The sequence below is a fragment of the Clostridium celatum genome, from assembly GCF_021412605.1.
In the GTDB taxonomy this organism is placed as follows: Bacteria; Bacillota; Clostridia; order Clostridiales; family Clostridiaceae; genus Clostridium; species Clostridium celatum.
This window is the reverse complement of the sequence record NZ_JAJKGM010000008.1, coordinates 1-57,671: the sequence shown is the minus strand read 5'-3', so window position 1 is coordinate 57,671 and position 57,671 is coordinate 1. Positions and strand designations below refer to the sequence as shown.

Below are 57,671 nucleotides of genomic sequence, written 5' to 3'. Positions count from 1 at the left end.
TATTACTTCTGCCTTTGATAATATCGCAGATTCTTTGAGGACTAAGTTCTACAATATCAGCAATTTGACGGTAACTTAAGCAGTAAGAAAATCTTATTTCCTGTAATAATTCTGATAATGATACTCCATATTGTAATAAGTATCTAAATAAACCTAATAATTCTTTTGTAATCTTCATTTGATTACCTCCTAATAATATTTTTATCTTTTCACCTATAAGTCCGTCATATATGTAAAACTACAACCTATTACTAAAAAATATTGTATATATTTCAGATAGCATTGCTGTAACTATATTTATGGGTGGTCACCCGTTTGAGGGGGGGGAGAGATAAAGAGAAAGTTCTTTAGATAAGCTTAGATTAAACTATATATTTATTAAATAATTTATAGTGTTAAAACGATTAAGATAAGTAAGTTGAAATGATGATAATTATAGTAGATTTGCTATATATGAAGATTGTTTAAGTAATTATATATATGATAATGAAAATACTACTCCCATAATAAAAACTGCTATAGAGCTTATATGGCTAGAATAAATAAAATAGTATGATTAACTTAATAATAGAGAATATAGTTGGATACAAGACAAATTAGTAGATGAATAGTTTTTATATCAGAATTAGTATAAAGGTGTTAGATAATAAAATAAGATAGCTCCAATAGATTTAATTACTGTAGATATGATTACTAATAGTAGTGAAAACACATGACTCCTTCTATACAAAAAAAGTGTGTAAAAATCATTTGATTAAGGTTACACTTGAAAAAGCGGGAAATAGCTGGGTATATAAGTATAATTAGCTATAAATTATGTTACCTAAAGTTGAATATGATTTAGGTTACAATATATAATAAAGTTACTGAAAAATAGTAATGTGGGGAGATAATAATGATATTTGGATATACAAGAATTTCAACTAAGAAAGATACTCAAACTACAGAGAGACAGGTATTAACTTTAAATCAATACTCTATAACTAATGGTTTTAATTTTGATGAAATAATAGAAGAAAGAGTAAGTGGGACTGTTAAAGCTGAAAATAGAGTAGAGTATAGTAAGTTAAAGGATAAGCTTAGAAAAGATGATATATTAGTTATAACTGATTTAGATAGATTAGGAAGAAATGCTGATGATGTAATAATGGAGTTGAAACAACTTAAACTGCAAGGAGTTAGAGTGGTGGCTTTAGATATGCCTTATATGAGTGATTGGAATAAAGCTAATGATAGTAGTATATATGATATGATTATTGATATTGTTATTACTATAAAGGCTCATATGGCTCAACAGGAAAGAGAAAAGACTATAACAAGAATTAATCAAGGATTAGATGTGGCTAGAGCTAAGGGAAAGAAATTAGGTAGACCAGAAAAGGAGCTTCCAAAAGACTTTAAGAAATACTATGATAAGATGATTAATAAAGAAATTAATAAAGTTGAGATGGCTAAATTACTAGGTGTATCACGAAAACATCTATATACTATGATTGAAAAATATAATAATGAAAATAATTTGAGTAGCTGCTTATAGTGTAGCTATTCTTTTTTATGTAAATTTTTAATGTTTAGTATTGTGCAATAGGTATGGAAATTAAGAAATTTATATTAAATTGAAATGTCACAGTATAGTTTATTATTAGACATATATAGTGAGGTATAAAAATAAAATAAAGATACTTCAGTAGGAGGAAAAAGGATGGCAAAAATACTAACGTTTAAAAATTTGGATAATAAAAGTTTGGATATTGAAAGGTTAAAAAGTAGATATTTTAATTTGAAAGAAAATAATTCAGAGTTAAAGAAAATAAAAAAATATGAGGAAAAAATATTATTTGAGCTATTACAATTAAGAGGAAATTATACTATGGTAGATGCTGCATTTGAGATAGCGGAAATATTAGACTATGATGTTAATACTGTATTAGAAACATTTATTATGCTTCAACGAATAGAGATAAGAGGAGAGTCATTAGAGATAGATGAAAGAATTAATATAAAAGTAGACTTATCTAAGAAAGGATTAAAACCTATTGAAATAATAGCATTTTTTAAAAAATTCTATTTCAAAACGTATAAGTTCGAGTATAAAGTTAATTATGCTAAAGATATTAATCAAGTGAAAAAATTACACGTTAATTATAATGATGATGAGATTTTAGAAGCTATAGAAACTTTTATAACTGATTACAATATAAGATATGAAAACAGAAAATATCCATTTCCTACAATTGGAGCATTCTGTTCGTGGGGAATAGAAAGAAGTTATAGTGTAAATAGTAGTAAAAAAGCTATTTATTATGATAGATATAAAGATAAAGATGACGATAAGGAGTTTACATTATTTTAGGAAATGGAATCTATTCAGAATATGGATTATTTTCATATCCTTTATTTATTAGTAAGAGATAAGCTGTAATATATAGTAACAATAGATAAGCTGTTATTTAATATATATATCAGCTAATATTTAGAAAGATATATATTATTTTTAAGACCGAATGATAATGAGGGCTAGTTTTGGTTACTTTATTAAAAGAACATAGAGAATACTTTTAATAGTAACTTCGTTACTGGGATATTCATCCCTAATATAGTAACTTCGTTACTGGGATATTCATCCCTAAAAATTTTATATATATTATATATTCTTTAAGAGATATAGAGTGAAAGCTAGTAATATAGCCGTTTAAAAGCTATTTTAACTGTTTTTTACATTATAGAACAGTTAAAAATTTTATTTATCAGAAAGTTAGTCACATTATCACATCACTACAAACATATTTAGTGAGGTGATAAAAGTGTTAAAAAAATATATAAAAAATGATTTTAAAATTACAGTAGTAGACTCAATAATGGGAAGTGGTAAAACTTCATGGGCAATAAAATATATTGATGAATTGCCAGAAGTTATAAAAGTTATATTTGCTACTCCGTTTTTATCAGAAGTTGATAGGGTTATCAAAAATGTAAATAGTAGAAAGTTTTATGAACCAAATGAAAAAAATGATAAGGGAACTAAATTAAATGGTTTTAAAGAATTGTTAAAAAAAGGTGCCAATATAGCCACTACACACAGCTTACTAAGATTAATTGATGATGAAATGCTAGCACTAATAAAGAAGGAGAATTATATATTAATTCAAGATGAATGTATGGAGGTTATGGAGCGAGTTGAGTTTGATAAATTTGATTTGCAATTAATGATAAATAGTAGCTTTATTAGTATGGAAGATAAAAATTGCTTAAAGTGGATAGGTCCGAGCGAGTATAAAGGAAGATTTAAAGAGATAAAGGATAGTTGTATTAATGGGGGATTATATAGATATGGAGAGAGTAGCATATTAATTTCATTCTTAAGAAGAGATATATTTGATGCTTTTGGAACTGTATTTATATTGACATATATGTTTGATGGGCAGTATCAGAAATATTATTTTGATTTTTTTGAAATAGAGTATCAGTTGAAATCAGTATCAAGAGTAGGTGGCGAGTATAGGTTGAGTAGTTATTATGAACAAGGAGGGCAACAGTTTAATAAGTTGATAAACGTATATAATGGAGATTTAAATAAAATAGGTGATGGAATATGTTCATTATCTTCTACAAAATTAAAAGCAATGAATAAGGATGAAGCAAAAATTATAAAAAATTCAATATATAATTACTTTCATAATATAACAAAAAGCAAATCTAATGATAATATGTGGACTACTGTCAAGGCAGCAGAAACTAAGTTGAAAGGAACAGGCTATTCAAAAGGATTTGTAGCTTGTAATAGTAGGGCAACAAATGAATTTTCAGAAAAAAGAAATTTGGCATATATATTGAACAGATTTATTAATCCAATAGAGAAGAACTTCTTTAATGACAATGGAATAGAATTTGATGAGGATAAATTTGCACTAGCTGAAATGTTACAATGGATATTTAGATCAGCAATAAGAAAGGGAGAAGATATAAATATTTATATACCATCTAAAAGAATGAGAAGGCTTTTAGAGGGGTGGTTAAATGATGTAGAATATAATATTATGTTAGAAGAAATGGATGAATTAGATGCTGCTATTGAATTACAAGATGTTTTATAAATGCAAATTAGAGAAAAATGTAGTAAAATAATATATATTAGGTCAATAAAGGAGCGAAAATAAATGGCAACAATAGGATTTGAAGAACAATTATGGGCATCTGCTGATAAGCTTAGAAACAATATGGATGCATCAGAATATAAGCATGTAGTATTAGGATTAATATTTTTAAAATATGTTTCAGATACATTTATGGAAAAATGGGAAGAGTTAATGGAAGATGACCCAGATTTTGCAGAAGATAGAGATGAGTATTTAGCAGAGGGGATATTCTGGGTTCCAGAGACAGCAAGATGGAATTACATAGCAGAAAGAGCGAAGCTACCAGAAATAGGTCAAGTAATAGATGCCGCTTTAGATAGTATAGAAAAAGAAAATGAAACTTTAAGAGGTGTATTACCTAAAAACTATTCAAGACCAGAATTAGATAAGAGAGTTTTAGGAGAAATAGTTGATTTATTCTCTAATATAAATGTTGGTGGAAGTATTGCTAAAGAAAAAGATGTATTAGGAAGAGTGTATGAATATTTCTTAGGAAAATTTGCAGCTAATGAAGGTAAAGGTGGTGGAGAGTTCTATACTCCTAAGTCTATAGTTACTTTAATGGTTGAAATGCTAGAGCCTTATAAGGGATATGTTTATGACCCAGCTTGTGGTTCTGGTGGGATGTTTGTACAGTCTTTAAAATTCGTTCAAGAACATAGTGGAAATGCTTTTGATATATCAGTATATGGTCAAGAGTCAAATCCAACAACATGGAAATTAGCTAAGATGAATATGGCTATTAGAGGAATAGAAAATAATCTTGGTAGCAAAAATGCAGATACTTTCCATGAAGATTTACATCCTTCACTTAAGGCAGATTATATCCTTGCCAATCCTCCTTTTAATCAAAGTGATTGGGGGCAACCTTTATTAGTTGATGATTCAAGATGGAAGTATGGAACACCACCAGCAGGAAATGCAAACTATGGATGGATAGAACATATGTTAGATAAATTAAGCCAAAAAGGAAGAGCAGCAGTTGTACTTGCTAATGGTTCTTTAAGTTCAAATACTTCTAATGAAGGTGAAATAAGAAAAAATATTTTAGAAGCTGATTTAGTAGATGCAATAGTAGCACTTCCAGATAAGTTATTCTATACAACAGGTATTCCAGTTTGTATTTGGTTCTTTAATAGAGATAAGAAGAATAAAGGTGAAACTTTATTTATAGATGCTAGAAAAATGGGAACTATGGTTAACAGAAGATTAAGAGAGTTAACTGATGAAGATATTAAAGAAGTAGCAGCTATTTATCATTCATATAAAGAAAATGAAAACTATGAAGATAAACAAGGCTTCTGCAAGAGAGCTACTATAGAAGAAATAAGAGCTAATGATTATATCCTAACCCCAGGAAGATATGTTGGAATTGAAGAAGTTGAAGATGATGGAGAACCATTTGAAGAAAAGATGGAAAGATTAACAAAAATACTTTCAGAGCAGTTCAAGAAATCTAAGGAGCTTGAAGGAGAAATAAGAAAGCAACTTGGAGGAATTGGATATGAGGTGTAAGAATTTTGATAATTATAAATTAGGTGAGTTGGTAGAGATTTCATCAAGTAAAAGGATATATGCTAAGGAGTATGTAGGATATGGAATTCCTTTTTATAGAGGTAAAGAAATAATTGAAAAGCATAAAGGTAATGATATAAGTACTGAGTTATATATTACTGAAGAAAGATATAATGAGCTGAAAGAAAAATTTGGTGTACCTAATGCAGGAGATATATTATTAACATCTGTTGGTACTTTAGGAGTACCTTACTTAGTTAAAGATGAAGAGTTTTACTTTAAAGATGGTAACCTAACATGGTTTAAATCTTTTAATCAAAAGTGTAATAATAAATTTATTTACTACTGGTTACAAAGTCCTTTTGCAAAAGAACAAATATATAATAGATGTATTGGTTCAACTCAGAAAGCATTAACAATAGACACATTAAAAAAGTTTGATATAAAACTACCGAGCCTAAGAGAACAAAAAGAAATAGTAAATTTACTATCAGCATTAGATAGAAAAATAGAACTAAATAATGAGATGAATAAAACTTTAGAGGAAATAGCTCAAGCTTTATTTAAAAGATGGTTTGTTGATTTTGAATTTCCTAATGAAAATGGAGAACCATATAAATCAAGTGGTGGAGAAATGGTTGAAAGTGAATTAGGGATAATACCTAAAGGATGGGAAATAGGATATTTATCTGATTTAGTAGACTCTATTTCAGTTAAGCATAAATTTAATAAGGATAAGATTATATTCTTAAACACTTCAGATATACTAGATGGTGAAGTGCTAACTAATGAATATTCAGATGTAGCAGCCCTTCCAGGACAAGCAAAAAAGAGTATACAAAAAAATGATATTTTATATAGTGAAATTAGACCTAAGAATAAGAGGTATGCATTTGTAGATTTTGAGTGTGAAGATTATGTTGTTTCTACTAAACTTATGGTATTAAGAGCAAAGTCAATTCTTAGCCCGACATTAATATATCAATTTTTAACTAGTAGTGATACTGTAGATTATTTACAATCAATTGCAGAGTCAAGGTCTGGAACATTTCCACAGATTACATTTAAAGAATTAGAAAAGTTAAAAATAGCGCTTCCAGAACAAGAGACATTATTAAAATGGAATAATAGTATATCTTCATTATTCTATAATATTCAAGAAAATAAGAGAGAAAATAAGTCATTAATTGAATTAAGAGATATATTATTACCAAAGCTTATGAGTGGTGAAATAATAGTAGAAGATATAGAAGCTAATCTGTAATGGATTGGCTTTTTTCTTGTAATAAATAATATGAAGCTTTGTAATAATTAGATGAATGTAGGAGTATAAATTAATATATTATCAAATTTGGGAGGTATATTAATGTCTAAATATATGAGTGATGAGGAATTTAGTAGCTCTAATATAATAAGTTACAGGGAAATTTCAGATATAAGAGATGTTCTAGAAAGTAAAGGTATAACAAATCTTACTGAAAGAATAGATTATGTAAAAGAAAATTATAGTGAGAAAACTTATGTCTATTTTATGTTAGAAGAATTAGATAATAAAATTTTGATGAATTATCGTGAAGCTCCTGAAGAGTGTTCATTATCGATAGGAGCGATAGATGGAATTTTGAGGGCTTTTTTATTTGCATCTAAATATATGCAGGATAGGCTTCCAGAGCATGCTTATAAGTATATTATAAGTAAATCAAGTACCTTTGTATATGAATTGGAGGAGCAGCTAAAAGATATTAAATAAAATTACAGTGAAGAAAGTGTTATAGAAGTTATTTCTACAGGACTTTCTTTTTATTTGTTCAAAATTAAGATATAATTATAAGTAATACTGTAAATAAAGAGGAAGAAAAGTATGAAATTTCAAGAAGCGAGTTTAGAGAATGTTGTAATTGAATATTTAAAAGAAATAGATTATGAATATATACATGGCAGCCAATTAGTTAGAGATGCTAAGGAAGTTTTACTATTAGATAAATTAGAAGAAAGTATTATTAAGATAAACAAAGGATTAGCTATTAGTTCTATTAAAGAAGCTATTCGTAAGCTTAGAACTTTTGAAACTAATGATGTATTTACTAATAATAAGGTTTTTCATAAGTATTTAACAGAGGGAGTAGAGATAACAGATTTTATCAATGGTGAAACTATTTATTCTACTGTTAAGCTTATAGATTATGAAAATATTAATAATAATGAGTTTCTTGTAGTTAATCAATTAGAGATTAATGAAGATGAGGTTAAGAAAATACCAGATGTAGTTGTATATGTTAATGGTATGCCTTTAGTTTTAATGGAGCTTAAGAGTACTTCAAGGGAAGAAGTAACTATTGAAGATGCTTATAAGCAGCTTATGAATTATAAAGAGGTTCATATACCTACATTATTTTATTATAATGCTTTTTTAGTAATAAGTGATGGAGTTAATAGCAAGGCTGGAACTTTAACTGCACCTTTTGATAGATTTATGGCTTGGAAAAAGGTTGAGGCTGATGATGAAGTTATAGATAAGCTTAATTTTGATACATTACTTTACGGTATGTTTGATAAGGAAAGGCTACTTGATATAATTAAGAACTTTATTTTATTTACTACTAAAGGAAAGATAATGGCTGCATATCATCAATATTTTGGTATGAATAAAGCTATACAAGCTGTTAAGAAAGCTGTTGATACTGATGGTAGAGCAGGGGTTGTGTGGCATACACAAGGTAGTGGCAAGAGTTTTTCTATGACTTTTTTAGCAGGTAATTTAGTTAAGGATAAAGCTTTAAATAATCCTACTATATTAGTAATAACAGACAGAAATGATTTAGATAATCAGTTGTTTAATACTTTTGGATCAGCTCATGACTTTTTAAGACAAAAGCCAATTAAAGCAGATAGTAGAGCAGATGTTAAAGCTATATTAGATAATAGAAAAACTGGTGGAGTTATATTCTCAACTATACAAAAGTTTGAAGAAGAAACAGGGCTTTTATCAGAAAGAAGAAATATTATTGTAATGGTAGATGAAGCTCATAGAACTCAATATGGTATGGATGGTAAAGTTGATTTAGACTCTGGAGAAGTTAAGTTTGGATATGCTAAATATTTAAGAGAAGCTATGCCTAATGCAACTTATATAGCTTTTACAGGTACTCCAATAGAAACTACTGATAAATCAACTTATGGAACATTTGGAGATTTAATTGATGTTTATGATATGACACAAGCTGTACATGATGGAGCAACTGTCAAGATTTATTATGAGTCAAGACTTGCAAGGGTTAAGATTGATAATTCTGTTTTAGAGGATATAGATAGGGCTTATTGGGAAATGCAAGTACATGAAGGTGTTGAAGATTATGTAGTAGATGCCAGTCAAAAGAAATTATCTAAAATGGAGCAGATTATAACTAATACTGATAGAGTTAGAGAATTAGTAAAAGACCTTATAGAACATTATGAGGAAAGAGAAAATTTAGTTAAGGGTAAAGCTATGATTGTAGCTTATTCAAGAATAGCTGCTTACAAAATGTATCAAGAGATATTAAGGCAAAAGCCAGAGTGGCAAAACAAAGTTAAGATGGTTATGACTGCTAATAATAGTGATGAAGAAGAAATGGCAAAGGCTATAGGTAATAAAACTTATCAAAAGGAACTTGAAAAAGAGTTTAGAGATGAAAATAGTGAATTTAAGATAGTTATAGTAGTTGATATGTGGCTTACTGGCTTTGATGTGCCAAGTCTTGATACTATGTATATAGATAAACCTATGAAAGCTCATAACTTAATGCAAGCTATAGCAAGAGTTAATAGAGTTTATCCAGGTAAAACTGGTGGACTTGTAGTTGATTATATAGGAATTAAGAAAGAATTATTTGAAGCTTTAAAAACTTACACTACAAGAGACCAAGATAAAATACAAGAAAATGAAGAAGGAAGAAAGATAGCTTTAGATATAGTTGAAGTTTTAAGAAATGTGTTCCATTACTTTGATTATAGTGGTTTCTTTGGTGATTGTGATAAAACTAGATTTAAGCTTATAAGAGATGGTGCTGAATATGTGCAGTTAACAGAGCCAAGACAAAAGGTATTCTTAAATGAAACTAAGAGATTAAAAGATGTATATAAGATTTGTACAAGTTTATTATCTAGGCAAATAAAAGATGAAATAGCTTACTTTATAGCAGTAAGAAGTTTTGTATTAAAAACAACAAGAGAAGGGGTTCCAGACCTTGCAGAAGTTAATAAGAGGATATCTGCTATGCTTGAACAAGCTATTTTAGAAGATGAAGTATTATCTTTAACAGAAGCAGGAAGTAAGGAAACATTTGAATTATTGACTGATGAAAACTTAAATAAACTTAGAGCATTACCTCAAAAGAATATGGCAGCTAATATATTAATGAGAGTGATGAAGGAAAAAGTCGGAGATATAAAAAAGACTAATTTAGTAGTAAGTAAGAAGTTCAGAGAAAGACTTGAAAAGATAATTGAAGCTTATAATAACAGAAGTGATGAAGCAGATGTATTTAAAGTATTAGAGCAATTAATACAGTTTAAACATGAGTTATTAGAAGCAATAGATAAAGGGCATCAAATAGGATTAACTTATGAAGAAAAGGCTTTCTTTGATGTATTAACAGCAGACCCAGAAGTTATAGCTGCTATGGGGGATGATACTTTAATAAAGATAGCAAGAGAATTAACTAAAACAGTTAAAGAGAATATGACTCATGCATGGTATGAGAAGGCACAAGCTCAAGCTAAAATGAGAAGTGTTATAAAAAGACTTTTAAAGAAGTATGATTATCCACCTAATAAGAGTAAGGAAGCTATAGAAAATGTATTAGAACAGGCTAAGTTACAATGTGTTAATTTGTAAAATGCTGAAATAAATACAGTTATTATTGTTGACATAACTGTAAAATTTAGCTATGATTATCATATCAAACATAGCACTAAATATATTGAACTTATAGCGACCAAGATATGGCTGTTATTAAAGTTAGATTTTATTAATGTTATGATACGAAGGAATGCTTGAAGCTACTGAATAAGCGAAGTTGAGCGTAGCTCACTATTTGGATATACTGTTCACAATGATAAAGGTAAGCCAACAAATTCAGAATTTATCGCTATAATTGCTGACAAGCTAAGACTTAAGAATAAAGTGAGCTAGTGAGGCTGTGAACGTAGTAAAATCAACGTAGAACACAATTTAACAATTTGTCAAATGTATTTCAGTTATGCTAACTAATTACTTTTTGACATTACTAAACTTAATAAGCAAAGAAAGTTAGAACACTTTCTATTGGTTGTTTAATACAAACAGCTAGTAGGAGGTGTTTTTTATAATTTAAATTACTAAAAAATAATAAAATACATAAATAATTTTACAAAATAAGTATGAAAATGTATAATATAGAATGATAAAACAATAAGGGGGAGAAAAAATGAGGAAGATAAAAAATAATGTAATGAAAAAAACAGCACTATTAACATCAATATTTATGGCTTTTTCATTAATATTAAACAGCAATAAAGCTTCTGCTGGAATATTTAAGAAAGAAAATTCTATTATTATTGATGTTACAGATTTCGGAGCAGATCCAAGTGGTAAGAAAGATAGTACAGAAGCCATCTATGAAGCTATTGAATCAGCAAAGGAATATAATAATGAGGTAATTATTAATTTTCCAAAGGGTGAATATCAAATTTACAAAGATAACGCTCAAAAACGAGAATATCACACTTCAAATACAAATAGTATGGAAAATCCAATTAAAACTATAGGTATTTTAATTGAAGAACAAGAAGATTTAACTTTAGAGGGAAATGGTTCACTATTTAATATGCATGGTAATATGATGGCTATTGCTGTGGTTAAATCTGAAAACGTTAAACTAAAGAACTTTTCTTGGGATTTTGAAGTTCCTACAACATCAGAAATGACAGTTTTAGATATAGGTGTAGAGGATGATAAAAATTATATTGATTATTATATACCATCAAATTTTAGATATCAGATAGTAGATAATAATACAAATATTTTATGGACAAGTGAAGAAAGCCCATATACTGGTAAATATTATTGGACACAAAAAGGGCACCATAGTAATTCATATGCTGTAGTTATATATGATCCCGAAATAGAAGTTAGTAGAAGATATCAGTTAAGTTCTAGTCCTTTTAACGGAGTAAATACAATAACTCAACTTAATGAAAACACAGTTAGAATAATTTATAACAATGCAATTCCATATGGTCAAAAAATAGGTGTTGTAAATGAAATGTGTACTTCAGCAATGAGAGAAACAGCAGGAGCATTTATTTGGGAGAGTAAAGATACTGTATTAGAAAATATAAATATTCATTATATGCATGGATTTGGATTTTTAACACAAATGAGTGAGAATGTAACTTTTGATACCGTTAATTTTATGCCAAGAGAGGGGACAGGAAAGTATACAACAAGTTTTGCGGACTTAATACATGTATCAGGGGCAGCTGGTAAAATAACAATTAAAAACTGTAATTTTTCTCATGCACATGATGATCCAATTAATATACATGGAACATTTACAAGAGTAGAAGAAAAAATTGATAGTAAAACATTAAAATTAAAATATATACATTCTCAACAAGGTGGATTCCCGCAATATTATGTAGGGAATGAAGTTGCTTTCTTTACAAGAGATACATTAATGTCTCCAGATAATGAAGAAAAAATGTATACAGTAAAAGAAGTGATTCAAGCAGGTGAAGAAGGTAATGATTTAAGAACTATGATAGTAACTTTTAATGAAGAGTTACCAAGTGATATAGATGAAAAAATAGGAGATCAGCCAAAGTATGTTGCAGAAAATGCAACTTATACTCCAGAATTAGAGATAGTAGATAATATATTCCATACAATTCCGACTAGAGGAATTCTTTCAACAACAAGAAAATCAGTTTTAATAGAAGGTAATGAATTTAGGAATATGGGGATGGCTACTATATATTTATCAAATGATTCAGCTAATTGGTATGAATCAGGCCCTATAAGAGATTTAACTATAAGAAATAATAAGTTCTATATAAGAGAAAGTGGACAAATTGAGTGGAGATTTAAATCGGCAATTTATATTAATCCAGTAACATTAGGTGGAGCTTTACCTTCAGCAGAAAGTCCAATTCATAAAAATATAACTATTGAAGATAATGAATTTTATATGGAGCATGATGCAGTTGTAAATGCAGAAAGTGTTGAAAATTTAACTATAAGAAATAATAAAGTATTTAGAGATAATCCTAATGTTCAATTAAATTTATCTTTAGATAATACAACCTTAAATGAAAATGAAAAAGCAAATTTAACACTAGAAAGCACTGGAACACAGATTTCAGGAAATGAAGAAAACGTATTTTACTTTAGAGGTTGTAAAAATGTTATTTTAGAAGGAAACACATATGACGATGGATTAATAAAAAATGCAGTTGTTACAAATATGCCTTTAGATTACATTACAAATAGCGATGATATAACTTTAAATGGAAGTACTACTCCAAGTATGCCGGTAAATAATATTAAATATGTAAGTTTAAATCCAGCTGTAGCAACAGTTTCAGCTTCTGGTGAAATAACAGCAATATCTTCAGGTGAAGCTGAAGTATTAGCATATTATGTATGGAATAATACTTCAATTGAATCAAACAAAGTTACAGTAACAGTTGTTGGAGAAAGTTTAGAAAAAGCAGATAGTATTGAAATTACTAATAAAGATAATAGTATTATAGAAAAATTAAGTGAAGGTATTAAATTCAATGCAGAAGTATTACCAGAAAATCTTTCAAATCAAATAAAATGGTCTGTAACTAATATAGATGGTACTAGTACTACTAAGGCTACAATTGATGAAAGTGGTTTATTAACTGCAAAAGAAAATGGAGTTATTATTGTTAAAGCTAGTATAAATGGATTAGAAGCAAGTAAAACAGTAGTAATATCTGATGAAGCTACCTCATATATACCAAGCTATGTAAATATAGTAAATGAAAATTCCCAAAATTTAACTATAAGTGAAAATGGAGAATCAGCAATCATAAAAATGGAAAGAGGAGATTTATATAACAGTGATAATAATATAAGAAATCTTGTATTAATTGATGTACCAGATTCAGTTAGTGCAGATGATATGAGATTTACTGTTAAAGTAGATAATCTTCCGTTAGCTGAATCAAACAGATGGGATACTGCTTCAGTATTACTATTCAAAGATGTAGATAATTATATATCTTTAGGTAAAAAATCACATTATAATGGATTAGTTACTGTAAGAGAAGTAAATGCATCTGCTATAGAAAATGATAAAAGTGGAAGTGTAAATGAAAGTACTTTAATTTTTGATGTGTATAATAAAGATGGAAATGTCACTATTAGCTACAAAACTCCAGATGGTGAGTATATAGAATGGGGAAATTTAGATAGTTCTTTCTTAGGAGAAGATTATAAAATAGGTTTTGCTGTTTGGAACCATGATGGAAGAGATAAGGATGTAACATTCTCAAACCTTAAAATTGCAACTGGTTCAGAATATAATAAACAAGAAATTGAAGCTATAGATAGCATAAAACTTAAATCTACAAAAAATAATAAACCTACTATTTCAGATGTAACAATAGAAAATACATCAGTAAAAATAGGGGAAGAGCTTGAAGTTAGTTATAAATATTACGATGAAGATAATCATAATGAAGAAGGGTCTATTTACAAATGGGAAACTACAAGTGCTACAGGTAAAACAGTTGAATATACTTCATCTAAAACTTATATAGCTAAGATTTCAGGAAGTATAACCTGCACAGTTTATCCAAGAGATCAGTATAACAGATTAGGAGATCCAGTAGTTAGTAATAGTGTTGAAGTAAGTGAAAATAAAGTAAATGGAACATTAGAGAGTATAAAAATAAATTCAATAGAATTAAGTGGATTTGAATCTGAAAAGTATGAATATGATTATTATTTAACTAATAGTCAAAATAATTTAATATTATCAGGAGCATCAAATAATGATAGTGATAATATTAAGGTAACTTTAAATGGAGAAGTTATTTTTGATGATATAGATAAATTTAGTAAAGAAATTACTTTAAATAATAGTGGTGTAATAACTATTGAAGTTGATCCAGTAGGTTTATTTAAGAGTAAAAAAGTATATACAATAAATGTAAATAAGTTAGTAGATAACTATGCTAAGCTTGATACAATATCAATTGAAGAAATGGATATTAATATAAGTGATAATATTAATAGCTACTATCACTATAATGTTAACTCAGATATTAAAGACATAACGTTAAGGTTATCTGCAAATGAGAGAGTTGGAAGCATTAAGGTTTATGAAACTGAATATAGACGTGAAGTTATTAATAATTCACTAGACAACAATAAATTTGAAAATAATGTCACTTTAGCGTCAGGAAATAATCTTATATTTATTGAAGTTACTGCAAAGGATGGAGTAACAACTAGCAAGTATATTATAAATGTTGCAAGAATGCCTTCTAGAGATGCAACATTAAGTGATATAAAAATTAATGGAGATAGTATTGACGGCTTTGAAAAATCAAAATTAGAATATACTATTAAATTAACAGAAGAAGAAAGTAAAAATATTACTGTGGAGGCTACTGCAAATAGTTATTACTCAACTATAAGTATTACTAATAATAATGAAAGAGTGGAAGCAAACAAAAAAGATGTTGAATTAAAGCCAGGACTTAATGAAGTTGTAATAGCATGTAAGGCTGATGATTTATGGACAACTAATTATTATACATTAAAGATTTTAGTTTCATCAGATTCTAATGCAACATTATTATCATTAGAAACTCCAAATAACAATTTAGATCCTATTTTTGAATCAAATAAGACAGAGTATAGCATAACAACAAGTAAGCAAGATTTTGAGTTAGTTGCAGTAGCACAAGAGGAAAATGCAACTTTAGAAATTTCGATAAATGGAAATAAGCTTAAAGCAACTAATAAAATAGAAATAAATGAAAAGCTTGTGGCAGGTGAAAATTTAGTTTCAATTAAGGTTATATCACCAGATAAATTACAAGAAAAAATTTACAATATAAATATTACAGCAAATGAATTTGTTTATCTTTCAGATTTGAATTGGAATCCAGAGTCATATGTTGGTTATGGAACATTTAATAGAGATAAAGCACCAAATGGCGGAGTAATTACCTTATTAAAAGATGGAGATGTTAAAAGTTTTGAAAAAGGGATTGGGGCACATGCTCAATCTGAATTAATTTTTGATATAGAAGGTAAGGGATATGAAAGGTTACAAGGATTTGCTGGTGTTGATTATAGCCAAGCTACAAGTTTAAATGGGCAAGTAACATTTAAAGTGTTATTAGATGGTGTAGAAGCATTTAATAGTGGAGAAATAAATGGAAGTTCTGAATGTAAGGAATTAGATTTAGAATTAAATGGAGTTAAAGAAGTTAGATTAATAGCATTATCAGGCCTTAATAATTGGAACGATCATGCTGTATGGGCTGATGCTAAGTTTTTAACTACTTTTGATGAGGTTATACCTCCAGTTAAGGATGCTGATTACAATGATGATGGTGTTATAGATATTAAGGATTTAGGAATGGCATCTAAAAATTATGGTAAAGATATACCACAATATGATATTAATAATGATAATATTATAGATAAATATGAAATACAATTTATAATGGATAAGATATTAGAAAAATAAATCGATTAAAAAGCTGCTATAAGACTGTAAAGTTTTGTAGCAGTTTTATTTTTTTAAGTTATAAACTTAAAAACTTAATTTTAATTATATATCAAAAATTAATTTATAAAATTTAGTGTTAAAATTTAATAAATTAAGTAAACTAAAAGTGAACGGATATAAAATTATACAAAAAGGAGAATGAAATGGAAAAAAATATACTTAAAAATATAGAAGAGCATCTGTTAAATGATGAAATTCCATCAACTTATTTAAAAGAAATAAGGTCGTCATTAAAAGACACTCCATTAGAAATAGTTCTTAGATTAAAAGGAACTATGCAAAATCCAGAGTTTCATCCAGAAGGGGATGTGTGGAATCATACATTAGAAGTTGTTGATATAGCAGCAAAGCTTAGGGAGTTTGCAAATAATAAAGAAGCCTTTATGCTTGCAACATTTTTTCATGATATAGGAAAGATAACAACTACAAAAAAGAATAAGCAAGGAAGATGGATTTCTTACAATCATGATACTGAAGGAGAAAAAATAATAAGAGAAATATTAGATAATTATGATATAAATGAAAATAAGAAAGAAATAATAATAAATTTAGCTAAATATCATATGCATCATATTTATATAAATAAGGATTTACCATTTGGAAAGCCAGAAGCAATGATTAAAACAGTTGATATGAATGATATGCTTTTAATGTTCTTAAGTGATAAATTAGGAAGAGGTCAAAAAGAAAAAGATAAGAAAATGAAAGAAATTGAGGAAGTAAAAAGTATTTTAGAAAAGTTGAAAAATAATAATCAATTAAATTTCCCTAAAGAAAGTGAATTTTTTGAAAAAATTATAAAAAAATTATAATTTACATATATTCACTTATGAATATATTTAAACATCTCATCATAGTATTAGTATACAGCTATATATTAGGAGGTGTTTAAAATGAATATATTAAATAAACTTAATTTTAATTATAAGGAAAATAAGCTATTTTACATGATGGTTTTTGTATTCTTTTGCGTGGGTATTGTACTAGGTACATATATGGTAAAATATATGAATTTAAATGACTCAACAGATCTTGCTGGCTATTTTTCATCTTTTACAAAAAGTATTACAGAAGATCCAGTAAATAATAAAGTTTTGCTTATTGATATATTAAAGAAAAATTTAATGCTAATAGGGATTATTATAGTACTTGCATTTACTGTATTTGGTACACCGTTTATATTACTTGTAGATTTAATTAAGGGTTTTACATTAGGATATACATTTAGCTTTTTAATTTCTACTTTTGATGGAAAAGGTATTTGGCTTGCGTTAGTATCCATATTGCCTCAAAACATAATATATATTCCATGTTTTATAGCTCTTAGTATTGTAGCTATAGAATTTTCTTCAACAAAACTGCGAGATAGGTTCTTTAATAAGAGTAAAGTAAATACAATAGTAGAGAGAGAACTAATTTTTAAAGTAGGAGTTTTATTATGTGTATTCATGGTAGGGACCTTAGTGGAAGCATACCTTAGTCCAGGTTTAATAAGGTTTGTTGTTACCAATGTTTATAAAGTTATTTAATCTGTGATAATATAGAGGAATTTTAAAATAATTGTCGAATAATATAAAATAAGATGGGAATGGGGATAGTTATGAAAGAGATAGTAAACGAGTATAGGGAATCATTACTTCAAAGTCATAAAAGTGAAAATACAGTTTATGCCTATGTTACTGATGTGAATTTATATATAAAATATTTAAATAGTAAAGATATATATTTAGACGAAACAGATAATGTAACTGTTAAAGCGTATATAGATCACCTTTTAGAAGAAGGAAAATCAGAAAGGTCTATAAGTAGAATAGTAATTAGTTTAAGGAGCTTTTATAATTATTTAAAAGAGCATAAAATAATTAGAGATATTCCTAAAATATATTATAAGAGCAGTGATACTTCTAAAAAGTTACCAGAAATACTTACTGTTGAAGAAGTTGATAGAATAATAAAGATAGTAGATAAAGATTGTAATAAAGGTATAAGAGATAATGCATTATTAGAACTTATGTATGCAACTGGAATGAAGGTTTCTGAAATAATTAATCTGTCAGTTGAAGATGTAAACCTTGAATTATCATATGTAAGGTGTCATGATAACAAAAATTATGAAAGACTTATACCAATTGGTAGAAGTGCACAACGTGCAGTGCAAGATTATTTAAAAATAAGAGATATTATAGCATGTCAAGGTGTACCAAATCTTTTTGTAAACTTAAATGGAAATCAACTAACTAGACAAGGAGTATGGAGAATTGTAAAAGAATATTCTCATAAAGCTGGTATAAATAAAGATGTAAACTTAAATACATTTAGACATTCTTTTGCAGTACATTTATTACAAAATGGTGCAAATGTAAGAGCTGTACAAAAATTACTTGGAAATCAAGTTTTAACTTATATGGATACCTATTATGAAATAATAAATAATGATAAAATAAACTTAGTTTATAAAAATACCCATCCAAGGGCATAAGCATTAAAAAAGGGGCTTAAATTAGGAAGGAGATAAACAATATGAAAAGAGCTATTTTAATAGTATTAGATAGTTTAGGAGTTGGAGAATTACCAGATGCTAAAAATTATGGAGATGAAGGAAGTCATACTTTAGATAATATTTGCAAAGCTTGTGGAAAGTTAAATATAGATGAGTTAGAAAAGTTAGGTATCGGTAACATTGAAGGAGTTACTATGCCAAAAGCTTGTGATTCTGCTATAGGTGCATATGGAAGATCAAGCGAAAAATCAATGGGTAAAGATACAGTAACAGGACACTGGGAAATAGGTGGAGTAATTTTAGAAAAACCACTTAATACTTACCCAGATGGTTTTTCAAAGGAAATCATTGATGAATTCTTAAAGAGAACAAACAAGGAAAATATATTAGGTAATACAGTTGCATCAGGAACTGCTATAATAGAAGAATTAGGAGAAGAGCATGTAAAAACTGGATACCCTATAATTTATACTTCTGCTGATAGTGTTTTCCAAATAGCTGCACATGAAGATGTAATTCCAGTTGAAGAATTATACAAAATGTGTGAAATAGCAAGAGAAATGTTAGTAGATAAATGGGCTGTTGGTAGAGTTATAGCAAGACCATTTACAGGAGAAGTAGGAAGCTTTAAGAGAACATCAAATAGAAGAGATTATGCTTTAGATCCATTTAACAAAACTATGTTAGAGTATTTAAAGGAAAGTGGAAAAGAAGTAGCTGCAGTTGGTAAGATTGAAGATATATATAATAAGAAGGGTGTTACTCTAGCTGTTCACACAAAAAATAATATGGATGGAGTAGACAAAACTTTAGAATATATGGATACTGTTAAAGAAGGGCTTATATTTACTAACTTAGTTGATTTTGATATGCTTTATGGTCATAGAAATGACGCAAAAGGTTACGGAAAAGCAATAGAAGAATTTAATGACAGATTACAAGAAATATATGCAAAAATGACAGATGAAGATATGCTAATTTTAACAGCAGACCATGGATGTGATCCTACAACTGCAAGCACAGACCACTCAAGAGAGTACATTCCAATACTTGTATATGGTAAAAATTTAAAAGGAAATGTTAATTTAGGAACTAGAGAAACTTTTGCAGATATAGGAAAGACTATTTTAGATTTCTTTAATGTAGAAAATGAATTAGTAGGAAAAAGTTTTTTAAATGACATAAGAAAATAGCTTTAGGAGGAAGACTTTTATGAGAATGTATGATTTAATAATGAAAAAGAGAAAAGGTGAAGAGCTAACAACAGAGGAAATTAACTTTTTTGTAGATGGATTTACAAAAGGTGAAATTCCAGACTACCAAGCTTCAGCTCTTTTAATGGCTATATTCTTTAATAAGATGAACAAGAGAGAAACAGCAGATTTAACTAATGCAATGGTAGAATCAGGAGACAAAATAGATTTAAGTAATATTAATGGTATTAAAGTTGATAAGCATTCAACTGGAGGAGTTGGAGATAAAACTTCAATATGTTTAACACCACTTGTTGCATCACTTGGAATACCAGTTGCTAAGATGTCAGGAAGAGGTCTAGGTCACACTGGAGGAACTATTGACAAATTAGAAACATTTAAAGGATTTTCAGTAGAGCTTACAGAAGAAGAATTCATGAACAATGTAAATTCTATAAATATCGCAATAATGGGGCAAAGTGGTAACTTAGTTCCAGCTGATAAAAAATTATATGCACTTAGAGATGTAACTGCAACTGTTGATAATATGTCATTAATTGCATCAAGTATTATGAGTAAAAAACTTGCAAGTGGTGCTGATGCAATAGTTTTAGATGTTAAGGTTGGAGATGGTGCTTTTATGAAAACACCAGAAACAGCTAAAGAATTAGCAACAGAAATGGTTAACATAGGAAATATGTTAGGCAGACAAACAATAGGTGTTATTTCAGATATGGATCAGCCTCTAGGATATGCTATAGGAAATAGTTTAGAAGTTATTGAGGCTATAGAACTACTAAAAGGAAATGGTCCTAAAGACTTATTAGAATTAACTTTAACATTAGGATCAAATATGCTTCTTTGTGCTAAGAAAGCAGACACTGTAGAAGAGGCAAGAAAACTTTTATTAGAAAGCATTGAAAATGGTAAGGGATTAGAAAAGCTTAAGGAATTTGTAGCAGCTCAAGGTGGAGATATAACTCCAATTGATGATTATAGCAAGTTCCCTAAAGCTAAATATATAGAGCCAGTTGTTGCACCAAGAGATGGATATATTACTAAAATTAAAGCAGAAGCATTTGGTCTTATTGCTATGGAACTTGGAGCAGGACGTGCAACTAAGGAAAGTGAAATAGATTTAGCTGTAGGTATAGTTTTAAATAAAAAGAGAGGGGAAGCTGTAAGCAAAGGAGATGTATTAGCTTACATACACTCTAACGATATTTCTAAAATAGAAAAAGCTAAAAATAGTATATTAGAAGATATTATAATTGAAGATAAATATGACCTTAATATACCATTAATATATGATATAGTAAGATAACTTGAAAAAATATGATAAAAAGAGTTAAAACTTCTTTTTATCATATTTTTTATTTTCTTGGAAATAATAAACTTGAGAAGGAGGAGAACAAATGAAAAATAAAGTTATAAGTAAAATTTCTATTATTTTATTAAGTGTAATATCCTTAATTACATCAATACCTTTTGTAAATACAAAGGCAGACACTATTAATTATGAGGATTGCTATTATGATGTTAATACTTCTACTACAGAAGAGGGAATGACTGTAGATGCAAAAAGTGCTTTATTAATTGAACCTAGTAGCGGTACAGTATTATATGAAAAAAATCCAGATGAAAAATTTGCACCAGCATCTGTAACAAAAATAATGACAATGTTACTTGCTATTGAAGCAGTAGATAGTGGGAAAATCAAATTAAGCGACACCATAGTTTGTAGTGAAAATGCTAAAAAAATGGGTGGAAGCACTATGCTGTTAGATACAGGAGAAGTAAGAACTGTTGAAGAAATATTAAAAGGTATAGCTATTGCTTCAGGAAATGATGCAGCTGTAGCTATGGCAGAATACTTAGGTGGAACAGTAGATGCTTTTGTTGAAATGATGAACAAAAGAGCTCAAGAACTTGGAATGAATAATACAACTTTTAAAAATTGTAATGGTTTACCAGAAGAAGGACATTTAACAACTGCTAGAGATATTTCTATAATGTCATTAGAATTATTAAAACACCCTCAAATATTAAAATATACAGGAACATATATGGAAACAATATCAGAGGGAAGAAAGAGTCCAATAGAACTTGTAAATCATAATAAATTAGTAAGATTCTTTGAAGGCTGTGATGGATTAAAAACAGGATATACACAAGAAGCTAAATATTGTATATCAGCAACTGCAATGCGTAATGGTGTTAGAATGTTAACTGTAATAATGGGAGCACCAACATATAAAATAAGAAATCGTGATGCAAGTATGCTAATGAATTATGGTTTCTCTAAATTTGAAGGTAAAAAATTATTTGCAAAAGATGATGAAATTGAAAAAGTATATTTAGGCAAAAATACAGATAGATACTTTATAGCAAAAGCTAAAAATGATTTATATATAGCAATGCTTAAAGGTACAGAAGGAGAACCGGAAAAGAACTTAGTATTAGAAGAATTAAAAGATTCCTATACAGAAGGTGAATATGTAGGAAAATGTGAAATTTACATAGGTGATACTAAGGCAGGAGAAGTAGAATTATATTGTGATAGAGATGTAGAAAAAGCAGGCTTCTTCGATAATGTTAAATACAATATGAAACACTTATTTAAAAAAGGTGTTTAATTAAATTATAAATAAGTAAGATGATTAAAAGTTCATGATATAAATTGTAAAGAGCGTTATAAATGTTCTTTACAAAATATCATGAACTTTTCTATATCCCTTTTAATAGTAACCTATATTAATTAATTTCTAATATACAATCTAATAATTCAGCTGGTGTTTTTACAATAAAATCAGCTCCGGATTTTTCTAATTCACCATCTTTTGCATATCCAAACGTAACTCCAATACTTGTAGTACCAGATTCTTTTGCACCTATTATATCATGTTTACGATCTCCAATCATAACTGTTTGTCCAGGGGCAGCACCAAGTTGTTTAAGTACCTCACAAATAACTTCTGATTTTTTTGTTCTTGTTCCATCAAGTTCACTTCCAATAATTAAATGAAAGTATTCACTTAAGTTGAATTTTTCGCAAATAGGAACAGCAAAGTGGGTAGGTTTGCTAGTGGCAACTGCCATTATATATCCATGCTCTTTTAATTTACTTAATACTTCTGGTATTCCGTCAATTACACTATTTTCAAGTAATCCAATAGTAGAAAATCGTTCTCTATAATACTTTATTGCAAGTTCTGCTTTTTTTATATCAAAACCGTAAGATTCCATAAATGAATCTAATAGTGGTGGTCCAATAAATGAAATTAGGTTTTCACATTCCTCTTCAATTCCAAATTTTCTAAGTGCATATTGTACACTTTTAGTAATCCCATCTTTAGGATCTGTTAATGTTCCATCTAAATCAAATAATAAGTATTTTTTCATCCTTAAATGTCTCCTTATATTTTTATTAATATATCATAATATTAATTGGTAATTAGAGATTTAACAACTAAAGATTGTCTAAAGATAGACGTAACTTAAAATAGCCTTTGAAATTAGGATAGATTTGTAATAAAATGAATAAGGAGGATGGTGATAATATTGAAGAGAGGTATTATAGTATTAGCGTTATTAATGTTACTAACAGGATGTAGTAATAATATAAAAGAAGAAAATAATAATACAGTTGAAAATAATGTAGAAGAAAGCCAAGGAGTTAATGAAGAGAAACAGGAAAAGGTTTACTCTGAATTTGAAGGCCTTGGAAAATTATATACTGTAAATAAGAACATTGTAGAATTAGAAGATGGAACTCAAATTTATGATAATTGGGGGGAAACTCCTTATATATATGGAGAATATTTAGAAGTAGATTTTGCAGTTGACTTAATTACAGAATATTTATTAGGTAATGATGGAATATATGCAAATGTAATAGAAAGCTTTGATGGTGAAAGTGAAGATGTTGCTTTAATTAGTGAAGGTGAAAAAGAAAGGTTAGTTGAATCTACTGATTTTTTAAGAGAACAAATGGGAATTGAGGCAGGAGGTCCTATTTATTTTAACTTAAACAAAGTTATTTATAACGGAAAAGTAGGAGAAGATAGTTCAGGAGTATCTATAGAAATTAGAGGACATATATCAGCATACCAAGGATATTATGCATCTATATCAACATTTACAGTAGAAGTATATAAAAAGAACGGTAAGTTGTATGGAATAATAAGTTAATTTAAAAGCCTATAAATAGTATGAAAAGTTATTCATCTATTTATAGGTTTTTTTATTATTAAATTTAAATCTTAAGTAAAGCTTGTTAAGTAGAAATAAGGGTTTAATTTTTAATACGTAATGTAAATATTCGACAATGTAGGTATGTTGTTTAATATACCTATGTTATTTAATATAAGTAAATATAATTTAATATGCTTTAAAGTTGAATATTGAGATAAAGATAGATAAAAAAGGTTATGATAGAAAGCCTAAATTAAATATCTCTAAAATATAATATATATAGTTTAGAAATTGAAAGAGGGGAGTTACGTGACAGAAATTATTCTTCTAATTTTTTTGCCGTTACTAGTAGCTTTAATTTTATTATTAACAAGGGAAGAAAAATACACAAATGCAGTAATAAAGTTATCAGTGATATTTATCGGAGCGTTAGCTATAGGGGTTGCGTTTAAATACTATAATAATCCTAATAGATTTCATTTTATAAATAATGATTTAGTTAGCCTAATAATGATACTTATAGAAATTGCAATGACAATATATATAATTTCATATTCATTAAAATCAAGAAAAGGTTTGACTGCACTATTATCTTTTATTTCTTTGGTATTAATGATATGGGTAGAAATGAATGGGCAAGAAACAAGCTTTGATTTAGAACATCATTTATTTATAGATAAGTTATCGATAATTATGGTTTTAATTATTGCAATAATAGGAGGTTCTATTTGTGTATATGCAATATCATATATGAAAGATTTTCATAGCATTCATAAAGAGGTAAGAGATAGGAAAAATGTGTTTTTTTCAATAATGTTTATTTTCCTATCTGCAATGTTTGGAATAGTTTTATCAAATGATTTAACTTGGATATATTTCTTTTGGGAAATAACTACTTTAAGTTCTTTTCTACTTATTAAATATACTGAAACTAAAGAAGCTGTTAACAATGCATTTACAGCACTATATATGAATTTAATAGGTGGTGTTTGTTTTGCAATAGCAATTATATATTTAAGAGTGAACTTTAATATTTGGGATCTTAAAGGAATAATATCATTGGCAAGTGAAAATAGTAAGGCTTTAACAATACCTGCTATATTAATAGCTATTGCTTGCTTTTCAAAATCAGCACAATTACCATTTTCAAAGTGGATATTAGGAGCTATGGTAGCACCAACTCCAAGTTCTGCATTGCTTCACTCATCTACAATGGTTAAGGCTGGGGTATATTTGTTAATTAGAATTTCACCTATATTATCAGGAAATATTGCAGGAGATTTAGTTTCTTTTATAGGGGGAATAACATTTGTACTTATGTCTATTATAGCAATTTCACAAAATGATGCTAAAAAGGTATTAGCATATTCAACAATGGCAAATTTGGGGCTTATAACTGCTTGTGCAGGTATAGGAACATATGAATCTATTTGGTCAGCAATTCTTTTAATAATATTTCATTCAGTATCAAAATCACTTATGTTTTTATCAGTTGGAGCAACAGAACATGTCATTGGAAGTAGAGATATTGAAGATATGCATGGGTTAATAATAAAGTTGCCAGAAATGGCGTTAATGATGGCCATTGGTATTGCAGGAATGTTCTTAGCACCATTTGGTATGCTTATATCAAAATGGGCTGCTTTAAAGTCATTTATTGATTCAAGAAATATAGTAATAGTACTTTTAATTGCTTATGGAAGTGCAGCAACGCTTTTTTATTGGACAAAGTGGCTTGGAAAGATAGCAGCAGTTAGGCATAAAAATGATAGGGTAAAGTGTACTGTAAAAAGAGGAGAATGGAGTGTTTTAATTGCTCAAGCTGTAATAACTATAGTGTTATGTTTTTTATATCCTCTAGTATCAAAGGTGTTAATAATACCATTTATACATGAAATGTTTAATATATCAGAAGTTAATATTATATCTCAAGCAAACCAAGAAATATTAACTATTATGCTTGCTGTTATAGTAGTTTTACCATTTGGAATGAGATTTTTAACAAGTAGAGGAGAGAATATATCTTCAATATATATGGCTGGAGTAAATAGTGGAGATGATAAAAAGTTTTATAGTGCATATGGAGATAAGAAAAGCTTATATTTATCAAGTTGGTATATGAATAATATCTTTGGAGAGAAAAAGCTATTACCTATAGGTATATATATATCGCTTATTATTATAATTGGTTTTTCTGCTTATGCTATAGGAGGGATATTATAATGAATTATATAAATGGAATATTATTTATAATTTTTGCTCCAATTATAGGTGGATTATTACAGGGCATAGATAGAAAAATATCTGCTAGAATGCAGGGAAGAATAGGGCCACCTATATTACAACCATTTTATGATGTAAAAAAGCTTTTATCTAAGGAAGTTATAGTTATAAATAAAGCAGAAAAGTTTTTTTTAGCATTCTTTTTAATATTTATGATTTTTACAGGTGCTATTTTCTTTTGTGGTGGTGATATATTATTAGTTACCTTTGCTTTTACTTTAACTAGTATCTTTTTAGTTATTGCAGCATACTCAACTAATTCACCATTTAGCACTATTGGTGCAGAAAGAGAACTACTTCAAATGATGTCTTATGAGCCAATGGTATTACTTACAGCAGTTGGATTTTATCTTGCAAAAGATAGCTTTAATGTAAAAGATATAGTTGTTGGTAATGTGCCTCCAATAGTATATTTACCAGGAGTATTTTTAGGATTTGTGTTTATTCTTACAATTAAGCTTAGAAAATCACCTTTTGATTTAAGTGCTTCTCATCATGCACATCAAGAGTTAGTAAAGGGAATAACTACAGAATTCTCAGGAAAGACATTAGCAATAGTAGAAATAGCCCATTGGTATGAAGATGTTTTATTATATGGATTTGTATATATATTCTTTAGATTTAATAATCCAATGAGTATTTTATTAGCATTAGCTATGTGTGTAGTAGTATATATTGTTGAAATACTTATAGATAATACTTTTTCAAGGGTAAAGTGGCAAGCTTTATTAAGCAGTTCATGGATTGTAAGTGGAACTATTGGATTTGTAAATATATTTATTTTATCTTTGCTTTAATAAATAAGAAGACTTCAGGAGGGACTTAATATGAGTACTTTAAAAAAATCACCTTGGATAATACATTATGATGGGTCAAGCTGTAATGGATGTGATATAGAGGTTTTAGCTTCATTAAGTCCATTATATGATGCAGAAAGGTTTGGTGTAATAAATACTGGAGATCCAAGACAAGCAGATATTTTAGTTATTACAGGAGCTGTTAATGAAAAAAATTCAGAAGTAATTAAGCAAATTTATGAACAAATGCCTAATCCAAAAGTTGTTATGGCAGTTGGAATTTGTGCCTGTTCTGGAGGCATATTTAAAGACTGCTATAACATATTAGGTGGAGTAAATAAAATAGTGCCAGTAGATGTTTATGTAATGGGATGTGCAGCAAGGCCAGAAGCAATAATTGATGGAATAATAAAAGCTGTAGATATTTTAGATAAAAAATATGTAGAAATGAAAATGGCAAAGAGTAAAAAAGGGGATATAGAGAATGGAGAATAGTTATAAGGATGAGGAATTAGATTTAAAAGAATTATTAAATATGGCTTACAAAATGAATGAAGAAAAATATAGATTAGTTCAAATATGCTGTACAGCATTAAAGGATATTTATAATTTAAATTATTCATTTAGTAAAGGATATGAATTTGTAAATTATACTATAAAAATTACAAAGGATGATGAGATTCCAAGTATAAGCAATATATTTAAACCAGCATTTTTATATGAAAATGAAATGAAAGATTTGTTTGGAATAAAAATTAAATATATAGCTATTGATTATAAGGGACATTTTTATGATATAAAAGGAAAAACACCATATGAAATAAATAGAGATGAAGAAGGTGAAAAGTAATATGAGTAATAGAAGTATAGTTCCTTTTGGACCTCAACATCCAGTACTTCCAGAACCAATTCATTTAGATTTACTTTTAGAAGATGAAAAAGTAATAGAAGCTATTCCAACTTTAGGCTTTGTTCATAGAGGACTTGAAAAATTAGTAGAAAAAAGAGATTTTAAAGATTATGTTTTCGTTGCAGAAAGAATTTGTGGTATTTGCAGTTTTATGCATGGAATGGGATATAGTGAAGCAGTAGAAGAGGTAATGAATATAAAAATACCAGACAGGGCTGAATATCTAAGGGTATTATGGGCAGAATTATCAAGAATTCATAGTCATATATTGTGGCTTGGATTACTTGGTGATTCATTAGGATTTGAAAGTCTCTTTATGCAATGCTTTAGAATTAGAGAAAAAATATTAAATTTATTTGAATTAACTACTGGTGGAAGAGTAATATTTTCAGTTTGTAAAATTGGTGGAGTTAGACGTGATATAGATGATGAAAAGTTTAAAATTATATCAAAAACTCTTAATGAAGTAAAGGAAGAGCTTAATGAGATTAAAAAAGTATTTTTTGATGATTACTCTGTAAAGCATAGATTAGTTGGTGTAGGAGTATTATCTAAAGAAGATGCTTATGAACTTGGGTGTGTAGGTCCTATGGCAAGAGCTAGTGGAATTAATTATGATGTAAGAAATTTAGGCTATAGTGCATATAAAGATTTAGAGTTTAATACCATCGTAGATAATAATGGAGATTCTTATGGAAGATGTATAGTAAGGTTTAATGAAATATATGAATCTATAAATATAATTAATGAAGTAATAGGAAAAATACCTAAAGGAGAAATAGAAACTAAGGTTATTGGAAATCCTAAAGGGCAATATTTTGCAAGGCTTGAACAACCTAGAGGTGAAGTTATATATCATATAAAAGGAAATGGCACTAAATTTTTAGAGAGAATGAGAGTTAGAACTCCAACCTTTGCAAATATGCCAGCGTTATTTAAGCTTTTACAAGGCTGTGATTTAGCAGATGTTCCAGTGCTTATATTAACTATAGATCCTTGTATAAGTTGTACTGAGCGTTAATAAGTTATAGGGAGCAAAATAATATGAGGATTATGAAATTTTTAGATACAATTATAAAAAATGTATTTAATAAACCTAAAACTATTAATTATCCTAATGAAGAAAAGAAAAATTATGAAATAACAAGAGGCCATATTGAAATAGATATGGATAAGTGTGTTTTATGTGGACTATGCAGTAAAAGGTGTCCAACCTCAGCAATAACTGTAGATAGGCAAAATAAAGAATGGAAGATAGATAGGCTTAAATGTATTCAATGTGGTTATTGCTGTGAAAGCTGTGGTAAAAAGGCTTTAACAATGAAAAATGAATATATAAAACCAGTAGATACAGAAAAGATTGATGAATTTTCAAAATAGATAAAGAATAAAGTTTTAAAGATATCTATAAATATAAAATATATAAGATAAAAGGTATTAAAGAATATAGGGGGCAATGATATGTCAATATTAAAAAGATTTACTGATATAATGTCATGCAATATTAATGCATTATTAGATAAAGCTGAAGATCCAGCAAAAATGGTAGATCAATTAATAAGAAATTTAAATGAGGATTTAAATAAAGTAAAAGCAGAAACTGCATCTGTTATGGCAGAGGAAGTAAGGGCAAAAAGAGAAGTAGATAGTTGTAAGGCTGATATAAGCAAAATGCTTGAATATGCAAAAAGAGCTGTTGATGCAGGAAATGATGATGATGCAAGACAGTTTTTATCTAAGAAAGCTAGATTAAGTGAAAATTTGGTAAACTTAGAACAGAGATATGGAATAGCTAAAGCAAATAGTGACAAAATGAAAGAAATGCATAAAAGATTAACTGATGAAATAAATGAACTTAATGATAAAAGGAATACTATAAAGGCTAAGATTGCAACAGCTAAGGCACAAGAAAAGATAAATAAAATAGGGTCATCATTAAAAAGTTCAAAATCAAGCTTAGATGTTTTTAGTAGAATGGAAGAAAAGGCAAATAGAATGCTTGATGAAGCTAATGCAATGGCAGAATTAAATGAAGAAAAAAGAGATGAAATAGATGATTTAATGAGTAAATATTCTTCAAGTAATTCATCAGTAGAAGATGAGCTTGAAAGCTTAAAGAATTCAAAGGATTCTTCCATTGAAGATGAACTATATAATCTTAAAAAAACTAAAGAGGAATAATAAAAAAATTTAACAAAGGGTAGAAATTAGGAGGTTTTTATGGGGTTATTTAGTAATCAGTTTTCGGACATTATTGAGTGGAATGAAAGTAGAAATGATGTGCTTTTTTGGAAATGGAGAAATAGTGAAATAAAAAAGAATAGTAGGTTAATTATAAGACCAGGTCAAGATGCTATTTTTTTATATAATGGAAGAGTAGAAGGTATATTTACAGAAGAGGGAAACTATGAAATAGAAACAGAAATACTTCCATTTTTATCAACATTGAAAGGATTTAAGTTTGGATTTAAATCAGGGATTAAAGCAGAAGTTTTATTTATTAATACTAAAGAGTTTTTAGTTAAGTGGGGAACTAAAAGCCCTATAAATATACCAACTCCTAATATGCCAGGTGGTATGCCAATAAGAGCCTTTGGTTCTTTTAATGTTAAAATTTCAGATCATATGGTATTAATAGATAAAATAGCAGGAATAAAAAATCAATTTACAGTAGATGATGTTAAACAAAGAGCATTAGCAACCTTAGATCAATTATTGATGAAGTGGATAGTAAGAGAAGGTAAGGATATGTTTAACCTTCAAGCTAATTCTTTTGAAATAGCAAAGGGAATAAAAACAGATTTAGATATGGAAATGATTAAAATTGGACTTACAGTTACAACATTAAATATAGAAAACTTTAGCTATCCAGAATCAGTTCAAAAAATTATAGATAAAAATGCAGCATATGGAATGGTAGGAAATGTAGGACATTATCAAAATGTAGCTATGGTAGAATCTATGGAGAAAAATCCTAATAATTCTATGTCAAATGTAGCACAAGCAGCTATAGGAATTCAAATGGGAATGAATATTGCCAAAGAAATGAAAAGTAATATTAATAATAATGAAAGTAATAATTTACAAGGCAATGTTAAAGGTATAGTATGTACCAATTGTGGAGAAGTTATAAATAAAGAAGCAAAGTTCTGTCCTAATTGCGGTTCAAAAGTTAAAGAGATAGAAGCAAAAAGCAAAGGAAAACAAAAATTCTGCACAGAATGTGGTGCTGTAATTAAAGAAGGGTGTAAATTTTGCTCAGAGTGTGGAAATAAGGTTAATTAAGAATATCGTATTATGATTCATTATTTATATTTTAATAAAGTCAGCTTAGGCTGACTTTATTATTGAATAATAGGTAAAATACTAATAAAGTATAATAAATACAATTTATTTATAAAAATAAAAATGTTTTTTTAAAAAAGTAGTTTACATAAGGATAAGTTCTTAAGGAGAATAGAATGATTATACAAAAGGAATTTTATGATAAAAGCGCTTTAGAAGTTGCAAAGGAGTTACTAGGAAAAGTATTAGTTAGAGAAGTTGATGGAAAGATTTTAAAGTCTAGAATAGTTGAAACAGAAAGCTATATAGGAGCCATAGATAAAGCCTGCCATGCTTATAATGGAAGAAGAACAAAAAGAACAGAAATACTATATGATGAATATGGTCTTTCATATGTATATTTTATATATGGTCTTTATCATTGCTTAAATGTTGTAACAAATAAAAAAGATATTGCAGAAGCAGTTTTAATTAGAGCAGTAGAGCCATTAAATGAATTTGATTATTTAGCAAATATAAGATTTAAAAAAGATTATAATCAGTTGAAAAAAGCTGATATAAAAAACTTAACAAATGGTCCATCTAAGCTTTGCTTAGCATATTCAATAGATAGAGATATGAATGGTAGACAGTTATATACTAAAGGTCCTATTTATATAGAAGATGATAATTATAATAATTTTGAAATAGTTGAAACTAAGCGCATAGGCATAGATTATGCAGAAGAAGCTAAAGATTTTTTATGGAGATTTTATATTAAAGATAATATTTATGTATCTAAAAAGTAAGGAATATATAATATGTTAGAGTTAAAAATATATAATAAATCTTTAGATAGAAGTTAATTTAAAGAAATTATAAAGTAATATATAAAAAATATTAATTGTAATTTATACCATATTATGTATGTGTTTTTTGTGAAATATTCTGAATTAAAATAATTTAACATTATTTAAATGAAAAGTTTAGAAAAGTTATATATAATTAAAGTAAGAGTTACTTATAAAAAATTCATTAAGTATATAGTATTAATTAAAAATATTATTAGTAAAATATTATTAATTAAAGGGAGAGATACAAAGATGAGAGTAGCGTTAATTGCACATGACAAAAAGAAAGAGGCTATGATTGATTTTGCAAAGAGAAATGAAGAAAGGTTATCAAAACTTGAGCTTTTTGCAACAGGAACAACCGGTCTTAGAATTATGGAAAATACGAAATTAGAAATTCATAGACTAAAAAGTGGTCCTCTTGGTGGAGATCAACAAATAGGAGCTTTAATTTCAGAACAAAAGTTAGATTTAGTAATCTTCTTTAGAGATCCATTAACTGCACAACCACATGAGCCAGATGTTAATGCATTATTAAGATTATGTGATGTTTATGAAATTCCACTAGCAACAAATGCATCAACAGCTCAACTTGTTTTAGATGCAATTCATAATTAAATAGTTTACCCAAATTTAAGCTATAAATAAAAAATAAGCTATGCGATATTAATGCATGGCTTATTTTTTTATGTATAACGTTCACAGTATAGAGTGATACATTTACATTAATATTATATGAGTTTAATAACATATTATTCATATATACTTTACTTATTGTTAAAAGAAGAGTTAATGAAATTAAAAATAGTGCATATTTAAAGTAGTTATTTCATAGAATTTTTTTAGGAATAATAAAATTTAATGGAGCAAGAAATGAGCGTTAAAGTAGAGATATTTTCAGGATTTTTAGGTGCGGGTAAAACTCAGCTTATAAAAAAACTTATAGAAGAAGGATACTATAAAGATAGAATTGCCATAATTGAAAATGAATTTGGTGAAGTTAGTATAGATGGAGAAATTTTAAGTAGAACCAATACTTTAGTTAAAGAAATTAATGCAGGTTGTATTTGTTGCCAAGTTACAGGAGACTTTAAAGAATCAATTAAAGATGTAGTAGAAAATTGTAATGTAGATAGGCTTATAGTAGAGCCAACAGGTGTGGCAAAACTTAGTGATTTAAAAAATACATTTGAAGAAAAGGATTTAAAGGAAATAGCACAAATAGAAAAGATAATTACTGTAGTAGATAGTGAAAAGTTTAATATATATTTAAAAAACTTTAAAAACTTTTTTGTAAATCAAATAAAAAATGCAAATTTAATAGTACTAAGTAGAACACAAAACATAGAAGAAAATCAATTAAAGAAAGTAGAAGCTGAAATTAGAAAAATTAATAATAATGCCCAAATAGTATCTACACCTTGGAATAAGATAAAGGCAAAAGAGTTAATTCCTATAAAGCTTCAGTATAAAAATTTAAAGGAAAGTAACGAAAAGACAGAGGAAAAGAATGAAGATAAAAGCTTTAAAACAATGAGAAAATTAAGCTTTAGATCTAAGGCTGTAGTAAAAAAAGAAAAAAGCCTTGAAGAAATGTTTGAAACTTTTGCTCTTAAAATTGAAAAGAAATTATCAAAAGAAGAGCTAATTAGTAAATTTAATTTTATGAAGGATAATGAAGAGTTTGGGAAAATAGTTAGAGCTAAAGGCATTGTAAATACTAAAAATGGAACAGAGCAATTTAATTACACCTTAACAGAAATAGAAATGGAAGAGGTTAAGTATAAAGGTGAAGCTGTGATTTCTTTTATTGGAACAAACTTAAATAAAGATAAAATAAGTAAGTTCTTTTTATAAGAAGGTGAAAAGATGAAAATAGGTATTGAAGTTATAACAGGATTTTTAGGGGCTGGTAAGTCAGCCTTTATTAATTCCTTAATAGATAAGACTATAGTAGAAAATGAAAAAATTGTTGTTATGCTTTGTGAAAGTGGAAATACAACTGTAAAAGAAAGAAATTGCAATAACTTAAAGCAAGAAGAATATAAAGTTAATTCTAGTAAAGATATTAAAAAAGGTAATGATATAGGTTATGTTAAAGTAATAGAATTTATGGATGAAAGTGAAAAAATGAAAGACAAGCTTTTAGACATAATAAGCTCCTATAATCCAAATAGAATAATAATTGAATATAACGGAACTGAAAGCTTAGATTATCTTTATAGAAGTGTTTTTAATAAAGAGATAGAAAAGAAATGCAGAATTTATACTATGTATTATATCTGTGATGGAGAGAATGTAGAATTTTATATAAAAAATATGGGAGATATTTTATTACCTTTTATTCAAAATAGTGATGTTATTGTAATTAATAATTATACAAAATTAAAATCTAGAGAAATAGAAAATAGAGAAAGTGAAAATATAAAAACTAAAAATGCAAGGCAAGAAAGAGATAATATAAAAAGTAGTAAAGATAACAAAAGTAGATATAGTAAAGACAATATAGAATCTGGAGATTGCTTACATAATATAATAAAGGATTTAGAAGCACTAAATAATAGAGCACATATAATACTTGCAAAAAATAATGAAGATATAAGTAAAGCTCTAGAAGAAAGTAATTTATTAGAAAGTAAAACAGTAAGGAATATTAGAGTAAAGCTACAAGATGTCTTAAAAAATAGTAAGCAGGTGAGAAAATGAATGTAATGAAATTAGAAGAGTGGATGTGGAGTTATCTTGGAATAATAATAGAAGCCTTACCTTTTTTATTAATAGGAGCAGTATTATCTGCTGTAATTCAAATATATGTATCAGATGAATTTATAAAAAAGATAATTCCACCCAATAGTATAATTGGATATTTAATTGCAGCATTATCAGGAATATTCTTTCCAGTTTGTGAGTGTGCTATAGTTCCCATAACAAGAAGTCTTATAAAAAAAGGTTTACCAGTTAGTGTAGGTATTACATTTATGCTAGCTGTTCCTATAGTAAATCCTGTTGTAATTATGTCTACATATTATGCATTTCCAGGTAATATAGATATAGTTTTATTAAGAACAATTGGAGGTGTTATAGGGGCCTTAATTGTAGGATTAACAATAGGCTTCTTTTATGATAAGAATGATAAAAAAGATGTTTTAAAAGATGAAAATAATATTAATTATTGTGACTGTTGTAGTTATAATAACAATTATTATATATCATTTAAAGGTAAACTAAGAAATTTAGTTATAAACGCTAGTAATGAGTTTTTAAATATAAGCATTTACTTTATAATAGGTGCATTTATATCAAGTATATTTGTAGTATTTTTCCAAGATGGACTTTTAGAAAATTTAGTAGCAGGAAATGCAGTTGGAATTATTATAATGATGCTTTTAGGATTTTTATTATCACTTTGTTCAGAAGCAGATGCTTTTGTTGCAAGAGGCTTTTTAGACAATTTTGGACCATATGGAGTTATAGCATTTTTAATATTAGGACCAATGATGGATTTAAAGAATCTTATTTTAGCTTTTGGGTTCTTTAAAAAGAAATTTGTATTTAAATTACTATTAATAATTATAATAGTAGTCTTTAGTATATGTTATTTATTAGCACTGCTATAATGAAAGGATAAAAACATGAAAAAATTTAATATTGATGAATTAATATGGTTTATTATTTTAATATTACTTGCAGCAGGTATTATATTTTTAATAAGAAGTGAGGAAATAACAAACTTTGTAAGTGCAGATATGTTGGTATATTTCTATATAAGTGTATTTATACTAGGTATATTTATTATATTTCAATTTAATAGAATTTTTACTGTAAGCAGAAAAATAGAAATAACCAATAAATTTATACCAATAACTTTTACATTAATTATAGGTGGTATATTATTTTTTATAATGCCTATTATGAGTAGTGATAATAACTTTTATGATGATTTATTACTATACTATAATGATGATGTAATTGTAATAGATAATGAAAATTACACTATACTAGATGACATAAATGAAAATAAGGAAAAATATGAAGGTAAAACAATGGTCTTTTTAGGATATATAGATGAAGAAAGTGAAGGAGTAGATGAAACTTTAATAACTAGAGAAAAAATTAGCTGTTGCCAAGCAGATAAGGAAAAAATACAGATAAAAGTAAAAGGATTAGATACATCAGTAAAAAGTGGACAATGGATAAGTATTGCTGGAAAAATATCCTTTGATGATGGTTTTTATATAAATGTTAATGACTATAGAATTCAAAATAAACCTAAAGATATATATTACCACGAGCACTTATAGTCTTGTTCTTTCATTATAAAATTGGTATTATAGAAGTTGCGAGATTTAAAATGAAGGCGGGATGAATTAATGGAATTGCCAAAGATAAAAGTGGCAGATTTTGAAGGACCCTTTGATTTATTACTACATCTTATAAAGAAAAATAAGATGAATATATATAATGTAGAAATATATAAGATAACAAATCAATATTTAGAATATCTTGAAAGTAGAAAGGTTATGGACCTTGAAATAACTTCAGAGTTTATTGTAGTAGCAGCTACATTAATTGAAATTAAATCTAAAAACTTACTTCCAAAGATAAAGGTAGAAGATGAAGAAAGCGAAGAAGATATTGAAAAGAAGCTACTTGAAAGATTAATAGAATATAAAAAGATTAAAGCTGTTTCTGAATTCTTTAAAGATAGATATGTAAGCGGTGGAGATGTATTTAGTAAAAAGCCTGAAATTATTGAAGAAGATAAAACTAAAGAAACTTCAAATAATGATGATATCCTTAGAAATACAACTTTACTTGATTTATATAATATTTATAATAAAGTTTTAGAAAACTATAGAGAGAAACAAAATAAAGTTAATGTAGTTCAAAAGAAGATTTATGTAGATAAATATAAAGTAGAAGACAAGATGAATGAGCTTTTAGACAAATTCAAATCAGAAGAAATAGTTGAATTTAAAAAACTAATGGAAGAAAGCTCTTGTAAACTAGAAACTGTAGTTACGTTCTTAGCACTGCTTGAACTTATTAAACTTAGAACTATAGCAGTATATCAAGATGAGAGTTTTGGAGAGATACTAATAAAGAGGAGGAAGGATTCTTGAGTTCAATAGATGTAACACAATATGAATTTGAAGAAGTTTCAAGAAAAGCAAAGATAAAATCAGCTGTTGAAGCTATGTTATTTGCCAGTGGTGAGCCACTAAGTTTAAAAGATTTAAGTCATAATTTAGAAATACAAGCTAAAGCATTAGAAGAAATACTTAAAGAAATGATTAATGATTATGAAGATGAAAATAGAGGAATAAAGCTTATAGCTATTAACGATGGATATCAATTAGTTACTAAGGCAGAAAATTCAGACTTTATCCAAAAGCTATTAAAAAAGAATAGAAGACAATCACTTTCTCAAGCATCAATTGAAAGTTTAGCTATTATAGCATATAAGCAGCCTATAACACGTATAGATATTGATGAAATTAGAGGAGTTAAATCAGAATCAGCTATACAAAAGCTTGTTGAAAAGAATTTAATTAAGGATATAGGACGTTTAGAAGTTCCAGGAAGACCAATACTTTATGGAACTACAGATGAATTCTTAATACAATTTGGACTTGAAACATTAAAGGAATTACCATCACTTGACCTTTATAGTGATGCAGAAACAGAAAATTCTTTAGATATGTTAAACAAAGCTATTTCAGAAATGGGAGAAGTAGCTGTAACTGAAGATAGTTAAGGCAATTTAAGTTAACAATATCTTATAGTATGGTTTAACATTTATAAGTAATAATTAAATTTTTTTGATTAACTATAAAATCAAAAAAGATGATGATATAAATTTTACGGCAAATTATATCGTCATCTTTTTTATGTCAACTTATAGTTGTTCATAAGGAGTTTGTAAGTTCGTGTTTTTTCTAAAACTTAATGGTTAAATATTATTCTGCTACGTTGTTATTGTGTGAATTTTTATCTTTGAAGAAGCTTTTTACTATATCTAGAACTTGTGGTACTGAATCCACTATTCTATCTACAGTTGTATCATAGTTTACTGGCAATAGACGTACTGTATCTTCTCTTATAATTAAAAAGGCTACTGGTTTTACAGAAACACCAGCACCAGAACCACCACCAAAAGGATACTGATCTTCAGAAGCTTTTGAATCTATATTAGGTTCACCAAATTCACTTCCAGCTGAAGCAAAACCAAAAGAAACTTTTGAAATTGGAATAATACAAGTACCGTCGCTGGTTTCAACAGTGTCTCCTATAACGGTATTAACATCAATCATATCTCTTAAGTTTTCCATGGTGCTTCTCATTAGATTTTCTACTTCATGTTTATCTGACATAAAATTCCCTATACAGGGTTCACCTCCTTATTTTTTAATAGACATTTTAAAATAAGTAATGCTATATAAATAATTTGAGCTAAATTAAAGGTAATTATACAACTTATTGAAAGCTCGTAAATTATTTCATCTTTAAAAATAGGATTAAATTTGTTTTTAAATTTTTTTACTTTAAAAACTATATTAAATAAGTAATAAAGAAATGGATTAATATTTGATAATAAACCATAAAATATTGCAGTATTAGATGAATCACTTAAAGAATACTTAATATTGCCGTTATATTTTATAGATGGTTTAAACTTATTTTTCTTAATTGTTTTATAAATATTTTTTATAAGATGCTTATCAAACTTTATATTAAAATTCTTTTTTTCTTTCTTATTACTATTTTTATTAGCTTTATTAATTTCATCATCCACATGTTTATCTTCTTTTATTTTAGAATTCTTCTTTTTATTTAAGATTTTTTTTATTAACCCATCATCTTTAGAAAATAGATTTAAATTATAAAATTTAAAAAAATACTCCTCCTTTGAAATAAAGATAGAAAATTTCAAGGGAAGAGGAATAAATAATAAAAGTAATAAAATCAAAATTATATAAAAAAGCATAGTAAACCTCTCCTAATCCTCTATAGTATTACCAAATTATAAAAAAATAAACTAAATATTCATGTTCAGAAAATGTTTAAAATTAAAAAAAATGAAAATACTACATCTGTAAGGAGAAAATAGAGGTGATATAGTAATGAAGGTAAAACTTTTAGCATTAACCTTAACTGTAACTTTAATTTTTTCTATTTTTGGTAATGTAGTTACTTACGCTGCTTCTTTTGAAGAAGAGGATCCTGATGAAGAATTAGCAATAATTGAGGAAGATGAAATAAATGATGTTGATATAAATAATTTATTAACCAATGATTTAAGAGTATCTGCAAGATGCGCAATAGCATTAGACGGAAAAACAAAGCAAATATTATATTCACAAAATTCTAATGAAATTGTACCAATGGCAAGTACAACTAAAATCCTTACAGCATTAGTTGCAATAAATTATGGAAATTTGGATAGAGAAGTAACTATAAGTAAAAATGCAGCAAGTATAAGAGGTTCAACAGTTGGGTATATAGCAGGTGAAAAAATAAAAATGAGAGAACTTTTATATGGATTACTATTTAAAAGTGGTAATGATGCAGCTATAGCAATAGCTGAAGATATTGGAGGTTCTGTAGAAAACTTTTCAAATATAATGAATGATTATGCAAAAAGTTTAGGACTTATAAGTTCTCATTTTGAAAGCCCTCATGGTTTAGATAGTGGAAAACATTATACCACTGCCTATGACTTAGCACTTTTAACTTCTAAAGCAATGGAAAATGATGTTTTTAGAAGTATTTGTGGGGCAAAGACAATATCTAAAGATCAATATAATTTTACAAGAGAATATAACAACATAAATAAAATACTTTGGAAGATACCAAATGCAAATGGAGTAAAGACTGGATATACAGGTCAGGCAGGAAAATGTTTAGTATCATCTGTCATATATGAAGATAGAGATATTATAATAGTAGTTTTAAATTGTAGCGATCGTTGGAATGTAACAGATAAAATTTTTAAATATGTAAGTGCAAATTATTGTTTTAAAACAAATAACGTAAAAGAAATTATAAACACTAGCGAATTTATTAATTTAGGTACATTAATAGAAGATTGTGATTTTGACTATGGATTTAGAGGTGAAGGATCTGTAGAAGTAGAGGTATTTAATCCAGTTATTGATTTAAATAGTGGAGAAATAGTAGGAAAAGTATCTTTTAGTGATGGAAACGAAGAATTATTAAAGCAATCTTTAACATGTAAAAGTAAATTCACTAAAAAGGATTATGAAGAAAAAGTATTAGAATAGTTATATATAAATATAATGTTAACTTTAAAGTACTAAGAATATTAGTACTTTTTTCTTTTATAAAGTTAATTATTAGTATAAAATAGTAATTAATGAAAGAAATATCAAAGGATTCAACTAGAGTTGTAGCTAATTAACCTAATAAACTACTATTTAGATTAAAAATCACTTAATGAATGGAGGAAATATTTATGGAAATTAATAAAATAAAAAAATTAACAACATTAGCAGAAACAAAATTCTTAAGCATGTATAAAGCAGATTATGTTAATAAGTCAGGAAAGGAAAAATCATGGATAATTGCTTCAAGAAAAACAAAAGAAGATTTAAGTGAGCAATACTTTAATGGAAAAGAAGGTAAAGTAGATGCTGTTGTAGTACTTGGATTCCATAAAGAAGAAAAAAAATTAATCATAATAAAGCAATTTAGAGTTCCATTAAATGATTATATTTATGAATTACCAGCAGGTCTTATAGATCCAGAAGAAAATATATTTACAACTGTTGAAAGAGAATTAAGAGAAGAAACAGGATTAAAGTTAGAAGAAATAATAAAAGAAAAAAGTGGTAAACAATTATATTTATCAGCAGGAATGACAGATGAATCAGTTTCATTAGCATATTGCATATGCAGTGGAGAGATTTCTAAAGATAATTTAGAGGAAGACGAAGATATAGAAACAATTTTAGTATCAAGAGAAGAAGCAAAAGAACTATTATTAAAGGACGAAAAGTTTGATATAAAGGCATTTATGGCATTACAAAGCTTTGTAGCATTAGGCGAAGATTTATTTAAAAAATAGAAAAAACATTAGTAAAATAACCATTGATTTTGTAAAAAAAACGACAGAAAAAATAAAAAATATACATAAACATGTATAAAAATTAATAAATCGAAGTCAAAATATAGTTATTTGTAATAAAATCATAAAAAAATCAAGGGAATATTTACTACAATACGAATAGATGTTATATTATAACCATTAATAATAAAAGTGGTATTATTATTAGTAATCATGTAGGATGGTAGGGTGATAAAATGAAAAAGAACGAATATGGATTATTTACAGCCATAGCAATGATAGTAGGAATTGTTATTGGGTCTGGGATATTCTTTAAAAGTGACAACATATTGATAGCCACAGGAGGAAGCATTAGCTTAGGAGTTTTAGTATTTTGTATTGCGGCTATAGCGATAATTTTTGGAAGCTTAACAATTGGAGAACTTGCATCAAGAAGTAATGAATCAGGTGGACTAATAGCTTATGCAGAGCAGTATTATAATAAATCTATAGCATGTGCATTTGGTTGGTTCCAAACTTTCTTATACTTCCCAACATTAATAGCTGTAGTTTCATGGGTTGCAGGAATATATATTTGTTTACTATTTGGTATAAATGGTACTCTTGAAACTCAAATTTTAATTGGACTTGCAATTATGGTATTAGCATTTATAGTTAATACTATGTCAGCAAAGTATGGTGGATATTTTCAAAATGCCTCAACTGTAATAAAAATTATACCACTAGTTTTAATTGCAATTTTAGGCGTAATATTTGGTGATTCAAATAGTATTTCTTTAGAACATGTAACTTCTATGCAGTCAACAACATGGATAGCAGCCATTGCACCAATTGCGTTTTCATTTGATGGATGGGTTGTATCTACATCAATAGGACATGAAATAAAGGATTCAAAGAAAAATCTACCAAGGGCATTAATAATAGCACCAATATTTATTTTAGCAATATATCTTTTATATTTTGTAGGAATAAGCATATATGTTGGACCAGAACAAATAATGGCACTTGGAGATGCTCACGTTGATTTAGCTGCAAATAATTTATTTGGGCCATGGGGAGCAAAACTAGTATTAATATTTGTTATAATTTCAATTATGGGAACTGTTAATGGATTAACTTTAGGGTTAATAAGATTACCACATTCATTAGCTAAAAGAGGAATGTTCCCAAATTCAGAAAAAATAGCAAAAGTAAATGAAAAGGTATTAATGCCTGTAAATTCAGCTATTGTTGCATTTGCAATAAGCTGCTTATGGTTAGTATTACATTACTTAACAACAAAATTTAACTTACTTCAAAACTCTGATATTTCAGAAATATCAATAACTATTAGTTATATATTATATATTTTACTATATGTTAAAGTTATTTCACTTGGAAACAAAGGCGAAATTAAGGGTGTATTTAGAAGTAAGGTAAATCCTATATTAGCTATTATAGGATCAGTAATGATATTATTTGGAAGCATAGGAAATGACTTATTTATAGTACATGCATTAATATGCTTAGCAGTAATAGCTTCAGCTATTATCTTCTGGAAGAAAAAAGAAAATGATGACAACTTAGTAAGTAGTTATTAAAAAAACATACAGACTATAGTTACCTAGTAATATAGGTTACTATAGTCTGTGTTTTTTTATCTGAAATTTTATAGTATAAATTTGTAATAAATAACAATTTAATATTATAAATTAATAGGAGAGCCATTAAATATAATGGCTACAATTTTATAAAATCTTTGGAGGAATAATAAAAATGGCTATGAAGAAGTTTAATATTTTTGCAGGTGATAACAATGAAAAAGAGGAATTTTTTAAAGAAAACAATAATGATATTTTAGTTAAAGATCAAAAGGAAAGTGAAATAATAGATGTAACTTTAATGTCTTATATAAGAGATGAATTTCCAGAAGTGGCTGAGAAAATCAAAGAATCACTAAAGGGATTAAAAGATACTTTAGAGGAATCTATTGATTATATAGAAGAGAAATCTAGTAATATAGTAAAAGAAGATAGAAATTTTACTTTAAGTGGAAAATATAGAGAAACTTCAATGGAGCTATACAACATAGCAAACAATATAAAAAACTATATAGAATGGATGGAAAATGCAGATGATACAAATGATAAAAAAGATGATAATGATAAAAATAATGGAAAGAAAGATGAAAAAGATAGCTTAGAAGAAAAAAAAAATGAAATAGATAGTAAAGGAGGCAATGAAGTATTATTAGAAAAAGATGATGAAGAAAATACAGCAATTTATGAAGATTTTACATCTAAAGAGCCTCGTTTATTTAAATTAGATAATCATAAAGTTGAAGTAGAAAATTGGGATGATATGATAGTAAAGACTGCTGCAGTTTTAACAAAAAATTATAAAGGTAATAAGTTCTTAAAATTCAAAAATAATAATAAAGTAAAGGTGGTAAAAAGAAAGTCAAAACAAAATGAATTTAGAGATACAATAATAGAAATGTTAAGAGATTATAATGTTAGTCTTCATAACTATAGAGTAATACTAAAATAAGGTATATTTTAAAAATAAATAGCTTTGTTGAAATAAGTACAATAAAAGGGATGTTCATATGGACATCCCTTTTAATTTGGAATATTTTAAATATAAAAATTTAGTTATTCTAAAGTATAACTATGAGAATTTGTATAATAAAAATGTTAATTGTAACAAAAAGCAAAAATTTAAATAATCTATAGTGTATAGTATTTTTTTAGAGGATAAAATGTTGAAGGAGACAATTGATTGTATAGATGCTGGTACTGAATATTGTCCATGTCACTTAGCTGAGTCTGGTGAATGTATACTTTGCTCTCAACTTCAAGGTAGTCATTTTTGTGATTGTCTAAACTGGAAAGGTGTATGCATATATCAAGAGTTACATGATAATGGTGGGAAGGCAAAAGAACAAAGAAAAACTTATAATTGCAAAATAGTAGAAAGAAAATTATTTTCAGATGAAGTATTATTAGTGAAATTTGAAGCACCTCATAAATTAGTTATAGATTTAGCAAAACCAGGAAGCTTCATTTTTGTTAGAAGTGAAGAGGATAATATATATTTCGATGTGCCTATATCTATATTAGATGCTGATACAGATAATGATATATTATCTATAATGATAGAAATAAGAGGAGTAAAAACTAAAAAACTTTTAGAGCTTGAAAAGGGTGGAGAAATAACAATAAGAGGACCTTACTGGAATGGTATATTTGGATTAAAGAACATAAGAAAACAAAAAAATAATCATGTTTTAGTTATTGCAAGAGGAATAGGGATGGCTCCAATGATTCCAGTATTAAAAAAATTAATAGACAGAGATAACGTAGTTACACTAATTGTTGATAAGGCACCTTTTGATGATATTTATGTGTCAGATTATCTTGAAAAATTAGAAATAGTACCACAAGAGATGAATTTAATAGATAAAGGAAAATTATCAGCAGAAGGAAAAGTGGCTATAAAGTCATTAATTAAATATAACAATATATCTCTAATTCATATAGCAGGAGCAGATATTTTAACTTATAATGTCATTGAATTTTTAGATAGCTTAGAAAGACAAGACATTGATTTATCATGCTGTAATAATTTTAAAATGTGCTGTGGTGAAGGAGTCTGTGGAGCATGTACTGCAAGGTTTGCAGGACATAAAGTAAAAAGATTTTGTAAAGTTCAAGCAAGCCCAAGAGGAATTTTTGAGGGGAGGAGATTAATATGAAGGTTGTTATCGTTGGGGGAGGCTGGGCAGGTTGTGCTGCAGCAATTACAGCAAAAAAAGCAGGTGCAGAAGTTCATTTATTTGAAAAGACAGATCTGCTTCTTGGTCTTGGAAACGTTGGCGGAATAATGAGGAATAATGGTAGATATACTGCATCTGAAGAGCTTATAGCTTTAGGTTCAGGTGATTTAATAGAAATTACAGACAAATGTGCAAGGCATAAGGATATAGAATTCCCAGGTCATAAACATGCAACACTTTATGATGTAAATATAATTGAAGGTGAAGTAAGAAAATATTTAAAAAACCTAGGAATTAATATTTATACAGAAACCAGAGTTAAGGATGTTGATGTAGATAATAAAAAAATAAGAGGCATCATTTTAAGTGACGATAGATATATAGATGGAGATGTTTTTATAGAAACTACAGGTTCAACAGGACCAATGGGAAATTGCTTAAGATATGGTAATGGATGCTCAATGTGTATATTAAGATGTCCAGCTTTTGGACCAAGAATAAGCATTAGTGCAAGATGTGGAGTTCAAGATATACAAGGAGAAAGAAGTGGAGATGAGCTTGGGGCATTTTCAGGTTCTTGTAAATTGGCAAAGGAAAGCTTATCTACAGAAATAAGAGAACAACTAGATAAAACAGGAGTAGTTGTATTAAAGGTTCCAGAAGAAGATGTTAATTATGGAAAGCTTAGCACAAAGGTTTGCCAACAATATGCATTAAAGGAATTTGCAGAAAATATAGTGTTACTAGATACAGGTCATGCTAAGCTTATGACAACTTATTATCCACTACAAAAACTAAGAAAGATAAAAGGATTAGAGCGTGCAAAATATGTTGATCCTTATGCAGGAAGTAAAGGAAACTCAATAAGATATTTATCAGTAGCACCAAGAACTAACGATATGAAAGTTAGTGGAGTAGATAACTTATTTTGTGCAGGAGAAAAAGCAGGATTATTTGTTGGACACACAGAAGCATGATGGGCTAAACTGCAAATAGCTATACTTAAGATACAAACTAGACAATGTGTTTAACGCATTATCTAGTTTTTTTTTATATTAAAATTGATAATAAATTCACCAGTATCCATTACAATAGATTCTATCATTTCATTTAGTAGTTTTTTCTTTGATTCGAAGTCTAAAGAGTCTATGTTATTTTTAAAGTGTTCAACTAAATTTAAAACTTCTAATATTTCAGCTTCAGATAACGATTTTGAAGCTTCATCTTCAAGTAAATTCTCTTTTTGTTTTTCAAGATTCTTCTTTTTATCTTTTTCTTTTGTTAACTCATCAATTATTATTTTACTAACTTCTAAATCTTCTATAACTTTTAATTTATTTAATAAAGCTTTAATAGATTTATTGCATTGATCTATACTTGCATCAATTGATTCAGCTGCCAATTTTAAATTCAACTCATTAGATTTATTTAATATATTTTCTAAATCAGCTATTATTTGAATTTCAGAGTAGTTCTTCAAGTAATCAATTAACTTTTCTTCTAAAAGAGGACCATTTAAATTTTTGGATTTACATCTAGTACCTCCAGAAGCAACCTTCATAGCACATTGATAATAAAATGTCTTTGTGCCATTTTTCAATTTACTATGAGTAACATTCATAGATGACCCACAATCGCATTTTAATATACCAGTTAATAGAGCTGTATTGGTTTTTCCGCGTCTTGGGGCTTTATCTGTATTTTCTTTAAGGATATTTTGAACTTTTATCCAGTCATCAGCATTAATTATACCTTTGTGTTTTGATACAGCAATTATTTGTTCATTATCTTTACCATAGCGTAAAAGACCATTTCCATTAGCGATGCCGCAAACCTCATAATTTTCTTTCTCTAAATATTCTAAAACTTTATCTGTAGATTTTACATATACAGGATTTTTTAATATAACATTTATTGCAGACTTAGTAATATTACCACCATTTTTACCTTGTAAATGATTCGTTAGTGACCATTTAGCAACTTGAGATAAAGATTTCTCTTCTAGATATTTTTGGTATATTAATTTAACAATATTTAGCTCTTCTTTATTTGGTTTTAATTCAGTTACGGAACGTTCTTTACCATTTTCATCAATATAGTATTCTCTACTTCCATCAAATCCTAAAGGGGATTGACCTCCAAGCCATCTACCCATTTTAGCAAGAGTATACATATTATCTTTGACACGTTCTGCCAGCTGTTCGCGTTCTAGCTGAGCTAATGAAGCAAGTATACCTATAACAGCTCTACCAAAGCTAGTGGAACTATCGAAACCTTCAGTGGCGCTATAAATTATAGTTCCTAGGTCATCACATAATTGCATAGCATTGTGAATATCTCTAGCATTTCTACCTAATCTATTAAGCTGATATATAACTATAGAATTTATTTGTTTTGATTTTATTTGATTCATCATTCGTTGATATTCAGGTCTATCTTCATTTTTACCGCTAAAACCTTCATCAATAAAAATCTTAACATTTTTACTATCAATATTAAATTTGAACTCGATGAACTTTTTACATTTTTCTATTTGATTTTCAATAGACTCACCTTTTCCGGTGAATTTAGATTTACGAGTATAAATAGCAATGGTATTCAAGTTATCATCTCCTAAAATTTAATCATCTATTTTCTCAATAAGTTCTTTTAAATACTCAATATTTTCTACTGTAATTAGAATATCACAGTTAATATGTTGTAGTCCGAATTCTTTATTATATTCAAGAAATAAATTCTCAGCTTCTTTATTAGCGAATATCATATTTATATCTCCATTCTAAAATATTTTCATTACTCCTAATGGTTCAAAGTATATTAGATAGTTATCTATTTGATAATAAATTCCATGTTTACATTTATAGTATTCAATTGCTTCATTTAAAAATTCTTCTGTAACATCTAAATATTCAGCTAATTCATGCCTATTTCTTACACCATATCTATATGCATTTATTATATCTATCATACCAACGAGTCTTTCATACCCCCATCTGCGGGCAATTATCTCTTGTTTTATATTTTCAATTTTTGTTTGATCTCTTATATCTCCATAAGTAGTGTGATAATGACCAAGTTCTTCAGCAAGAACACATTTTTTCTCAGTCTGGGTGGATAAGTTTTTATTAATCGCAATTCTATTGCCTTTACAACGTCCATCTGCACTTTTTAAAACTACTTCTTTTACTTTTATTCCCAAATTACTACATTCATTTAATAAATTCTCATAACCCATTAAATCACCTACTATTCATTCCAGAAATCATCATTATCCATAATATCATCATCATGTTTAATATCTTCTAGAGTAGCAAATTCTTTAGAGTGAGCAGCAATAGTTTCATTTGAGTATTTATTCTTTGAATCAAGAATAGCAGCAGTTTTAGCAATTTCTAAATTTAAAATACTATTAATTTTATTAAGTATATTTTTATTAGAATTTGAAATGAATTTATGTTTTACAATACTTGCTTCTAGAGAGTAGTCATTTTTATTTATATTGTTTATTTCTTTAAACTCTTCTTCTTCAACTTTAGAAAGTTTTTCGATATTATCTTTTAACAACATTATAATAGGAGTAGAATTTTCGTCTAATATCCTACTAAATAATTCGTTAAAATCAGTATCTTTAATGTATTTTTTTATTGCTGCATTATCATCTATTTTTCTTATAGCATCTGTAACTTTTTTAGATTGTTTTAGTTCAATAACATTTGAATTATCAATAGTTATATCTTTACCATCGCCAATAAGTTCATAGATGTCTACATCGAATATATCTGCTATTTTCCCTAATAGGATTTCGTTTGGAGTAGTTCTGCCACTTTCAATATCACCTAAATAAGATCTTGATATACCTAAATCCTCGGCCAACATTTTACCAGTATATTTACGTTTTAATTTGATGCTACGTTCATTTCTTAATTCCTTTATTCTATCTCCAATTGTTTTTTCATTCATGAAATCATCTCCTTATTTGAAATTATACGTAATTTACGTAACTATGTCAATAATATTACGTAACTTTTAGTAATATTAAGTATCGATAATTTATTTCAAAAATATGCAATAATATTCGAATATTTACGTAAATTTACGTAAATACAAACTTTGAGGTTTTACGTAATATTACGTAAAATATATTTGTAAGCTAGTTAAAAGGCAGACAACGCAAAGGAGGTGAAAAGTAGTGAGCGAAGTAATAAATAATTTATCATGGAATAAGAAAATAGAAGTCTTAAGGGTAATAAAGGGATGGTCGCAGGCAGAAGCTGCTGAAAAATGTTTTACAGGTCAAAAGGCTTTTTGGTCTTGGGAGGCTGGACAAGTATATCCACGTAAAAATAGTAGACGAGCAATAGCATCAGCATTTGATGTAAAAGAAGAAGATATATTCGGGAAGGAGAAATAATTATGGGAAACTTAAAACATTGGTCTAGAAAAATTAATGTAAGAGTTAATGGATTAGTAAATGTTAAGGGAATGAAATTCCACGATATAGAAGGTGGATTTGGTGAAGGTAAGAAAGCAATGTTAGTTAAGGAGATTGCTGAAATACATGGAAGAGAATTGAAGGTAATAAATCAAGCTATAAATATGAATAGAAGTAGATTTAAAGAAAATGTTGATATAGTTGATTTAAAGTCAGTCAATCAAATTGACCGAGATTTATTAAACAATTTAGGATTTAGCAATAGTTCGATAGCAAATGCAAATCATATCTACTTACTATCAGAAAGAGGGTACTCAAAACTTCTTAAAATACTAGAAGATGATTTTGCATGGGAACAATACGAAAAATTAGTTGATGGATATTTTAATATGAGAGAACAAAATATAAAAAATCAATTCTCGCAAATGCAAAATTTAGATTTATCAAATCAAATGATGAATATAGCTCAAGGAACTTACCAAATGGGTCAAGTGGTTCAAGGAATATTACAGAGCATAGGAACAATTCAAACCTATGTACAAGACAGTATACAAGCTAAGGATAGTCAAATAGACAAGGCTATGAGCCTTATAGGATTGAGGTCTAAGAATGTAAGTAGTTTAATATCAAAACTTAAAGAAGAACTTTATAAGAGTAAAGGAGAACTGGTACAAGCTAATGACATTGAATACTTAAAAGCTAAGAACAAGATATTTAAAGAGTTTAAGGTTACTAAATGGGAGGAAATACCTATAGGTAAATACAATGCAGTTCATTCATTTATAGAGATAATGTTTGATTTTGATTAAAGGATAGTAACAAAAGAATAATAATTTGAATATTATAGTATAGATTATTTTTTTTTGAGGAATTATATGAAAGAGTATAAATTTAGAGTTGGGGTTCCACCTACCAAAGATACTATCAATAGATGTAATATATGCGCAGCTCAAATATTGCTAGATAAATATGGAGTAGATGTAATGAGAAAGGTGTATAAAGCACGACAGTTATTAAAGAAAAAGAATGATAATAATTAAATATAACAAAAGATTATAAAATGAAAAACTTAAAACTTAGTTAACATAATAAATAATTAGTACAAGATCTAAGGTGAGGGATTATAACAGAAAGGGAGGATTAAGAATGTTAGAGTATTTAAATTGGTTAAAAGATAATACCAGTATAAAAATGTTTAAAGAAATTTTAGAAGATGTAACAGTAGATATTAAATTTAATAATATTAATTTTGGAAAGAGGACAAGCCAAAAGGAATTTATAGAAATATGCAAAAGGACTCACAAAATTCACTTAAGATGTGATCATTTAATTAGAAGTTAGTAGGTGGAATTATGAAGTTGATTAAGACAACAGTTAAGAAATTAATAGCGAATAGTAATGCAATAATATGGAGGGGATAAATTATGAGTATTTGGGTAAGAAGTCAAAATAAAAGAAGATTAATATGTTGTGACGGTTTTATAGTTAATAATGAAGGTGGAGTTTTAGGTTTTCAAGGTGCAAATGATGAAGGAGTAGTTCTAGGAAAATATAAAAGTGAAGAAAGAGCATTAGAAGTTTTAGGATATATTCACGCTTTAATTACTAATGGTGTAACAAGTGATTATATATTTAAAGGAACTAAAACACAATCATTTGAAGTTTTCATTATGCCAAGTGAATAAATGGGGTGAGGAAATGTCAAACGAATACTTATGGTTAGCAGTTACACCAGATGAATTAGAATTGCCTATAGTAGTAGTCGATACTGCAACTGAATTAGCTCATAAATTTGGAATGAAGCCTAATGATATTAGTTCTGCTTGGTGCAAGAAACTTAGTGGTAAGAATTGGGGTTTTAAGGTTATAAAAGTTGAGGTGAATAGCAAAAATGGCATGTAAAAACTGTAAGTGGTTTAAAGTTTATGATTTTATATTTCCAGATAGTACAAAAACTATTGCTTGTGAAAAGTATAAAAAACATCTTGGATTCACTAATAAAAATGGACAAGTTAAAAACATTAGACCTATAAATGAATGTAGATTTAATTGTAGCTCTCTTAATAAAGATGTAGTAAATGCTGCAAAAGATGAAGATGATTCTAAAGGAAGAGTCCTTATGATTAAAGGGAAGTGGGCAGTTGAAGTTTATGAAGCAGGTATAACTAGTGTTATTTTTACAAGTAAATATAAAGAAGAAGCGTTGCAAAAGCTTGAGATGTTTAAGAATAAAAAGAGTTGGATTACTGGAATATCTTACACACGTAGATATAAAAAATGGATTGCAAAAATTTATATAAAAAAATTTAAATATAAACAAGTTGGTACTTTTAAGACGTTTGCTGAAGCTAAAAAAGCTTTAAATGAAGAAAAGGCTTTGATTGTATTAGATGAATTGTAAATATATATAGGATTTACCTATCGCCTTCTATAGTACTGGATTATCGGTAGATTTTAGATGGAAATATATTAGATTTTTTTGGTTGATTGTGATAAAGAAGGGAGGTGGCTAAACATGGAGACAGGATATGAATTAATTTATTTAGGTAATGGAGAAGTTGATTTTATAAGGTTTTTTGATGAATTTGAAGAGGAGAAATAGATATTTATGAATGATTGTATGTATGATTATAGGTACGAAAATCCTAGTGCTAAACAAATTTATGAATGTGCTGATTGTGGTTATGGGATATTTTTAGGAGATGCTTATTATGAAATTAATGATGTTTTTATCTGTGAGGATTGTATGGAGCAATATAAGAAGGAGTGTGAAGAAGAATAATGGCAGGAAATAATCAATTACAAACTGTAGTTTTAAAACAAACTAATACTATGCTTACTACTATGTTAGATAGAGAGGCAGCTGCATTGCCAAAAGGATTTAATACTTTAAGATTTAAACAAAATGCACTTGCTGTATTAAATGATCTTGATGTTACCAAAATGAAAGGTCAAGAGTTCAATTTAGCAAAGTGCATTATGAAAGGTGCTTACCTCGGCTTAGATTTTTTCAATAAAGAATGTTATGTCATAACTTATGGCGGCCAACCTCAATTTATGACTGACTATAAAGGCGAGGAAAAGCTTTGTAAAAAGTATAGCATAAATCCAATAAAAGATATATATGCGAAGCTTGTAAGAGAAGGAGATTTCTTTGAAGAATCAATAGAAGATGGTAAACAATTAGTTAATTTTAAGCCAATTACTTTTAATACAAAACCTATTATTGGAGCTTTTGCAGTTGTTTATTACGTAGATGGAAGCATGGCTTATGAAACTATGAGTAAAGCTGAAATTGAATATATAAGAAATAATTTCTCTAAACAAAAAAATGGAGCAGCATGGACCAAAAGTTTTGGTGAAATGGCCAAGAAAACTGTATTAAGAAGATTATGTAAGCATATTGAGTTGGATTTTGACAGTATAGAGCAAGGCAAAGTTTGGGAAGAAGCTTCAGATATGGAGTTTAAGAATGAGCCTGTAGAAAGTGAAAAATCAGAGATTGAAAAAGAGCTTGAAGCAGATGGAGTTATTGAAGAAGTAATTGAAACTGAATTTAAGGAAGTTGAGGAAGAGAGGGATTTTTAATGGCTACATTAGAAGAAAACATTTTATGCAAGGAATTAAATTTCAATGTTAGTGAAGTTGATGTTAAAAAATGTTCAAATTTTATAATAAGTGAATTTATGAAATCAAAAAAAGAAGAAATTGTTGTAGTAAATATAGGGACAGATAAATGTACTGGAGATAGTTTCGCGCCATTTTTAGGAAGTTGTATGGAGGAAAATAAATACAATATACCCTTTTATGGGACATTAGAAAACCCCATTCATGCAAAGAATCTAAAAAGAGAATTAAGCAAAATAAAAGAGAACCATAAAAGTGCTTTTATAATAGCTGTAGATTCTTCGGTAACTTCAAATGAAAATAAAGTAGAAATGATATTAATAAAAAACAAACCATTACAACCAGGAAAGGGACTAAACAAAGAACTACCTAACGTAGGAGATTTAACATTAACATATACGGTTTGTACTAATAGTGATTTTACTTTCTTATCACTTCAAAATGCAAGATTAGGATTAATATATAAGGCAGTAAAGAAAACACTAGAAATAGTAAATGAAGTACAAGGAAGGTTAAAATTCACATCTAATATTGAAAAAGCAGTTTAAGAGAGGTTTTTATGATTATAAACAAAGATAATTATTATACTCCTGAAGCCGATTTAAGCACCTTTTCAGTATCGCAGTATAAGTTATTCAAACAATGTGAAGCAAAGGCACTAGCGAAAGTCAAAGGGGAATACAAACAAGCTGAAAGTGATGCTTTCTTATTAGGTAAGTATATTCACTCATGGAGTGAAGGAACGCTTGAACAGTTTAAGATAGATAATCCAGAATTATTCAGCTCCAGGGGTGCAACAAAAGGTCAGCTTAAAAGTACTTATCAAATTGCAGATAAGATGATTAAGACTTTAAGTGATGATAAAGTTTGTAGTAACTTTCTACAAGGAGAAAAGGAAGTAATAATTCAAGGTGAATTATTTGGTGTTAAATTTCGAGGAATGGTTGACATATTAAATATTAATAAAGGCTTTTTTGGAGATTTAAAGACTACCCAAGGGATTTATAAGAAATATAGTGGTCTTAACTTCATAGAGCAGTATGGATATATTGAGCAGATGGCAGTTTATAGGGAGTTAATTAAGCAGCAGTTCAAGGTTGATTTAGTACCTTACATAATAGCTGTAACTAAAGAAGATATTCCAGATAAAGCTGTTATAAGAATTGATAAAGGTTATACAGATAATAAACTTCAAGAAATGGAGTTTTATACTGAAAGATTTCAAGCTATTAAAGAGGGAAAGGTTGAGCCTGTAGGTTGTGGTAGTTGTGATTACTGCAAGAGCGTTAATAAGATTAGTAGAATATTAAGTCTAAGCGACTTATAGGAGGGTATATGGCTAAGGTTGATATTGCTATAGATAAAATAACGAAAGTGATTGATAAGGCTATAGAGGAAAGAGATTTCATGAAGATGATGGAAACTCATGACTTTATAGAGGGATATGTTGAAAAGGATAGATTTAGAAGTTTTTTAAAATTCAATAAAGATGGAGAAGCTGTTCTTGAATTAACTAAGGACTTTCAAATGATAACTCTTAATGTTAAGGAAATGAAGAAAGTTCTTAATGATTTAAAATTTTTAGAAAGTGAAAATTGGAAGTTACCATTTTAGGAGTGAGATTATGACAGAGTTAGAAATAAGAGCAAAGGTTGAAACTAATAAGAAAGAGATTATTAGTATTTTGGAAACTGTTAAAAGACCAGGAATGGATAGATTAATTGAGTGGTTATGCAAACATGATTATTTTACTGCTCCAGCAAGTACAATGTATCACAGCAACTATGAAGGTGGACTAGCTCAACATAGCTTAAATGTATATAGAGTTTTAAAGGATAAAGCAGAACATTATACAGATTTAAATATTCCTTTAGAAAGTGTAATCATTTGTGGTTTACTCCATGATCTATGTAAAGTTAATTTTTATGTAACAAGCACTAGAAATAAAAAGAACGAAATTACAGGAAGATGGGAAAAGGTTCCTTTTTATAAAGTTGATGATCAAGTTCCATTAGGACATGGAGAAAAATCAATAATTATATTAAGTAGCTTTATAAATTTAACATTAGATGAAATGTATGCAATTAGAGCTCATATGGGCGGATATGAACCAAAGGAAAATTGGAATACAGTAAGTGGTTGTTGGAATAAATGCAAATGGGCGGTATTGCTTCATAGTGCAGATTTAGAAGCTAGTTATATTTACGAAGAACATTTGGAGGTGTAGAAGTGAATAAATTGTCATTTCAAGAAAAAGCAAGAATAAGAAGCATGATAGGTAGAAAGGTAAGGCATTTTAAAAATAAAGAGTACTTAGTTTTAGATGTTGCTGAACATACTGAAACTGGAGAAACATTAGTTGTTTATAAAGCTTTATATGGTAACTGCAGAGTTTATGCAAGACCTATAAAAATGTTTTTAAGTAAAGTTGATTTAAAAAAATATCCAAATTCGACTCAAGAATATAGATTGGAATTAGTGGAGGATTAAATGGAAGCATTAAAAGCAATAAAGATTCTTTTTAATAAAGTTGAAAATGAGTTAACAGGTGGAGAATTAAGCGAAATAGGGCTTGTATTGATAAGAGCACTTAAAAGATTAGAGGAGAGGAAAAAGAAAGATGAATAGTTGTGTGATGGTCGGGCGACTTACTAAGGATGTTGATTTTAGAGTTAATGGAGATAAGAGTACAGCAAAATTTACTATAGCTGTTAATAGAGAATATAAAAATGCACAGGGAAATTACGATGCTGATTTTATAAATTGTACTGCTTTTGGGAAAAGGGCTGAAACTATAAGTAAGTACTTTACTAAGGGACAACAAGTTTGCATAAAGGGCCCTTGGAGAACTGGCTCGTATGATGCTCAAGATGGGACTAAAAGATATACAAATGAATTAGTGGTTGAAGGGTTCACCTTTATAAGTCAAGTTGGTAATAATACAACACAAGGAAATGAAAGTAATACCAATGGGAATGCAGTAGATAATAATTGGGAAGGTATAGACACTCCAATCGATGATGGAGACATGCCGTTCTAGAGGTGAAATATTATGGAAGTATTAAACAGAGTTGAATCAAGGGCTGATAAAAGAGAACTTATTAAGAAAGCTAAAAAGAAAGCGGAGTTTGCTAAAAAGCTTACTCCCCTACAGCAAGAATATATAAATGAGGTTGTTGAAGCAGGAAAAGAACATGTAAGAGTTAAGTGTATTAATGTTTTTGATTGCACAGTTCAAACAGCACTAATTGAAAAGACAGATTTTAATTATGAAGAAATATGTGACATTGTAATAAGATGCGGGCAGTTAATGAAAGAAGCATTTGATGCATTAGAAAATATGAGTTTTGAGGAGAGAATTATGAAAGTTAAAGCAATTGAAAATGAAGTTGCAGAAGATATTACTAAAATGATTTTTGACGGAAAGACTAGAGTTGAAGTTGTAAAATCTATGAGAGAAAAATATGTAGGCACAGGACTTACAACTCAAGATATAAATATTTATTGGAAAAAAGGAAAAGAGAGTTATGACCAATTCATGGCTGAGCAGGAAGGACTTAAGAAATCTATAGAGATAAGTAAAGCTCTTAAAGAAAATGATATTGATAAAGCAGCAAAGTATATTTTAGAGGAGGAAAAAGAAATGCCAGTTAAAACTAAAAAAGAATCTAAAGGGAAAAAGGAAATTAAGAAAGTCGAGCCTGTAGAAGTTAAGGAAAGCAAATTCACTATTAGCAATAAAGTTGTAAAAGTTATTAGTTGTGATGTTTCTGGAGAGCATGGAGAATATGAAATTAATAATGGAATAATTTCTATAAAAGGCACAGAAGATGCATTTGTAAATATTTCAGCAGTTCAAAATTGGGCAAGTGATAGAAGAGAAGCTCTTTTAAAAGAGATAGACAAGCTTAATAATCTTGAAGGTGAAGTTATAGAAGTCATGAAAGAGCTTATGTAGAAGTTTGAAGGAAGTGCAATGGGAGTTAGTAGTAATGAATTATTTTAAGATGTAAAACAATAATATTGAAATTATTAGAAGATGGAGGAGAAGTTTTATGGAAATAACCATATATTTTGTTGGTGGAACAAGTATAACTATTAATAAATGTGATGATAAAGTAATTTCAAATGTATCAACTTGGTTAGAAGATGATAATTTGAAGATTTTTAAAATTTATACACACGAGCAAGAGAAAACAACACTAATAAGAAAAGACTTAATTTTATTTATTGATATTAGTTAATGCTCAATTTGAAATTATTGTTCATTAAATAAGGAGGAGAAAAATGAGAGAAATTAAATTTAGAGCATATGCAGTAGAAAG

The 57,671-nt window shown here is 27.9% G+C and carries 62 protein-coding genes and 3 pseudogenes (1 of these 65 running past the window's edge); 57 read left to right on the top strand and 8 right to left on the bottom strand.

The window, feature by feature from the left end; genetic code table 11:
• Window positions 1-178, bottom strand: the 5' portion of a protein-coding gene (locus LPC13_RS05485) for a hypothetical protein (RefSeq protein ID WP_005213120.1). The gene continues 107 nt to the left of window position 1, outside the view; 178 of the gene's 285 nt are visible here — the first part of the coding sequence; the start codon lies at window positions 176-178; its stop codon lies off the left edge, out of view.
• A gap of 717 nt (window positions 179-895) precedes the next feature.
• On the opposite strand from LPC13_RS05485, the gene LPC13_RS05480 reads away from it, so the two are divergent.
• The 15 genes and pseudogenes from LPC13_RS05480 (at window position 896) to LPC13_RS05410 (ending at window position 22,779) form a co-directional block, all read left to right on the top strand.
• Window positions 896-1,537: a recombinase family protein gene (locus tag LPC13_RS05480; RefSeq protein WP_005213121.1), complete on the top strand. Its 642-nt coding sequence runs from the start codon at window positions 896-898 to the stop codon at window positions 1,535-1,537.
• A gap of 165 nt (window positions 1,538-1,702) precedes the next feature.
• Window positions 1,703-2,353 carry a hypothetical protein gene (locus tag LPC13_RS05475; protein WP_234088682.1) on the top strand — a complete coding sequence of 217 codons (651 nt, stop codon included), beginning with the start codon at window positions 1,703-1,705 and terminating at the stop codon, window positions 2,351-2,353.
• Window positions 2,354-2,804: 451 nt separating this feature from the next.
• The gene (locus LPC13_RS05470; RefSeq protein ID WP_005213123.1) at window positions 2,805-4,094 is read left to right on the top strand and encodes a hypothetical protein; all 1,290 of its coding nucleotides are present in this window, start codon (window positions 2,805-2,807) and stop codon (window positions 4,092-4,094) included.
• A 63-nt stretch (window positions 4,095-4,157) separates the two neighbouring features.
• The gene (locus tag LPC13_RS05465; protein ID WP_234088681.1) at window positions 4,158-5,651 is read left to right on the top strand and encodes a class I SAM-dependent DNA methyltransferase; all 1,494 of its coding nucleotides are present in this window, start codon (window positions 4,158-4,160) and stop codon (window positions 5,649-5,651) included.
• A complete protein-coding gene (locus tag LPC13_RS05460) occupies window positions 5,641-6,915 on the top strand; it encodes a restriction endonuclease subunit S (protein WP_234088680.1) in 1,275 nt (424 codons plus the stop codon). The genes LPC13_RS05465 and LPC13_RS05460 overlap by 11 nt, the downstream gene beginning before the upstream one ends.
• A gap of 102 nt (window positions 6,916-7,017) precedes the next feature.
• Window positions 7,018-7,401, top strand: a complete 384-nt coding sequence (locus tag LPC13_RS05455; RefSeq protein ID WP_234088679.1) for a hypothetical protein — start codon at window positions 7,018-7,020, stop codon at window positions 7,399-7,401.
• Between the two features lie 111 nt (window positions 7,402-7,512).
• The gene (locus LPC13_RS05450; protein ID WP_234088678.1) at window positions 7,513-10,527 is read left to right on the top strand and encodes a type I restriction endonuclease subunit R; all 3,015 of its coding nucleotides are present in this window, start codon (window positions 7,513-7,515) and stop codon (window positions 10,525-10,527) included.
• Window positions 10,528-10,722: 195 nt separating this feature from the next.
• Window positions 10,723-10,824, top strand: a pseudogene (locus tag LPC13_RS05445) (sporulation initiation factor Spo0A C-terminal domain-containing protein); the annotation flags it as partial.
• Window positions 10,825-11,098: 274 nt separating this feature from the next.
• Window positions 11,099-16,408: an NPCBM/NEW2 domain-containing protein gene (locus tag LPC13_RS05440; protein WP_005213135.1), complete on the top strand. Its 5,310-nt coding sequence runs from the start codon at window positions 11,099-11,101 to the stop codon at window positions 16,406-16,408.
• Between the two features lie 185 nt (window positions 16,409-16,593).
• The gene (locus LPC13_RS05435) at window positions 16,594-17,262 is read left to right on the top strand and encodes an HD domain-containing protein (protein ID WP_005213137.1); all 669 of its coding nucleotides are present in this window, start codon (window positions 16,594-16,596) and stop codon (window positions 17,260-17,262) included.
• An 81-nt stretch (window positions 17,263-17,343) separates the two neighbouring features.
• Complete coding sequence (gene spoIIM, locus LPC13_RS05430) at window positions 17,344-17,979, top strand: stage II sporulation protein M (RefSeq protein WP_005213139.1); 636 nt, start codon at window positions 17,344-17,346, stop codon at window positions 17,977-17,979.
• Between the two features lie 71 nt (window positions 17,980-18,050).
• Window positions 18,051-18,929 (top strand): tyrosine-type recombinase/integrase, encoded by an 879-nt coding sequence (locus LPC13_RS05425; RefSeq protein ID WP_040419322.1) that lies wholly within the window; start codon window positions 18,051-18,053, stop codon window positions 18,927-18,929.
• A gap of 41 nt (window positions 18,930-18,970) precedes the next feature.
• Window positions 18,971-20,143: a phosphopentomutase gene (locus tag LPC13_RS05420; protein ID WP_005213143.1), complete on the top strand. Its 1,173-nt coding sequence runs from the start codon at window positions 18,971-18,973 to the stop codon at window positions 20,141-20,143.
• Between the two features lie 19 nt (window positions 20,144-20,162).
• Window positions 20,163-21,467: a pyrimidine-nucleoside phosphorylase gene (locus LPC13_RS05415; protein WP_005213145.1), complete on the top strand. Its 1,305-nt coding sequence runs from the start codon at window positions 20,163-20,165 to the stop codon at window positions 21,465-21,467.
• A 91-nt stretch (window positions 21,468-21,558) separates the two neighbouring features.
• On the top strand, window positions 21,559-22,779 hold the full coding sequence (locus tag LPC13_RS05410; RefSeq protein WP_005213147.1) for a D-alanyl-D-alanine carboxypeptidase family protein: 1,221 nt from the start codon (window positions 21,559-21,561) through the stop codon (window positions 22,777-22,779).
• Window positions 22,780-22,897: 118 nt separating this feature from the next.
• Here the strand turns inward: LPC13_RS05410 and LPC13_RS05405 are convergent, their stop codons facing one another.
• Window positions 22,898-23,545: an HAD family hydrolase gene (locus tag LPC13_RS05405; RefSeq protein WP_005213149.1), complete on the bottom strand. Its 648-nt coding sequence runs from the start codon at window positions 23,543-23,545 to the stop codon at window positions 22,898-22,900.
• A 159-nt stretch (window positions 23,546-23,704) separates the two neighbouring features.
• Here LPC13_RS05405 and LPC13_RS05400 point away from each other — a divergent pair, with 159 nt between their 5' ends.
• The 17 genes from LPC13_RS05400 to scpB all read left to right on the top strand — a co-directional run bounded on the left by LPC13_RS05400 (window position 23,705) and on the right by scpB (window position 38,200).
• On the top strand, window positions 23,705-24,334 hold the full coding sequence (locus LPC13_RS05400; RefSeq protein WP_040419324.1) for a hypothetical protein: 630 nt from the start codon (window positions 23,705-23,707) through the stop codon (window positions 24,332-24,334).
• 339 nt (window positions 24,335-24,673) lie between these two features.
• Window positions 24,674-26,560 carry an NADH-quinone oxidoreductase subunit 5 family protein gene (locus LPC13_RS05395; protein WP_207733654.1) on the top strand — a complete coding sequence of 629 codons (1,887 nt, stop codon included), beginning with the start codon at window positions 24,674-24,676 and terminating at the stop codon, window positions 26,558-26,560.
• Window positions 26,560-27,417, top strand: coding sequence for a respiratory chain complex I subunit 1 family protein (locus tag LPC13_RS05390; RefSeq protein WP_005213152.1), 858 nt, complete (start codon window positions 26,560-26,562; stop codon window positions 27,415-27,417). The genes LPC13_RS05395 and LPC13_RS05390 overlap by 1 nt, the downstream gene beginning before the upstream one ends.
• A gap of 30 nt (window positions 27,418-27,447) precedes the next feature.
• Window positions 27,448-27,912, top strand: a complete 465-nt coding sequence (locus LPC13_RS05385) for an NADH-quinone oxidoreductase subunit B family protein (RefSeq protein ID WP_234088677.1) — start codon at window positions 27,448-27,450, stop codon at window positions 27,910-27,912.
• Window positions 27,902-28,267 (top strand): NADH-quinone oxidoreductase subunit C, encoded by a 366-nt coding sequence (locus tag LPC13_RS05380; RefSeq protein WP_195244608.1) that lies wholly within the window; start codon window positions 27,902-27,904, stop codon window positions 28,265-28,267. The genes LPC13_RS05385 and LPC13_RS05380 overlap by 11 nt, the downstream gene beginning before the upstream one ends.
• A gap of 1 nt (window position 28,268) precedes the next feature.
• Window positions 28,269-29,348: a hydrogenase large subunit gene (locus tag LPC13_RS05375; protein WP_040419326.1), complete on the top strand. Its 1,080-nt coding sequence runs from the start codon at window positions 28,269-28,271 to the stop codon at window positions 29,346-29,348.
• Between the two features lie 23 nt (window positions 29,349-29,371).
• Window positions 29,372-29,707 (top strand): 4Fe-4S binding protein, encoded by a 336-nt coding sequence (locus LPC13_RS05370; RefSeq protein WP_040419328.1) that lies wholly within the window; start codon window positions 29,372-29,374, stop codon window positions 29,705-29,707.
• Between the two features lie 81 nt (window positions 29,708-29,788).
• Window positions 29,789-30,508 (top strand): PspA/IM30 family protein, encoded by a 720-nt coding sequence (locus tag LPC13_RS05365; protein WP_005213158.1) that lies wholly within the window; start codon window positions 29,789-29,791, stop codon window positions 30,506-30,508.
• 39 nt (window positions 30,509-30,547) lie between these two features.
• Window positions 30,548-31,612: an SPFH domain-containing protein gene (locus tag LPC13_RS05360; protein ID WP_195244607.1), complete on the top strand. Its 1,065-nt coding sequence runs from the start codon at window positions 30,548-30,550 to the stop codon at window positions 31,610-31,612.
• A 176-nt stretch (window positions 31,613-31,788) separates the two neighbouring features.
• On the top strand, window positions 31,789-32,400 hold the full coding sequence (locus LPC13_RS05355; RefSeq protein WP_005213163.1) for a DNA-3-methyladenine glycosylase: 612 nt from the start codon (window positions 31,789-31,791) through the stop codon (window positions 32,398-32,400).
• Window positions 32,401-32,694: 294 nt separating this feature from the next.
• Window positions 32,695-33,060 (top strand): methylglyoxal synthase, encoded by a 366-nt coding sequence (locus LPC13_RS05350; RefSeq protein WP_040419353.1) that lies wholly within the window; start codon window positions 32,695-32,697, stop codon window positions 33,058-33,060.
• Window positions 33,061-33,315: 255 nt separating this feature from the next.
• Window positions 33,316-34,299 carry a CobW family GTP-binding protein gene (locus LPC13_RS05345; protein WP_040419356.1) on the top strand — a complete coding sequence of 328 codons (984 nt, stop codon included), beginning with the start codon at window positions 33,316-33,318 and terminating at the stop codon, window positions 34,297-34,299.
• Window positions 34,300-34,311: 12 nt separating this feature from the next.
• Window positions 34,312-35,148, top strand: coding sequence for a GTP-binding protein (locus LPC13_RS05340; RefSeq protein ID WP_005213169.1), 837 nt, complete (start codon window positions 34,312-34,314; stop codon window positions 35,146-35,148).
• Window positions 35,145-36,059, top strand: a complete 915-nt coding sequence (locus LPC13_RS05335) for a permease (protein WP_234088676.1) — start codon at window positions 35,145-35,147, stop codon at window positions 36,057-36,059. Before LPC13_RS05340 ends, LPC13_RS05335 begins: the two co-directional genes overlap by 4 nt.
• A 15-nt stretch (window positions 36,060-36,074) precedes the next feature.
• Window positions 36,075-36,743: a TIGR03943 family putative permease subunit gene (locus LPC13_RS05330; protein WP_005213175.1), complete on the top strand. Its 669-nt coding sequence runs from the start codon at window positions 36,075-36,077 to the stop codon at window positions 36,741-36,743.
• 69 nt (window positions 36,744-36,812) lie between these two features.
• A complete protein-coding gene (locus LPC13_RS05325) occupies window positions 36,813-37,565 on the top strand; it encodes a segregation/condensation protein A (protein ID WP_005213177.1) in 753 nt (250 codons plus the stop codon).
• Window positions 37,562-38,200, top strand: a complete 639-nt coding sequence (scpB, locus tag LPC13_RS05320; RefSeq protein ID WP_005213179.1) for an SMC-Scp complex subunit ScpB — start codon at window positions 37,562-37,564, stop codon at window positions 38,198-38,200. Before LPC13_RS05325 ends, scpB begins: the two co-directional genes overlap by 4 nt.
• 202 nt (window positions 38,201-38,402) lie before the next feature.
• Here scpB and ytfJ read toward each other — a convergent pair whose 3' ends face one another.
• Together ytfJ and LPC13_RS05310 are read right to left on the bottom strand one after the other, a co-directional pair.
• A complete protein-coding gene (gene ytfJ / locus LPC13_RS05315; protein WP_005213180.1) occupies window positions 38,403-38,816 on the bottom strand; it encodes a GerW family sporulation protein in 414 nt (137 codons plus the stop codon).
• Window positions 38,817-38,824: 8 nt separating this feature from the next.
• A complete protein-coding gene (locus LPC13_RS05310) occupies window positions 38,825-39,238 on the bottom strand; it encodes a DUF2953 domain-containing protein (RefSeq protein ID WP_169317571.1) in 414 nt (137 codons plus the stop codon).
• Between the two features lie 328 nt (window positions 39,239-39,566).
• Between LPC13_RS05310 and LPC13_RS17080 the strand changes: the two are divergent.
• From LPC13_RS17080 to LPC13_RS05280, 6 genes and pseudogenes are all read left to right on the top strand, one after another.
• Window positions 39,567-40,490: pseudogene (locus tag LPC13_RS17080) on the top strand (D-alanyl-D-alanine carboxypeptidase family protein); the annotation flags it as partial.
• A 428-nt stretch (window positions 40,491-40,918) separates the two neighbouring features.
• The gene (locus tag LPC13_RS05300; protein ID WP_040419330.1) at window positions 40,919-41,530 is read left to right on the top strand and encodes an NUDIX hydrolase; all 612 of its coding nucleotides are present in this window, start codon (window positions 40,919-40,921) and stop codon (window positions 41,528-41,530) included.
• 236 nt (window positions 41,531-41,766) lie between these two features.
• Entirely contained in the window at window positions 41,767-43,110 is a 1,344-nt protein-coding gene (locus tag LPC13_RS05295) for an APC family permease (RefSeq protein WP_005213187.1), read from the top strand.
• A gap of 175 nt (window positions 43,111-43,285) precedes the next feature.
• Window positions 43,286-44,059, top strand: coding sequence for a hypothetical protein (locus LPC13_RS05290; protein WP_234088675.1), 774 nt, complete (start codon window positions 43,286-43,288; stop codon window positions 44,057-44,059).
• Window positions 44,060-44,270: 211 nt separating this feature from the next.
• A complete protein-coding gene (locus LPC13_RS05285; RefSeq protein WP_040419332.1) occupies window positions 44,271-45,266 on the top strand; it encodes a sulfide/dihydroorotate dehydrogenase-like FAD/NAD-binding protein in 996 nt (331 codons plus the stop codon).
• A pseudogene (locus LPC13_RS05280) lies at window positions 45,263-46,261 on the top strand (FAD-dependent oxidoreductase); the annotation flags it as partial. The gene LPC13_RS05285 and the pseudogene LPC13_RS05280, both read left to right, overlap by 4 nt.
• A 65-nt stretch (window positions 46,262-46,326) precedes the next feature.
• On the opposite strand, the gene LPC13_RS05275 reads toward LPC13_RS05280, so the two are convergent.
• The 4 genes from LPC13_RS05275 to LPC13_RS05260 are packed head-to-tail and all read right to left on the bottom strand — an operon-like array spanning window position 46,327 to window position 49,247.
• Window positions 46,327-47,889, bottom strand: coding sequence for a recombinase family protein (locus tag LPC13_RS05275; RefSeq protein WP_234088674.1), 1,563 nt, complete (start codon window positions 47,887-47,889; stop codon window positions 46,327-46,329).
• Window positions 47,890-47,907: 18 nt separating this feature from the next.
• Window positions 47,908-48,051 carry a hypothetical protein gene (locus tag LPC13_RS05270; protein ID WP_234088673.1) on the bottom strand — a complete coding sequence of 48 codons (144 nt, stop codon included), beginning with the start codon at window positions 48,049-48,051 and terminating at the stop codon, window positions 47,908-47,910.
• Window positions 48,052-48,066: 15 nt separating this feature from the next.
• Window positions 48,067-48,522: an ImmA/IrrE family metallo-endopeptidase gene (locus LPC13_RS05265; RefSeq protein ID WP_234088672.1), complete on the bottom strand. Its 456-nt coding sequence runs from the start codon at window positions 48,520-48,522 to the stop codon at window positions 48,067-48,069.
• An 11-nt stretch (window positions 48,523-48,533) separates the two neighbouring features.
• Window positions 48,534-49,247 carry a helix-turn-helix domain-containing protein gene (locus tag LPC13_RS05260; RefSeq protein WP_234088671.1) on the bottom strand — a complete coding sequence of 238 codons (714 nt, stop codon included), beginning with the start codon at window positions 49,245-49,247 and terminating at the stop codon, window positions 48,534-48,536.
• A 229-nt stretch (window positions 49,248-49,476) separates the two neighbouring features.
• Between LPC13_RS05260 and LPC13_RS05255 the strand changes: the two genes are divergently transcribed.
• From LPC13_RS05255 to LPC13_RS05170, 19 genes are all read left to right on the top strand, one after another.
• The gene (locus LPC13_RS05255) at window positions 49,477-49,698 is read left to right on the top strand and encodes a helix-turn-helix transcriptional regulator (RefSeq protein WP_234088670.1); all 222 of its coding nucleotides are present in this window, start codon (window positions 49,477-49,479) and stop codon (window positions 49,696-49,698) included.
• Window positions 49,699-49,700: 2 nt separating this feature from the next.
• On the top strand, window positions 49,701-50,528 hold the full coding sequence (locus tag LPC13_RS05250) for an ORF6N domain-containing protein (RefSeq protein ID WP_234088669.1): 828 nt from the start codon (window positions 49,701-49,703) through the stop codon (window positions 50,526-50,528).
• A gap of 66 nt (window positions 50,529-50,594) precedes the next feature.
• A complete protein-coding gene (locus LPC13_RS05245) occupies window positions 50,595-50,759 on the top strand; it encodes a hypothetical protein (protein ID WP_234088668.1) in 165 nt (54 codons plus the stop codon).
• Window positions 50,760-50,865: 106 nt separating this feature from the next.
• Window positions 50,866-51,060, top strand: coding sequence for a hypothetical protein (locus LPC13_RS05240; RefSeq protein WP_234088667.1), 195 nt, complete (start codon window positions 50,866-50,868; stop codon window positions 51,058-51,060).
• 83 nt (window positions 51,061-51,143) lie between these two features.
• Window positions 51,144-51,404, top strand: a complete 261-nt coding sequence (locus LPC13_RS05235) for a hypothetical protein (protein ID WP_234088666.1) — start codon at window positions 51,144-51,146, stop codon at window positions 51,402-51,404.
• Window positions 51,405-51,417: 13 nt separating this feature from the next.
• Complete coding sequence (locus tag LPC13_RS05230; protein ID WP_234088665.1) at window positions 51,418-51,621, top strand: hypothetical protein; 204 nt, start codon at window positions 51,418-51,420, stop codon at window positions 51,619-51,621.
• The gene (locus LPC13_RS05225; RefSeq protein WP_234088664.1) at window positions 51,611-52,120 is read left to right on the top strand and encodes an AP2 domain-containing protein; all 510 of its coding nucleotides are present in this window, start codon (window positions 51,611-51,613) and stop codon (window positions 52,118-52,120) included. The genes LPC13_RS05230 and LPC13_RS05225 overlap by 11 nt, the downstream gene beginning before the upstream one ends.
• Before the next feature lie 78 nt (window positions 52,121-52,198).
• A complete protein-coding gene (locus tag LPC13_RS16950; RefSeq protein ID WP_267955934.1) occupies window positions 52,199-52,321 on the top strand; it encodes a hypothetical protein in 123 nt (40 codons plus the stop codon).
• Window positions 52,322-52,327: 6 nt separating this feature from the next.
• Window positions 52,328-52,501: a hypothetical protein gene (locus tag LPC13_RS05220; RefSeq protein ID WP_234088663.1), complete on the top strand. Its 174-nt coding sequence runs from the start codon at window positions 52,328-52,330 to the stop codon at window positions 52,499-52,501.
• Window positions 52,501-53,307, top strand: a complete 807-nt coding sequence (locus tag LPC13_RS05215) for a RecT family recombinase (RefSeq protein WP_234088662.1) — start codon at window positions 52,501-52,503, stop codon at window positions 53,305-53,307. The genes LPC13_RS05220 and LPC13_RS05215 overlap by 1 nt, the downstream gene beginning before the upstream one ends.
• A complete protein-coding gene (gene yyaC / locus LPC13_RS05210; protein ID WP_234088661.1) occupies window positions 53,307-53,894 on the top strand; it encodes a spore protease YyaC in 588 nt (195 codons plus the stop codon). Before LPC13_RS05215 ends, yyaC begins: the two co-directional genes overlap by 1 nt.
• Before the next feature lie 11 nt (window positions 53,895-53,905).
• On the top strand, window positions 53,906-54,673 hold the full coding sequence (locus LPC13_RS05205; protein WP_234088660.1) for a PD-(D/E)XK nuclease-like domain-containing protein: 768 nt from the start codon (window positions 53,906-53,908) through the stop codon (window positions 54,671-54,673).
• A gap of 8 nt (window positions 54,674-54,681) precedes the next feature.
• Window positions 54,682-54,960, top strand: a complete 279-nt coding sequence (locus LPC13_RS05200) for a hypothetical protein (protein WP_234088659.1) — start codon at window positions 54,682-54,684, stop codon at window positions 54,958-54,960.
• Between the two features lie 10 nt (window positions 54,961-54,970).
• On the top strand, window positions 54,971-55,573 hold the full coding sequence (locus LPC13_RS05195) for an HD domain-containing protein (RefSeq protein ID WP_234088658.1): 603 nt from the start codon (window positions 54,971-54,973) through the stop codon (window positions 55,571-55,573).
• 2 nt (window positions 55,574-55,575) lie between these two features.
• A complete protein-coding gene (locus tag LPC13_RS05190; RefSeq protein WP_234088657.1) occupies window positions 55,576-55,836 on the top strand; it encodes a DUF1653 domain-containing protein in 261 nt (86 codons plus the stop codon).
• Window positions 55,837-55,974: a hypothetical protein gene (locus LPC13_RS05185; protein ID WP_234088656.1), complete on the top strand. Its 138-nt coding sequence runs from the start codon at window positions 55,837-55,839 to the stop codon at window positions 55,972-55,974.
• On the top strand, window positions 55,967-56,386 hold the full coding sequence (locus tag LPC13_RS05180) for a single-stranded DNA-binding protein (protein WP_234088655.1): 420 nt from the start codon (window positions 55,967-55,969) through the stop codon (window positions 56,384-56,386). Before LPC13_RS05185 ends, LPC13_RS05180 begins: the two co-directional genes overlap by 8 nt.
• 12 nt (window positions 56,387-56,398) lie before the next feature.
• Complete coding sequence (locus tag LPC13_RS05175) at window positions 56,399-57,304, top strand: hypothetical protein (protein ID WP_234088654.1); 906 nt, start codon at window positions 56,399-56,401, stop codon at window positions 57,302-57,304.
• 97 nt (window positions 57,305-57,401) lie between these two features.
• Window positions 57,402-57,590 carry a hypothetical protein gene (locus LPC13_RS05170; RefSeq protein ID WP_234088653.1) on the top strand — a complete coding sequence of 63 codons (189 nt, stop codon included), beginning with the start codon at window positions 57,402-57,404 and terminating at the stop codon, window positions 57,588-57,590.
• The last annotated feature ends 81 nt before the right edge of the window (window positions 57,591-57,671 follow it).

Bases quoted from the DNA above. Each gene is read 5' to 3' on its own strand.
- LPC13_RS05480 (WP_005213121.1), top strand. From the start codon at position 896: ATGATATTTGGATATACAAGAATTTCAACTAAGAAAGATACTCAAACT.
- LPC13_RS05475 (WP_234088682.1), top strand. From the start codon at position 1,703: ATGGCAAAAATACTAACGTTTAAAAATTTGGATAATAAAAGTTTGGAT.
- LPC13_RS05465 (WP_234088681.1), top strand. From the start codon at position 4,158: ATGGCAACAATAGGATTTGAAGAACAATTATGGGCATCTGCTGATAAG.
- LPC13_RS05460 (WP_234088680.1), top strand. From the start codon at position 5,641: ATGAGGTGTAAGAATTTTGATAATTATAAATTAGGTGAGTTGGTAGAG.
- LPC13_RS05455 (WP_234088679.1), top strand. From the start codon at position 7,018: ATGTCTAAATATATGAGTGATGAGGAATTTAGTAGCTCTAATATAATA.
- LPC13_RS05450 (WP_234088678.1), top strand. From the start codon at position 7,513: ATGAAATTTCAAGAAGCGAGTTTAGAGAATGTTGTAATTGAATATTTA.
- LPC13_RS05440 (WP_005213135.1), top strand. From the start codon at position 11,099: ATGAGGAAGATAAAAAATAATGTAATGAAAAAAACAGCACTATTAACA.
- LPC13_RS05435 (WP_005213137.1), top strand. From the start codon at position 16,594: ATGGAAAAAAATATACTTAAAAATATAGAAGAGCATCTGTTAAATGAT.
- spoIIM (WP_005213139.1), top strand. From the start codon at position 17,344: ATGAATATATTAAATAAACTTAATTTTAATTATAAGGAAAATAAGCTA.
- LPC13_RS05425 (WP_040419322.1), top strand. From the start codon at position 18,051: ATGAAAGAGATAGTAAACGAGTATAGGGAATCATTACTTCAAAGTCAT.
- LPC13_RS05420 (WP_005213143.1), top strand. From the start codon at position 18,971: ATGAAAAGAGCTATTTTAATAGTATTAGATAGTTTAGGAGTTGGAGAA.
- LPC13_RS05415 (WP_005213145.1), top strand. From the start codon at position 20,163: ATGAGAATGTATGATTTAATAATGAAAAAGAGAAAAGGTGAAGAGCTA.
- LPC13_RS05410 (WP_005213147.1), top strand. From the start codon at position 21,559: ATGAAAAATAAAGTTATAAGTAAAATTTCTATTATTTTATTAAGTGTA.
- LPC13_RS05405 (WP_005213149.1), bottom strand. From the start codon at position 23,545: ATGAAAAAATACTTATTATTTGATTTAGATGGAACATTAACAGATCCT.
- LPC13_RS05390 (WP_005213152.1), top strand. From the start codon at position 26,560: ATGAATTATATAAATGGAATATTATTTATAATTTTTGCTCCAATTATA.
- LPC13_RS05385 (WP_234088677.1), top strand. From the start codon at position 27,448: ATGAGTACTTTAAAAAAATCACCTTGGATAATACATTATGATGGGTCA.
- LPC13_RS05380 (WP_195244608.1), top strand. From the start codon at position 27,902: ATGGAGAATAGTTATAAGGATGAGGAATTAGATTTAAAAGAATTATTA.
- LPC13_RS05375 (WP_040419326.1), top strand. From the start codon at position 28,269: ATGAGTAATAGAAGTATAGTTCCTTTTGGACCTCAACATCCAGTACTT.
- LPC13_RS05370 (WP_040419328.1), top strand. From the start codon at position 29,372: ATGAGGATTATGAAATTTTTAGATACAATTATAAAAAATGTATTTAAT.
- LPC13_RS05365 (WP_005213158.1), top strand. From the start codon at position 29,789: ATGTCAATATTAAAAAGATTTACTGATATAATGTCATGCAATATTAAT.
- LPC13_RS05360 (WP_195244607.1), top strand. From the start codon at position 30,548: ATGGGGTTATTTAGTAATCAGTTTTCGGACATTATTGAGTGGAATGAA.
- LPC13_RS05355 (WP_005213163.1), top strand. From the start codon at position 31,789: ATGATTATACAAAAGGAATTTTATGATAAAAGCGCTTTAGAAGTTGCA.
- LPC13_RS05350 (WP_040419353.1), top strand. From the start codon at position 32,695: ATGAGAGTAGCGTTAATTGCACATGACAAAAAGAAAGAGGCTATGATT.
- LPC13_RS05345 (WP_040419356.1), top strand. From the start codon at position 33,316: ATGAGCGTTAAAGTAGAGATATTTTCAGGATTTTTAGGTGCGGGTAAA.
- LPC13_RS05340 (WP_005213169.1), top strand. From the start codon at position 34,312: ATGAAAATAGGTATTGAAGTTATAACAGGATTTTTAGGGGCTGGTAAG.
- LPC13_RS05335 (WP_234088676.1), top strand. From the start codon at position 35,145: ATGAATGTAATGAAATTAGAAGAGTGGATGTGGAGTTATCTTGGAATA.
- LPC13_RS05330 (WP_005213175.1), top strand. From the start codon at position 36,075: ATGAAAAAATTTAATATTGATGAATTAATATGGTTTATTATTTTAATA.
- LPC13_RS05325 (WP_005213177.1), top strand. From the start codon at position 36,813: ATGGAATTGCCAAAGATAAAAGTGGCAGATTTTGAAGGACCCTTTGAT.
- ytfJ (WP_005213180.1), bottom strand. From the start codon at position 38,816: ATGTCAGATAAACATGAAGTAGAAAATCTAATGAGAAGCACCATGGAA.
- LPC13_RS05300 (WP_040419330.1), top strand. From the start codon at position 40,919: ATGGAAATTAATAAAATAAAAAAATTAACAACATTAGCAGAAACAAAA.
- LPC13_RS05295 (WP_005213187.1), top strand. From the start codon at position 41,767: ATGAAAAAGAACGAATATGGATTATTTACAGCCATAGCAATGATAGTA.
- LPC13_RS05290 (WP_234088675.1), top strand. From the start codon at position 43,286: ATGGCTATGAAGAAGTTTAATATTTTTGCAGGTGATAACAATGAAAAA.
- LPC13_RS05285 (WP_040419332.1), top strand. From the start codon at position 44,271: ATGTTGAAGGAGACAATTGATTGTATAGATGCTGGTACTGAATATTGT.
- LPC13_RS05270 (WP_234088673.1), bottom strand. From the start codon at position 48,051: ATGATATTCGCTAATAAAGAAGCTGAGAATTTATTTCTTGAATATAAT.
- LPC13_RS05265 (WP_234088672.1), bottom strand. From the start codon at position 48,522: ATGGGTTATGAGAATTTATTAAATGAATGTAGTAATTTGGGAATAAAA.
- LPC13_RS05260 (WP_234088671.1), bottom strand. From the start codon at position 49,247: ATGAATGAAAAAACAATTGGAGATAGAATAAAGGAATTAAGAAATGAA.
- LPC13_RS05250 (WP_234088669.1), top strand. From the start codon at position 49,701: ATGGGAAACTTAAAACATTGGTCTAGAAAAATTAATGTAAGAGTTAAT.
- LPC13_RS05245 (WP_234088668.1), top strand. From the start codon at position 50,595: ATGAAAGAGTATAAATTTAGAGTTGGGGTTCCACCTACCAAAGATACT.
- LPC13_RS05240 (WP_234088667.1), top strand. From the start codon at position 50,866: ATGTTAGAGTATTTAAATTGGTTAAAAGATAATACCAGTATAAAAATG.
- LPC13_RS05235 (WP_234088666.1), top strand. From the start codon at position 51,144: ATGAGTATTTGGGTAAGAAGTCAAAATAAAAGAAGATTAATATGTTGT.
- LPC13_RS05230 (WP_234088665.1), top strand. From the start codon at position 51,418: ATGTCAAACGAATACTTATGGTTAGCAGTTACACCAGATGAATTAGAA.
- LPC13_RS05225 (WP_234088664.1), top strand. From the start codon at position 51,611: ATGGCATGTAAAAACTGTAAGTGGTTTAAAGTTTATGATTTTATATTT.
- LPC13_RS05220 (WP_234088663.1), top strand. From the start codon at position 52,328: ATGAATGATTGTATGTATGATTATAGGTACGAAAATCCTAGTGCTAAA.
- LPC13_RS05215 (WP_234088662.1), top strand. From the start codon at position 52,501: ATGGCAGGAAATAATCAATTACAAACTGTAGTTTTAAAACAAACTAAT.
- yyaC (WP_234088661.1), top strand. From the start codon at position 53,307: ATGGCTACATTAGAAGAAAACATTTTATGCAAGGAATTAAATTTCAAT.
- LPC13_RS05205 (WP_234088660.1), top strand. From the start codon at position 53,906: ATGATTATAAACAAAGATAATTATTATACTCCTGAAGCCGATTTAAGC.
- LPC13_RS05200 (WP_234088659.1), top strand. From the start codon at position 54,682: ATGGCTAAGGTTGATATTGCTATAGATAAAATAACGAAAGTGATTGAT.
- LPC13_RS05195 (WP_234088658.1), top strand. From the start codon at position 54,971: ATGACAGAGTTAGAAATAAGAGCAAAGGTTGAAACTAATAAGAAAGAG.
- LPC13_RS05185 (WP_234088656.1), top strand. From the start codon at position 55,837: ATGGAAGCATTAAAAGCAATAAAGATTCTTTTTAATAAAGTTGAAAAT.
- LPC13_RS05180 (WP_234088655.1), top strand. From the start codon at position 55,967: ATGAATAGTTGTGTGATGGTCGGGCGACTTACTAAGGATGTTGATTTT.
- LPC13_RS05175 (WP_234088654.1), top strand. From the start codon at position 56,399: ATGGAAGTATTAAACAGAGTTGAATCAAGGGCTGATAAAAGAGAACTT.
- LPC13_RS05170 (WP_234088653.1), top strand. From the start codon at position 57,402: ATGGAAATAACCATATATTTTGTTGGTGGAACAAGTATAACTATTAAT.